The sequence below is a fragment of the Flavobacterium panacis genome (assembly GCF_024649945.1).
Taxonomy (GTDB): domain Bacteria; phylum Bacteroidota; class Bacteroidia; order Flavobacteriales; family Flavobacteriaceae; genus Flavobacterium; species Flavobacterium panacis.
Window position 1 is genome coordinate 57,672 of the sequence record NZ_JANKMS010000004.1, and the last position, 57,671, is coordinate 115,342.

At 33.4% G+C, this 57,671-nt stretch carries 50 protein-coding genes and 1 other RNA gene (1 of these 51 only partly in view); 37 read left to right on the forward strand and 14 right to left on the reverse strand.

The window, feature by feature from the left end:
• The 5 genes from NQQ59_RS10460 to NQQ59_RS10480 form a co-directional block, all read left to right on the forward strand.
• Positions 1 to 2,427 carry the 3' portion of a translocation/assembly module TamB domain-containing protein gene (locus NQQ59_RS10460; protein ID WP_144219087.1) on the forward strand. Its footprint begins 2,109 nt before the window's first position, so 2,427 of the gene's 4,536 nt are visible here — the last part of the coding sequence; its start codon lies beyond the left edge, outside the window; its stop codon occupies positions 2,425 to 2,427.
• Positions 2,428 to 2,736: 309 nt separating this feature from the next.
• Positions 2,737 to 3,723, forward strand: coding sequence for a 6-phosphofructokinase (gene pfkA / locus NQQ59_RS10465; protein WP_144219088.1), 987 nt, complete (start codon positions 2,737 to 2,739; stop codon positions 3,721 to 3,723).
• A gap of 91 nt (positions 3,724 to 3,814) precedes the next feature.
• Positions 3,815 to 4,819 (forward strand): type I glyceraldehyde-3-phosphate dehydrogenase, encoded by a 1,005-nt coding sequence (gap, locus tag NQQ59_RS10470; protein ID WP_144219089.1) that lies wholly within the window; start codon positions 3,815 to 3,817, stop codon positions 4,817 to 4,819.
• Between the two features lie 129 nt (positions 4,820 to 4,948).
• Positions 4,949 to 5,800, forward strand: a complete 852-nt coding sequence (locus tag NQQ59_RS10475; RefSeq protein ID WP_144219090.1) for an N-acetylglucosamine kinase — start codon at positions 4,949 to 4,951, stop codon at positions 5,798 to 5,800.
• Positions 5,801 to 5,810: 10 nt separating this feature from the next.
• A complete protein-coding gene (locus tag NQQ59_RS10480) occupies positions 5,811 to 6,185 on the forward strand; it encodes a methylglyoxal synthase (protein WP_044048067.1) in 375 nt (124 codons plus the stop codon).
• Here NQQ59_RS10480 and NQQ59_RS10485 read toward each other — a convergent pair.
• Positions 6,166 to 6,546: a RidA family protein gene (locus tag NQQ59_RS10485; RefSeq protein WP_144219091.1), complete on the reverse strand. Its 381-nt coding sequence runs from the start codon at positions 6,544 to 6,546 to the stop codon at positions 6,166 to 6,168. The genes NQQ59_RS10480 and NQQ59_RS10485 overlap by 20 nt on opposite strands.
• Before the next feature lie 28 nt (positions 6,547 to 6,574).
• Positions 6,575 to 9,271 (reverse strand): putative LPS assembly protein LptD, encoded by a 2,697-nt coding sequence (locus tag NQQ59_RS10490; RefSeq protein WP_222104888.1) that lies wholly within the window; start codon positions 9,269 to 9,271, stop codon positions 6,575 to 6,577.
• Between the two features lie 82 nt (positions 9,272 to 9,353).
• Here NQQ59_RS10490 and NQQ59_RS10495 point away from each other — a divergent pair, with 82 nt between their 5' ends.
• From NQQ59_RS10495 to NQQ59_RS10530, 8 genes are all read left to right on the forward strand, one after another.
• Positions 9,354 to 10,475, forward strand: coding sequence for an N-acetylmuramoyl-L-alanine amidase family protein (locus NQQ59_RS10495; RefSeq protein ID WP_144219093.1), 1,122 nt, complete (start codon positions 9,354 to 9,356; stop codon positions 10,473 to 10,475).
• Between the two features lie 50 nt (positions 10,476 to 10,525).
• On the forward strand, positions 10,526 to 11,491 hold the full coding sequence (locus NQQ59_RS10500) for an MlaD family protein (RefSeq protein WP_144219094.1): 966 nt from the start codon (positions 10,526 to 10,528) through the stop codon (positions 11,489 to 11,491).
• Between the two features lie 6 nt (positions 11,492 to 11,497).
• Positions 11,498 to 12,835: a (Fe-S)-binding protein gene (locus NQQ59_RS10505; protein WP_144219095.1), complete on the forward strand. Its 1,338-nt coding sequence runs from the start codon at positions 11,498 to 11,500 to the stop codon at positions 12,833 to 12,835.
• A 113-nt stretch (positions 12,836 to 12,948) separates the two neighbouring features.
• Entirely contained in the window at positions 12,949 to 13,740 is a 792-nt protein-coding gene (locus tag NQQ59_RS10510; RefSeq protein ID WP_144219096.1) for a (Fe-S)-binding protein, read from the forward strand.
• A gap of 110 nt (positions 13,741 to 13,850) precedes the next feature.
• The gene (locus NQQ59_RS10515; protein ID WP_144219097.1) at positions 13,851 to 14,333 is read left to right on the forward strand and encodes an ABC transporter ATPase; all 483 of its coding nucleotides are present in this window, start codon (positions 13,851 to 13,853) and stop codon (positions 14,331 to 14,333) included.
• Between the two features lie 126 nt (positions 14,334 to 14,459).
• Positions 14,460 to 15,107: a hypothetical protein gene (locus tag NQQ59_RS10520; RefSeq protein WP_144219098.1), complete on the forward strand. Its 648-nt coding sequence runs from the start codon at positions 14,460 to 14,462 to the stop codon at positions 15,105 to 15,107.
• Between the two features lie 241 nt (positions 15,108 to 15,348).
• Positions 15,349 to 16,494 carry an N-acetyl-alpha-D-glucosaminyl L-malate synthase BshA gene (bshA, locus tag NQQ59_RS10525; protein ID WP_144219099.1) on the forward strand — a complete coding sequence of 382 codons (1,146 nt, stop codon included), beginning with the start codon at positions 15,349 to 15,351 and terminating at the stop codon, positions 16,492 to 16,494.
• Positions 16,495 to 16,509: 15 nt separating this feature from the next.
• Positions 16,510 to 16,932, forward strand: a complete 423-nt coding sequence (locus tag NQQ59_RS10530) for a protease complex subunit PrcB family protein (protein ID WP_144219100.1) — start codon at positions 16,510 to 16,512, stop codon at positions 16,930 to 16,932.
• A 67-nt stretch (positions 16,933 to 16,999) separates the two neighbouring features.
• On the opposite strand, the gene NQQ59_RS10535 is transcribed toward NQQ59_RS10530, so the two are convergent.
• Together NQQ59_RS10535 and NQQ59_RS10540 are read right to left on the reverse strand one after the other, a co-directional pair.
• On the reverse strand, positions 17,000 to 17,497 hold the full coding sequence (locus NQQ59_RS10535) for a hypothetical protein (RefSeq protein WP_144219101.1): 498 nt from the start codon (positions 17,495 to 17,497) through the stop codon (positions 17,000 to 17,002).
• A gap of 141 nt (positions 17,498 to 17,638) precedes the next feature.
• The gene (locus tag NQQ59_RS10540) at positions 17,639 to 18,460 is read right to left on the reverse strand and encodes a UDP-2,3-diacylglucosamine diphosphatase (RefSeq protein WP_144219102.1); all 822 of its coding nucleotides are present in this window, start codon (positions 18,458 to 18,460) and stop codon (positions 17,639 to 17,641) included.
• Between the two features lie 188 nt (positions 18,461 to 18,648).
• Here NQQ59_RS10540 and aroC point away from each other — a divergent pair, with 188 nt between their 5' ends.
• From aroC to NQQ59_RS10555, 3 genes are all read left to right on the forward strand, one after another.
• On the forward strand, positions 18,649 to 19,707 hold the full coding sequence (aroC, locus tag NQQ59_RS10545; RefSeq protein WP_144219103.1) for a chorismate synthase: 1,059 nt from the start codon (positions 18,649 to 18,651) through the stop codon (positions 19,705 to 19,707).
• Between the two features lie 52 nt (positions 19,708 to 19,759).
• Positions 19,760 to 21,022 (forward strand): dicarboxylate/amino acid:cation symporter, encoded by a 1,263-nt coding sequence (locus NQQ59_RS10550; RefSeq protein ID WP_144219104.1) that lies wholly within the window; start codon positions 19,760 to 19,762, stop codon positions 21,020 to 21,022.
• Between the two features lie 127 nt (positions 21,023 to 21,149).
• Positions 21,150 to 23,333, forward strand: coding sequence for a response regulator (locus NQQ59_RS10555; protein ID WP_144219105.1), 2,184 nt, complete (start codon positions 21,150 to 21,152; stop codon positions 23,331 to 23,333).
• Here NQQ59_RS10555 and NQQ59_RS10560 read toward each other — a convergent pair.
• Together NQQ59_RS10560 and NQQ59_RS10565 are read right to left on the reverse strand one after the other, a co-directional pair.
• Positions 23,330 to 24,577, reverse strand: coding sequence for a DEAD/DEAH box helicase (locus NQQ59_RS10560; protein WP_144219106.1), 1,248 nt, complete (start codon positions 24,575 to 24,577; stop codon positions 23,330 to 23,332). The genes NQQ59_RS10555 and NQQ59_RS10560 overlap by 4 nt on opposite strands.
• A gap of 136 nt (positions 24,578 to 24,713) precedes the next feature.
• Positions 24,714 to 25,751, reverse strand: coding sequence for a formimidoylglutamase (locus NQQ59_RS10565; protein ID WP_144219107.1), 1,038 nt, complete (start codon positions 25,749 to 25,751; stop codon positions 24,714 to 24,716).
• 98 nt (positions 25,752 to 25,849) lie between these two features.
• Here NQQ59_RS10565 and NQQ59_RS10570 point away from each other — a divergent pair, with 98 nt between their 5' ends.
• On the forward strand, positions 25,850 to 26,728 hold the full coding sequence (locus NQQ59_RS10570) for a hypothetical protein (RefSeq protein ID WP_144219108.1): 879 nt from the start codon (positions 25,850 to 25,852) through the stop codon (positions 26,726 to 26,728).
• 113 nt (positions 26,729 to 26,841) lie between these two features.
• Here NQQ59_RS10570 and hutI read toward each other — a convergent pair whose 3' ends face one another.
• Positions 26,842 to 28,080 (reverse strand): imidazolonepropionase, encoded by a 1,239-nt coding sequence (hutI, locus tag NQQ59_RS10575; protein WP_144219109.1) that lies wholly within the window; start codon positions 28,078 to 28,080, stop codon positions 26,842 to 26,844.
• Between the two features lie 94 nt (positions 28,081 to 28,174).
• A complete protein-coding gene (locus NQQ59_RS10580) occupies positions 28,175 to 29,227 on the reverse strand; it encodes a glutaminyl-peptide cyclotransferase (RefSeq protein WP_144219110.1) in 1,053 nt (350 codons plus the stop codon).
• Between the two features lie 88 nt (positions 29,228 to 29,315).
• On the opposite strand from NQQ59_RS10580, the gene ffs reads away from it, so the two are divergent.
• The 5 genes from ffs to NQQ59_RS10605 all read left to right on the forward strand — a co-directional run bounded on the left by ffs (position 29,316) and on the right by NQQ59_RS10605 (position 32,151).
• Positions 29,316 to 29,413, forward strand: an RNA gene (ffs, locus tag NQQ59_RS10585) — signal recognition particle sRNA small type.
• A gap of 177 nt (positions 29,414 to 29,590) precedes the next feature.
• On the forward strand, positions 29,591 to 30,394 hold the full coding sequence (locus NQQ59_RS10590; RefSeq protein WP_144219111.1) for an SDR family oxidoreductase: 804 nt from the start codon (positions 29,591 to 29,593) through the stop codon (positions 30,392 to 30,394).
• A 4-nt stretch (positions 30,395 to 30,398) separates the two neighbouring features.
• Positions 30,399 to 30,605, forward strand: a complete 207-nt coding sequence (locus NQQ59_RS10595) for a hypothetical protein (protein WP_144219112.1) — start codon at positions 30,399 to 30,401, stop codon at positions 30,603 to 30,605.
• A gap of 307 nt (positions 30,606 to 30,912) precedes the next feature.
• The gene (gene fsa, locus NQQ59_RS10600; protein ID WP_091493007.1) at positions 30,913 to 31,569 is read left to right on the forward strand and encodes a fructose-6-phosphate aldolase; all 657 of its coding nucleotides are present in this window, start codon (positions 30,913 to 30,915) and stop codon (positions 31,567 to 31,569) included.
• Positions 31,570 to 31,659: 90 nt separating this feature from the next.
• On the forward strand, positions 31,660 to 32,151 hold the full coding sequence (locus NQQ59_RS10605) for a hypothetical protein (RefSeq protein ID WP_144219113.1): 492 nt from the start codon (positions 31,660 to 31,662) through the stop codon (positions 32,149 to 32,151).
• A 113-nt stretch (positions 32,152 to 32,264) separates the two neighbouring features.
• Here NQQ59_RS10605 and NQQ59_RS10610 read toward each other — a convergent pair whose 3' ends face one another.
• The 3 genes from NQQ59_RS10610 to NQQ59_RS10620 all read right to left on the reverse strand — a co-directional run bounded on the left by NQQ59_RS10610 (position 32,265) and on the right by NQQ59_RS10620 (position 35,652).
• Positions 32,265 to 33,734 carry an MFS transporter gene (locus tag NQQ59_RS10610; protein ID WP_144219114.1) on the reverse strand — a complete coding sequence of 490 codons (1,470 nt, stop codon included), beginning with the start codon at positions 33,732 to 33,734 and terminating at the stop codon, positions 32,265 to 32,267.
• Positions 33,735 to 33,908: 174 nt separating this feature from the next.
• A complete protein-coding gene (locus tag NQQ59_RS10615; RefSeq protein WP_144219115.1) occupies positions 33,909 to 34,610 on the reverse strand; it encodes a LytR/AlgR family response regulator transcription factor in 702 nt (233 codons plus the stop codon).
• Entirely contained in the window at positions 34,600 to 35,652 is a 1,053-nt protein-coding gene (locus NQQ59_RS10620) for a sensor histidine kinase (protein WP_144219116.1), read from the reverse strand. The genes NQQ59_RS10615 and NQQ59_RS10620 overlap by 11 nt, the downstream gene beginning before the upstream one ends.
• Before the next feature lie 274 nt (positions 35,653 to 35,926).
• Here NQQ59_RS10620 and NQQ59_RS10625 point away from each other — a divergent pair, with 274 nt between their 5' ends.
• From NQQ59_RS10625 to NQQ59_RS10660, 8 genes are all read left to right on the forward strand, one after another.
• Positions 35,927 to 39,112, forward strand: a complete 3,186-nt coding sequence (locus NQQ59_RS10625; protein ID WP_144219117.1) for a SusC/RagA family TonB-linked outer membrane protein — start codon at positions 35,927 to 35,929, stop codon at positions 39,110 to 39,112.
• Between the two features lie 12 nt (positions 39,113 to 39,124).
• Positions 39,125 to 40,642 (forward strand): SusD/RagB family nutrient-binding outer membrane lipoprotein, encoded by a 1,518-nt coding sequence (locus NQQ59_RS10630; protein WP_144219118.1) that lies wholly within the window; start codon positions 39,125 to 39,127, stop codon positions 40,640 to 40,642.
• A gap of 59 nt (positions 40,643 to 40,701) precedes the next feature.
• Positions 40,702 to 41,724, forward strand: a complete 1,023-nt coding sequence (locus NQQ59_RS10635; RefSeq protein WP_144219119.1) for a glycosyl hydrolase family 18 protein — start codon at positions 40,702 to 40,704, stop codon at positions 41,722 to 41,724.
• A 138-nt stretch (positions 41,725 to 41,862) separates the two neighbouring features.
• Positions 41,863 to 43,800, forward strand: coding sequence for a glucosamine-6-phosphate deaminase (gene nagB / locus NQQ59_RS10640; RefSeq protein WP_144219120.1), 1,938 nt, complete (start codon positions 41,863 to 41,865; stop codon positions 43,798 to 43,800).
• Positions 43,801 to 43,952: 152 nt separating this feature from the next.
• Positions 43,953 to 46,013 (forward strand): beta-N-acetylhexosaminidase, encoded by a 2,061-nt coding sequence (locus NQQ59_RS10645; protein ID WP_144219121.1) that lies wholly within the window; start codon positions 43,953 to 43,955, stop codon positions 46,011 to 46,013.
• Positions 46,014 to 46,425: 412 nt separating this feature from the next.
• Positions 46,426 to 47,124: a DUF3592 domain-containing protein gene (locus NQQ59_RS10650; protein ID WP_144219122.1), complete on the forward strand. Its 699-nt coding sequence runs from the start codon at positions 46,426 to 46,428 to the stop codon at positions 47,122 to 47,124.
• Positions 47,125 to 47,178: 54 nt separating this feature from the next.
• Positions 47,179 to 47,985, forward strand: coding sequence for a TlpA family protein disulfide reductase (locus NQQ59_RS10655; protein WP_257698205.1), 807 nt, complete (start codon positions 47,179 to 47,181; stop codon positions 47,983 to 47,985).
• Positions 47,986 to 48,313: 328 nt separating this feature from the next.
• A complete protein-coding gene (locus tag NQQ59_RS10660) occupies positions 48,314 to 49,933 on the forward strand; it encodes an ABC-F family ATP-binding cassette domain-containing protein (RefSeq protein WP_144219123.1) in 1,620 nt (539 codons plus the stop codon).
• A gap of 126 nt (positions 49,934 to 50,059) precedes the next feature.
• On the opposite strand, the gene NQQ59_RS10665 is transcribed toward NQQ59_RS10660, so the two are convergent.
• The 3 genes from NQQ59_RS10665 to NQQ59_RS10675 form a co-directional block, all read right to left on the reverse strand.
• Entirely contained in the window at positions 50,060 to 50,233 is a 174-nt protein-coding gene (locus NQQ59_RS10665; protein ID WP_186296638.1) for a hypothetical protein, read from the reverse strand.
• A 117-nt stretch (positions 50,234 to 50,350) separates the two neighbouring features.
• Entirely contained in the window at positions 50,351 to 50,944 is a 594-nt protein-coding gene (locus NQQ59_RS10670) for a dihydrofolate reductase family protein (RefSeq protein WP_144219124.1), read from the reverse strand.
• A 511-nt stretch (positions 50,945 to 51,455) separates the two neighbouring features.
• Entirely contained in the window at positions 51,456 to 52,178 is a 723-nt protein-coding gene (locus NQQ59_RS10675; RefSeq protein WP_186296639.1) for a hypothetical protein, read from the reverse strand.
• A gap of 158 nt (positions 52,179 to 52,336) precedes the next feature.
• Between NQQ59_RS10675 and pyrR the strand changes: the two genes are divergently transcribed.
• The 7 genes from pyrR to NQQ59_RS10710 all read left to right on the forward strand — a co-directional run bounded on the left by pyrR (position 52,337) and on the right by NQQ59_RS10710 (position 57,594).
• Positions 52,337 to 52,876 (forward strand): bifunctional pyr operon transcriptional regulator/uracil phosphoribosyltransferase PyrR, encoded by a 540-nt coding sequence (gene pyrR / locus NQQ59_RS10680; protein ID WP_144219125.1) that lies wholly within the window; start codon positions 52,337 to 52,339, stop codon positions 52,874 to 52,876.
• 81 nt (positions 52,877 to 52,957) lie between these two features.
• Positions 52,958 to 53,599: a DUF6891 domain-containing protein gene (locus tag NQQ59_RS10685; RefSeq protein WP_144219126.1), complete on the forward strand. Its 642-nt coding sequence runs from the start codon at positions 52,958 to 52,960 to the stop codon at positions 53,597 to 53,599.
• 81 nt (positions 53,600 to 53,680) lie between these two features.
• Complete coding sequence (locus NQQ59_RS10690; protein ID WP_029273654.1) at positions 53,681 to 54,607, forward strand: aspartate carbamoyltransferase catalytic subunit; 927 nt, start codon at positions 53,681 to 53,683, stop codon at positions 54,605 to 54,607.
• Positions 54,608 to 54,863: 256 nt separating this feature from the next.
• Positions 54,864 to 55,193 (forward strand): ribonuclease Z, encoded by a 330-nt coding sequence (locus tag NQQ59_RS10695; RefSeq protein ID WP_144219127.1) that lies wholly within the window; start codon positions 54,864 to 54,866, stop codon positions 55,191 to 55,193.
• Positions 55,194 to 55,289: 96 nt separating this feature from the next.
• Positions 55,290 to 56,195 carry a ribonuclease Z gene (locus NQQ59_RS10700; protein WP_144219128.1) on the forward strand — a complete coding sequence of 302 codons (906 nt, stop codon included), beginning with the start codon at positions 55,290 to 55,292 and terminating at the stop codon, positions 56,193 to 56,195.
• A gap of 75 nt (positions 56,196 to 56,270) precedes the next feature.
• The gene (pdxH, locus tag NQQ59_RS10705) at positions 56,271 to 56,915 is read left to right on the forward strand and encodes a pyridoxamine 5'-phosphate oxidase (protein ID WP_144219129.1); all 645 of its coding nucleotides are present in this window, start codon (positions 56,271 to 56,273) and stop codon (positions 56,913 to 56,915) included.
• 175 nt (positions 56,916 to 57,090) lie between these two features.
• A complete protein-coding gene (locus tag NQQ59_RS10710; RefSeq protein ID WP_186296640.1) occupies positions 57,091 to 57,594 on the forward strand; it encodes a CAP domain-containing protein in 504 nt (167 codons plus the stop codon).
• The last annotated feature ends 77 nt before the right edge of the window (positions 57,595 to 57,671 follow it).

Consider the following 57,671-nt stretch of genomic DNA (forward strand, 5'->3'; position numbering starts at 1 on the left):
ATTCGTGATTTTAATTTGATCAATGTTACAGCCAAAGATACTTTGTTTGTTCGTTCTGAATTTAAAGGAGGAAATGAAGGAGAAGATTATTTCAATATAGATTTGTTTCACACGATTGATAAAAACAAAAATAATATTGTCGGAATCAAGAAGTCAGAGATGAAGTTTAAAGACTATATATGGTATCTAAACGAAAAATCTGAAAACGATAATCAAATTGTCTTTGATCAGTATTTTAAAAACTTCACATTCGATAATATTGTTTTATCGCATGAAAATCAAAAGATTGATTTGAATGGCGTTATTAAAGGAAGTGATTATAAAGATCTCGAGCTGAATTTTGAAGATGTTGATATTAACAAAATTACACCGGTCAATTCTAAATTTGTTTTTGATGGTAATTTGAATGGAACTGTGAATTATAAGCAGAATAAAAATGTTTATCAACCCACAGCATCCATAAAGATTGATCATCTTGTCATGAACAAGACTGAATTAGGTACATTGAACTTTGATATTTCAGGAGATGAAACTTTTAGAAAATTCACAGTCAATTCATCCATACAAAATGGCTTTACAGAATCATTTAGAGCAGGTGGAACTTTTGCTATAGAAAATAAGGAAACCATTATGGACATGAGTCTGAAGTTGGAAGGATTTAATCTGGCTACTTTAGGAACTATTGGAGGTGATGTTTTGTCTAATATAAGAGGAACGGTTTCTGGAAATGCAGCTGTTATCGGGAATTTAAAAAAACCGGATATAAACGGGCGTTTATATGTGGAAAAAGCTGGAATGACAATTCCGTACCTAAATACAGATTATGAGCTTAGTGATCGTACAGTAATTGATTTGACTAATGAAAAATTCCTGTTTCGAAATAATCAGCTGACAGATACTAAATACGGTACAAAAGGTTTGTTGAACGGAAGTATTGAGCATAAGAATTTCAGTGATTGGAAATTAGACTTAAACATTACTTCTAAACGATTGCTGGCACTAGATACCAAAGACAGTGATGATGCTGCGTACTTTGGTACGGCTTTTATAAACGGATCGGCAAGTATAAGAGGTCCTGTAGAAAGTTTGTTTATTAAAGTGGATGCCAAATCTGAAAAAGGAACAGAGGTTAAGATTCCTATTAATAACGCACAAAGTGTTGGAGAAAGCAGCTGGATTCATTTTATAACACCAAAAGAAAAATACAATCTGGCCAATGGAATTGTAGAAAAAACAAAAAACTACAATGGACTTGAGCTAGAGTTTGATTTTGATATCACACCAGATGCGGAAGTAGAGGTTATTCTAGACCGAAATTCCGGACATGGTATGAAAGGAAAAGGATATGGATCCCTTTTGTTTAAAATCAATACTTTAGGGAAATTCAATATGTGGGGAGATTTCCAAGCATATGAGGGGACCTATAACTTTAAATACGGTGGACTTATCGATAAAAAGTTTGCGGTTAAAAAAGGAGGATCTATTATTTGGGAAGGAAACCCGATGCGTGCTCAGTTAAATTTAGAAGCAGTTTATAAAACTCAGGCTAATCCTGCGGTGCTTTTGGATAATACTTCTTCATTCAATAAAAAAGTACCTGTGGAGGTGGTTATTGGATTAAGAGGGGATTTAGCAAGTCCAGAACCTAATTTCGATATTCAGTTTCCATCTGTGAGTAATGTTTTAAAGGCGGAGATTCAATATAAGTTGGATGATAAGGATATTCGTCAGACGCAAGCCTTGTACTTACTGTCTACAGGTTCGTTTATGAGTACTGATGGGTTTAGTCAAGGAGATTTCTCAGGTACGCTAACCGAAACCGCCTCGAGTTTGTTTGGGGGACTTGTAAAATCGGATAATGATAAAGTAAATATTGATCTAAATTATATTGCTGCCGATAGAAGGACAGGTCAAGAGGTCGATGGTCGTTTTGAGGCCAATATATCTTCTCAAATAAATGAACGAATTACAATTAATGGTAAGCTTGGAGTTCCCGTTGGTGGTGTAAATGAATCCGCTATTGTTGGAGATATTGAAATTATGTATCGTGTAAATGAAGATGGGACAATGAACCTGCGATTGTTTAATAAAGAGAATGATATCAATTATATAGGTCAAGGGATTGGTTATACACAAGGTGTCGGTATTTCGTATGAAGTAGATTTTGATACTTTTAGTGAATTGGTAAATAAACTGTTTAAGGCTAATAAAATAGAAAGAGCATCAAAAACATCAGATGACCTTCAGGATTCTTATTTGAATCCGGATTATATGAATTTCACGAGCAAAAAAGAATCGGAGAAAAATAAAAAGAAAGCCAAGGAAGAGGAAGCGAAAAAGAAAAAGGAGGAAGAAAAGAAGAAAAAAGAACAGCAACAGCAAACGCCAACTAATAATCAAGGGTTAATTCCGGACAATGATTATTAACACTTTGTTAAAAATAAACATTTGTAAAACCATTATTCTCATAATGGTTTTTTTTGTGCTAAATTTAGCGACTCTAATAGAATTTTTCGTGTGAGAGAGAAATTCTGATTTTTATAACACTTCATTTGGGTATTGTTAATTTTGACGATTTAATTAAAAAAATAGCGTTTTATTATTTTAAATGAAATTTTTTCCTTGAAAAAACTTATTAACGAAAACGTTTGAATTTAACAGAATTTATTAATTTATGATAATCACAACCCGAAAAGTGATGAATGTTTGCTAATTTTACACTTTAATACTTAAATAATGCCAAAAACAATAAAAAAAGTAGGTGTTCTTACCTCAGGAGGAGATTCACCTGGAATGAATGCTGCAATTAGATCAGTTGTTCGAACTTGCGCATATCACAATATAGAATGCATCGGAATTTATAGAGGGTACCAAGGAATGATTGAAGGCGACTTCAAAGAGATGGGGCCTCGTAGTGTAAATAATATTGTAAACAAAGGTGGAACGATCTTAAAATCGGCTCGTTCAGTTGAGTTTAGAACCCCTGAAGGTAGAAAAAAGGCACACGAAAACCTTGTTAAAGCAGGCGTTGATGCTTTGGTTGTTATTGGAGGAGATGGAAGTTTTACAGGAGGATTAATATTTAATTCAGAATTTGATTTCCCAGTTATGGGAATTCCTGGTACAATTGATAATGATATTTACGGTACAAGTTTTACTTTAGGGTATGATACTGCTTTAAATACTGTTGTGGACTGTATCGATAAAATTAGAGATACAGCAAGTTCTCACAACCGTCTGTTTTTTGTAGAGGTTATGGGTAGAGATGCTGGTCATATTGCTCTTAATGCAGGTATTGGAGCAGGAGCAGAAGAGATTCTTATTCCTGAAGAAGATTTAGGTTTAGATCGTCTGTTGGATTCACTTCAAAAAAGTAAAGCTTCAGGGAAATCATCAAGTATTGTGGTAATTGCTGAAGGAGATAAAATTGGTAAAAACGTATTCGAATTAAAAGATTATGTAGAAGCTAATTTACCTGAATACGATGTACGTGTTTCAGTATTAGGACATATGCAGCGTGGTGGTTCTCCATCTTGTTTTGACCGTGTTTTAGCAAGCCGTTTAGGAGTAAAAGCAGTAGAATCTTTAATTGAAGGAAAATCAAATTATATGGTTGGTCTTCGTGAAGATAAAGTAATTTTAACGCCACTTGAGCAAGCAATTAAAGGGAAATCAGAGATTGATAGAGAATTATTAAGAGTGTCTGACATCATGTCGACATAATCAATATAAAGTTTAAAAAGAAGAGAAGTTTATTGTGAGGAAATTAGACTTTGAAGTAGTGTAATAAAAACAAAAGCAAAAATTTAGTAAAATGTCAAAAGTAAAATTAGGAATAAACGGATTTGGACGTATCGGAAGAATCGTTTTTAGAGAGTCTTTCAACAGAGATAACGTAGAAGTTGTTGCAATCAATGACTTATTAGATGTAGATCACTTAGCTTATTTATTAAAATATGATTCAGTTCACGGTCGTTTCGATGGAACTGTAGAGGTTAAAGAAGGAAAACTTTATGTAAACGGAAGAAACATCCGTATCACTGCAGAAAGAAATCCAGCTGACTTAAAATGGAACGAAGTTGATGTAGATGTTGTTGCTGAATGTACTGGTATCTTCACAACTATCGAAACTGCAAGCGAGCACTTAAAAGGTGGTGCTAAGAAAGTTATCATTTCTGCTCCTTCTGCTGATGCTCCAATGTTTGTAATGGGAGTAAACCACGAATCTGCAAAAGCTTCTGATTTAGTTGTTTCTAACGCTTCTTGTACTACAAACTGTTTAGCTCCTTTAGCTAAAGTAATCAACGATAACTTCGGAATTGTTGAAGGTTTAATGACAACTGTTCATGCTACAACTTCAACTCAAATGACAGCTGACGGACCTTCTAGAAAAGACTGGAGAGGTGGACGTGCTGCTGCAATCAACATCATTCCTTCTTCAACAGGTGCTGCTAAAGCGGTTGGAAAAGTTATTCCAGAATTAAATGGAAAATTAACAGGTATGGCTTTCCGTGTTCCTACTGCTGACGTTTCTACAGTAGATTTAACGGTAAAAGTTGCTAAAGAAACTTCATACGAAGAAATTATGGCAGTTTTGAAAAAAGCTTCTGAAAATGAATTAAAAGGTATTTTAGGATATACTGAAGATGCAGTTGTATCTCAAGATTTTATCTCAGATAAAAGAACTTCTATCATCGATGCTGGTGCAGGAATTGGATTAAATTCAACTTTCTTCAAATTAGTTTCTTGGTATGATAATGAGTACGGATACTCAAGCAAATTGATCGATTTATCTGTACATATTGCAGGTTTAAAATAATAATATATATTTTTGCAAAATCCCGTTATGTAAGTAACGGGATTTTCTTATTTTGTTACCTCTATAATTAATGTAAAAAGTACACTTTTAAATTGAAAATAGAGAAACCTAATCCCAAAAACTAAACAAATGAAATTAATAGTTGACAGTGGATCTACTAAAGCCGATTGGATTGCAATAGATGATAATGGAAAAGTATTATTCACAACACAAACTTTAGGATTAAATCCTGAGATTCTAGACGAACCAGAAATCATTGATAGATTGAATGATCGTTTCGATATCTTACAAAACAAAAAAAATGCTACACATTTATTCTTTTATGGTGCCGGTTGTGGTACTGACAGAATGAAAGAGTGGTTGAAAAGAATTTTTCAAGAGTATTTCTCTAACGCAATTGTAGATGTTCAGGAAGATACTTATGCAGCAGTTTATGCTACAACTCCAAAAGGACAAGAAGCTATTGTTTCTATCTTAGGTACAGGTTCAAACTGCAGTTACTTTGATGGAAAGGTTTTACATCAAAAAGTACAATCATTAGGTTATATTGTAATGGATGATTGTAGTGGAAATGTTTTCGGAAAAGAATTAATCAGAAAATACTATTTTAATAAAATGCCTAAAGAATTGGCTGTTGAACTTGAAAAAGAGTACGACGTTGATCCAGATTTTATTAAAAATAAATTATATAAAGAAGCAAATCCAAATGCTTATTTAGCAACTTATGCTAAATTCTTAATTAAGCATAAAGACACTGAGTTCTGCAGAAAAATTATCTTTAAGGGGATGAAGTCTTTCGTTAAGAATTATATCAAGCAATTCGATAACTGTAAAGAAGTTCCTGTACATTTTGTGGGTTCTATTGCTTTCTATTTGAAAGATGAATTACAAGAAACTTTTGATAAATATGAACTTCAATTAGGAAATGTTTTAAGAAGACCTATTGATGGATTAATTGCTTACCATGTCGCTAATCAATAGTTCTGGTTTTATGGAAATTGCCATTATTGCTCATGATGGAAAAAAAGCGGACTTGATTGATTTCTTAATCAAAAATGAAGCGGTTTTACATAACGAAAAAATAAGGCTGATTGGTACTGGAACTACTGGAGGAAAGGCAGAAGCTGCTGGATTTAAAACCCAAAGAATGCTTTCTGGACCTCTTGGAGGTGATGCGCAAATTGCAGGTAGAGTTGCGGAAGGAATTACACAGATGGTTTTCTTTTTTAAAGATCCTCTGTCAAGTCACCCACACGAAGCAGATATTAATATGTTGATTCGCGTTTGCGATGTACATAATGTGCCGCTGGCAACCAATGAGGCAACGGCACAATTATTATTAGATGCTATTGCACAGCAATTATAGAAATCTCAACATTTACATTTTTTGGCAAACAAGCCACTTGAACCGTTTCACGAGCTGGAGCGGTTTTTTCGTTAAAATAAGATCCGTAAACAGTGTTTATGGCGCCAAAGTTATTCATATCCATAATGAATATAGTTGACTTCACAACGTTTTCAAAAGTCATTCCTGCTGCTTCAAGAATCGCAGCGATGTTTTTCATAACCTGGTTGGTTTCGTCATTGATGTTGTCTGTAATCAATTCTCCTGATTCAGGATTGATTGCAATTTGTCCAGAAGCATAAAGTGTGTTTCCAGATAAAACGGCTTGATTATAAGGTCCGATTGGAGCCGGAGCTTTCTCGGTAAAAATGATTTTTTTCATAATGAAAGTATTTTGATTCGAAAGTAGTTTATCGATTAGAAACGCTTCGTTTGTTCCATTTAATGTCACTAAGCATACCGGATTTAATTCCAATGAAAAAGTTCCAGTTGGAATTTGTTCCCATTGGTTGCCAGTTAAAGGCCATTCTCCAGCTTAATAAATCTCTTTCAAAACGGAACTGAGTAAAGGTAACTCCTTTTTGTACAAAGTCATAACCAGTAGAAACACCACCTTTCCATTTTGGAGTGATGTCCGTGTTAATCGAGATCATAAGTGAGTTTCCTGAAATTTGGTTTTGCCTTGTCGTATTAGAATAGGTTAGGGAATAAGCTAATGTCATATCCCATGGAATTTTCGAATTAAAGAACTCGGTAATTACATCTTCTTTTTCAGGTTCGTTCGCAAACTGACTGTTCCTGCTATCATTTAAATCAGTATTCGTTCCAAACAAGTCATCGTTTCGTCCTCCATTCCTCTGACTCTGGTTGTTCTTTTCCTTGCCAGTTCCCTTATTGGAAAAAGAGTAGTTAACAGTTACGTTTGCACTGGTTAATCTGAATAAGCTTCCTCCGTTGTCAATATTGAAAGTGCTAATTCTGTTGTTACCACTGTCAAGAGCATAAGGATCTAATGTGGCACCAAAGTTCATATTCATTTTATTGTCAAAAAACTGAGTTCCTCCACTTACTAATACAGGTTGCCATGCAAGAGTTGTTCTTCCGTCAGCATTAAAATTATAACTCGTACTAAAGTTTAAATTGTTTAGTAACATTATTTTTTTAGGCTCTGTTTTGGTGCTGTCTCTGTCTCTTACTTTGGCTTCAAAAGTATTACTTAAAGCAAAACCAACAATGTTTGAGTTTTCTTTTCCTGGTGCTCCAAAAAGACCGTTTTCGAATCGGGTATATTGAGAAGTGATTGTTCCTGTTGCATCAACTGAATAACTATCGTAATAGCGCTCAAAACTTGGTGTGTAAGCATAAGTTATACTTGGACGCATTACGTGTCTTATCGATTGAATTCTTTTATCATCACCAAAATTAAAAGTACCGTAAATTGTGGTTCCTAAATTGGTGCTGAAATTATAAGTTCTGAAAGAATCAAATCCATTTACACTTTGGTCTTCTGCTTTTCCAGTAGTAGAATCGTAGCTTTTGCTGATGGTCTTATTTACCCAAGTTTCCTGGTAGGTTGTTGAAGCTCCTGCACTAAAATATTTGAAAATTTTAAAGTTGGTACTAAGTGGAATTGTATGTTGCATTCCTAATTGAGCATCCTTAAACATCTGTGGTTTAAAAAACAGGGAATCACTTGTTTTAAAGTAGTTTTTACCACTCACATTGTACTGTAAGTTGATGTTTTTAATGAATCCCTTTTTTACACCGTTTTTTCCAACAAAAGGATATACACGATCAATACTTCCTTGAAAGGATGGAAGTGTCATAATGATCTCTTCTGTCTGCGTATTCTGGCTATGAGTTGCCGTTAACGCGATACGTGATCCTGGAATTGTATTAAAAGTTTTATTGTAGTTGATGGATGAACTTAAAGTGTTGTTCAAATTCGATCCAATATTGGCTTGATTGATCGATTGTTTGAAGTATTTACTACTACCCATGTTAACGGATGCAGAAAAACTTGAATTCGGGTTTGATTTTGTGTCTTTAGAATGTGACCACTGAATGTTGTAAATACCCTGTTTAGTGTAATCTGGATAACCTCGTTCGCTACTGATTAGGTTTTCAAAACGTATGTTTACGTTTCCTCGATACTTGTACCTGGTAGCATAAGCCGATTCAAATCGCATGGCGTAACTTCCGTTAGTGTAGTAATCCCCAAGCACCGTCAAGTCATAATTGTCGCTTAGAGCAAAATAATATCCACCATTTTGTAGGGAGAAACCTCGTGTATTGGAGTCGTTGTAACTAGGTACAATAATTCCTGATACACTTTTTTCTTTGCTTAACGGGAAAAAAGCGTAAGGCAATGCAAGTGGGGTTGGGACATCTGCAATAACCATTTGTGTTAAACCAGCAACAATTTTTTTGCCAGGTACAAATTTTATTTTGTTAGTTCGGAAGTAATATTCTGGGTGATCAATGTCTTCAGATGTAGTTATACGTGCTCCTCTTAAATAATAAACAGAATCGTTTTCTTTTTTGGTAACCCCTGCTTTAACGTTTAATTCGCCTTGTTTTGTTCTGGAGTTGTAGATTAAAGCTTTTTTTGTTTTGAAGTTAAAACGAATCGAATCAGGTTGTACTTCGTTTGATCCTTGTTTGAAATTAGGATATTGCACGAGAACACCAGTAGAATCTTTAATTCTTCCTGCGTAAACTTCATCTTTTTCATAATTAAGTACAATTATACCAGATTTTAATTCAACATCCTTATAGTATAATTCGGCTTCATTATATAAAGTAATCAGTTTTCTTTTCTGATCAATTTTGGCATAATCTTTAGCTACATACTTAACTTTTCCATCTAGAAAAGTCTTTTTGGTTTTAACAGTATCCAGCTTTATCGTATCGGTAAGTGCAGGAGTTTCTTTATCTGTTTGTTTTACAGCAGGTAAAGGCTTTTTTTTGTTTTTTATTTCTTGCGAATATAAATTTCCACAACCTATAGTTAGGAAAAATGATATTAAAACGATATTAAATAAGTTTGTATGCAAAGGTTTAAATGCTATTTTTGTAAAATTATGGCGTGTTTTTTGACATGTCAAACTTACATATAATTTTTTGGCAAAAATAATCAATTCTAAAAATTATAACAGCTGCATTTTATTAAAATTAACTTTTAGATTTATGAATAGAATTAACAAATTTAAGGTAATATTTACTTTATTTCTAATATTCCTGTCTTTTTATGCTCAGAGTCAGTCGAATGTATTCAAGGTAACTCTTGATGCTGGACATGGAGATCATGACTTTGGAGCTGTTTATAGCGGAAGGATTGAAAAAAATATTGCTTTAGCTATTGTTTTGAAAGTAGGGAAGATTTTAGAACTTAATCCAAATGTTAATGTAATTTATACTCGTAAAACGGATGTTTTTATAGATTTGGTCGAAAGAGCCAATATTGCAAACAGAGCAAATTCAAACATTTTTGTATCTATTCACTGTAATGCCAATAAAAATACAGCTGCCGACGGAACTGAAACTTATGTAATGGGTTTGAGTAAAGTGGCATCTAACCTTGAAGCGGCGAAAAAAGAGAACTCTGTTATTACATTAGAGAAAGACTATAAACGTAAATACGAAGGTTACGATCCGAATTCTCCTGAATCAATGATTGGAATGACATTAATGCAGGAAGAATATTTGGATAATAGTATTACACTGGCAACTAAGATTGAAGAGAATTTTGAAAAATTAGGAAAAAAACTTCGTCAGGGAGGTGTAAAACAAGCGCCATTTATGGTTCTTCATAAAGCGTATATGCCAAGGGTTTTGGTTGAAACAGGTTTTGTTTCAAATCCAACAGAAGGAAACATTTTAAATTCAGAAGAAGGTCAGGATGATATCGCAAAAGCAATTGCAGAAGCGATCTTAAGTTATAAAAGAGAATATTTTGGGACAGGAGCGGAAGCTACTGAGAGTCGGCCCGTAAGAGATACTACTCCCACAAAACCAAAAGCAACTACTCCTGTTGCAGTGGCGAAAAGTGCACCAAAAGGAACATTTTTTAAAGTACAGCTTATTGCAAGTATTAAGAAAACACCTTTAGAGCCTAAAAACTTTAAAGGTTTAAAAAATGTCAGTATGTTATTTGAAAACAATATATATAAGTATTTCTACGAAGAGACTTCAAGTTACGAAACAGCCCAGAAATATTTGCAAGAAGCTAAAAGTAAAGGGTATGGCGCAGCTTTTTTAGTAGCAACAAGAGACGGAGAAAAAATCAGTATTCAGGACGCAATTAAATAATAAGCCTAAGTTCGAATATTTATATTAATTTTGTACAAACACTTAGAATTTTGAAACTAACAAGAGAAATTAAAACGGCTATATTAGTCATCGTATCGATTTTATTATTTATTTGGGGTTATAGTTTTTTAAAAGGTCGTGACCTTTTTACAAATTATAAAACTTTATATGTTCAGTATGATAATGTTGAAGATTTATCAGCATCAGCGCCTGTTACACTTAACGGGCTTGCCATTGGTAAAGTAAGTAAAATCACTATAGACGAAGTAACTGGTAAATTATTGGTTGAACTTCAATTAAAAACAGATTTTCCAATTTCTAAAACAAGTACAGCAGCTTTGTATTCTCCAAGTTTAATTGGTGGAAAACAAATTAAGATTGTACCGAATATGGCAGATAAGGATTTGGCAGAAGACGGTCAGACTTTAGCATCTTCTGTTGAACTTGGATTAACAGAATCATTAGGAGGTAAAATTGAGCCAATCCAGCAAAAGTTGGACAAAATGCTTTTAAATATTGATGTTCTGGTTACAGGATTAAATAATACTTTAGACAAGCCAACTCAGGAAAATTTAAAGAAAACAATTGCAGAGTTGAGTCAGACAATGGCACAATTTCACAGAGCTTCGGGTAGTTTAAATTCTATTTTGGATACTAATAAAGGTCAGATTAATGGTGTGGTTACTAACTTTAATAAAATGTCAAGTAACTTCAATAAAATTTCTGATTCTTTAAACAAAGCTGATTTAGGAAAAACAGTTCGTAATTTAAATCAAGCTTTATCTAAAGTTGATGGTTTGATGGCTAACTTGAATTCTGGAAAAGGTACTGCTGGTAAATTATTAAACGATGATGCGCTTTATAATAATTTAGCAAAAACTTCAAAAGAGTTAGAATTATTATTGCAAGATGTACGTCTTTATCCAACTCGTTACGTAAACGTTTCTCTTTTTGGAAAGAAAAATAAACCTTATGTAGCACCAACAGAAGAAACAAGCTCAACAGATAAAAAATAATTATAGATGGGTTATTTAGATAATATTTTATTCGCCATACTTCTTATAGTAGGTTTCGGTTTTTTTGCAGCGAGCGTAAAAAAAATCATCCGAAATATCAATTTGGGAGTTGATGTAGATCGAAAAGATAATCCTAAAGCTCGTTGGAAAAACATGGCATTGATTGCTCTTGGACAATCAAAAATGGTGAGACGCCCTGTTGCTGGAATACTGCATATTTTTGTATATGTAGGTTTTATAATTATTAATATTGAATTATTAGAAATCATTATTGATGGACTTTTTGGAACACATCGAATTTTTGCTCCTTATTTGGGCGTTGTGTACGATGTTCTAATTGCTTCATTCGAAATATTAGCTATACTTGTCATTATTGCTGTAGTTACTTTTTGGATTAGAAGAAATGTAATTCGTTTAAAACGTTTTATCAATTCTGATTTAAATGGTTTCCCGAAAAGTGATGCGAATTACATTTTGTATTTTGAAACCGTTTTAATGGTTCTCTTTTTATTAATGAATGCATCTGATTTGCATTTACAGAATGTTCCAGGAGGATATTCTCATTTTCATAAAGCAGGAAGTTATCCGATAAGTCAATTTATCGCTCCAATTTTTAATGGAACTTCTAATGAAATGGTTGCCCTATTATTTGAAGTTTTTTGGTGGTTGCATATTGCAGGTATTTTAGTTTTTATGAACTATTTATATTTCTCTAAGCATTTGCATATTCTTTTGGCTTTCCCGAATACTTATTTTGCAAATTTAAAACCAGAAGGACAGTTTGATAATTTAGCTTCAGTTACAAAAGAGGTGAAATTAATGATGGATCCAAATGCAGATCCTTTTGCGGCGGCTCCTGTAGATGAGAATGCTGCCCCAGCTAAATTTGGAGCCAGTGATGTTCAGGATTTAAATTGGGTTCAGTTACTAAATGCATACACTTGTACAGAGTGTGGTCGTTGTACTTCTTCTTGTCCTGCAAATCAAACGGGGAAAAAATTGTCTCCTCGTAAGATTATGATGGATACAAGAGATCGTTTGACTGAAGTTGGAAAGAATATTGATGCTAATAAAGGTGTTTTTGTTCCAGATAATAAATCTCTTTTAAACGATTATATTACTCCAGAAGAATTATGGGCTTGTACGTCTTGTAATGCTTGTGTAGAAGAATGTCCGGTAAATATTAGTCCGTTGTCTATTATTATGGACATGCGTCGTTATTTGGTAATGGAACAAAGTGCTGCTCCAATGCCATTAAATGCGATGATGACCAATATTGAGAATAACGGTGCGCCTTGGCAGTACAGTCAACAAGACCGTTTAAATTGGAAAAACGAGAATTAAGATTTATTGTTTAATCGGTTAGTTGTTTAACCGTTTAATCGATTTTAAAATAATTTCGGCTTTGTTTATTTGTTCATTCAAAAAACGATTGTCCGATTTAACAAAGAAGTGAGATGTCAGAAAGTTTAGTAGTGCCAACAATGGCAGAAATGCTTGCCGAAGGGAAACAACCAGAAGTTTTGTTTTGGGTAGGTTGCGCAGGAAGTTTTGATGATAGAGCAAAAAAAATTACTAAGGCATTTGTGCGAATATTAAATCGTACGAATGTTTCTTTTGCGGTTTTAGGTGCAGAAGAAAGCTGTACTGGAGATCCTGCAAAAAGAGCTGGAAATGAATTTTTGTTTCAAATGCAGGCCATGATGAATATTGAGGTCCTGAATGCTTACGAAGCAAAAAAAATTGTTACGGCTTGTCCGCATTGTTTTAATACTTTAAAAAATGAATATCCGGAATTAGGAGGAAATTACGAGGTAATTCATCATACAGAATTTTTAAAATCATTAATAGATGATGGAAGATTAACTGTTGAAGGCGGACAATTTAAAGGGAAAAAAATTACTTTTCACGATCCTTGTTATTTAGGAAGAGCCAATAAAGTTTACGAAGCGCCAAGAGATTTAATTCAAAAATTAGACGTTGAATTAGTAGAGATGAAACGCTCTAAAGCAAATGGATTATGCTGTGGTGCGGGTGGAGCGCAAATGTTTAAAGATGCTGAACCTGGTAATAAAGAAGTAAATGTGCTTCGTACAGAAGATGCACTTGAAGTAAAACCAGATATTATTGCTGCGGGTTGTCCGTTCTGTAATACGATGTTAACAGATGGAATTAAACATGCACATAAAGAAGGAGAAGTAAAAGTACTTGATATCGCAGAATTAATTGCGAATGCGCAAGATTTATAAGTAAAGGTTCTAAGTTTCTAAGATACTAAGGCGCTAAGTTTTTTTACTTGAAGCCTGAAACTTTTGGAATCTAAATCTAAAAAACAACAATCTAAAATCTAAATTTAAAAATGTATATACCTTTTGAAGATTTACCAGGCGAATCCAGAGTTTGGATTTACCAATCGAACAGAAAGTTTTCTGAGGAAGAGTTTTCTGAAATTGAAACGGACTTAAAAGCTTTTGTGGAACAATGGGCCGCACACGGAACAAGTCTTGAAGCTTCTTGTTTATTAAAATACAATCGATTTATAATATTAGCTGTAAATCAAGATGTGCAGGCAGCGACAGGATGTTCAATTGATAGTTCGGTTGAGTTTATCCAAAGTTTGGAAAAAAAGTACGATGTTGATTTGTTGGATAAAATGAATGTTACTTTTAAGCTTGGAGAACATATCGCACACAAACCATTGATTGATTTTAAGAAAATGGTTAAAGATAAAGCCGTAACCGGAAATACGATTGTATTTAATAATCTAGTTACTAATATTGAAGAATTTAATGATGCTTGGGAAGTTCCTGCTGCAGACAGCTGGCATAGCAGATTTTTCTAAGGTTTTTCTAAAATTATAAGTAAAGGCATGAAATTTATATTTCATGCCTTTTTTATTTTTTGGTAGGATTTGAAATGTTAAATCCGTATCATTGTTTTAGTATTCTAATAGTTTAATTTAAAATTTATGAAGGAAGAAATTAAGAGTGTTGCAAGTATTTCGGCAAAATCAAGTTTAAAATGGCTTGTTGTGATGATAAGTGGAAATTTATTTACAATGATTATTTTTTTAATTATTCTTTTTCAAAATGGAAGTCTTGCAGGTGGAGGTCACGGAAATGCTTATGCTTTTATTATGGGCTTACTTTTAAATAATATCTGCGGTTTTATTTTATTTGTAGGTGCTCCAATTTTTGCCTTTTTGTATTTTTTGATTGCTAATAAAGCAGCTATTCAACAAATAATTTATTTGACATGGAAGAATAAAACCTTTGCTGGTTATGTCAATTCTTATGTCGTGCTTTTAGTAGATAAAATTACGACTTCAAACAACATGACAAGTAAGATTTCTAATGGAGCGATGCTTAAATTACAGCTTTTGGAAGCCAATAAAAATGATAAGGAAAGTTCGAAAATTAAGAAGAGAGTTATTAATTATATATTTAAAAAAGTAAGACTTGATGATGTGGATTTTTCTAATAAAGATCTAAAGTTGTCTGAAGTGGTTTCGATGAAAATCAATCAGTTTATTTCTGAAGCTGTAGAACCTTCTTTGTTGTTTTTTTGGTTGTTGTTATTGCTTCAGGTAGTATTGTTTATAGGAGCTCAGTTTTAAAACGTGATCTGAAAAACAAAACGTCTTTTTTAGCCCCGATGGGAGCGGTATCCTTTTTCTGGCTTCTTTAGCTGGAAAAAGATATAGCGGACAGCGGGACTAGTCGTTCTTTTTATTCGAAATGGTACTGCTTCCAAAATATTTATTAACTGGATTTAATCTAATTTTGTCAAAAATCTAACAATTTAAAAGCTTATTTAAATGTGATTTTTGAGTATTTTCGTAGAATTAAATTTAATCCATGAGAATAGCAATTGTTTGTTATCCTACTTTTGGAGGTAGTGGTGTAGTAGCCACCGAGTTAGGTCTCGAACTAGCCAGAAGAGGACACGAAATACATTTTATTACATACAGTCAGCCGGTTAGACTGGCTCTTTTAAATCCGAATGTTCATTATCACGAAGTAAATGTTCCGGAATATCCATTGTTTCACTATCAGCCTTACGAATTAGCTTTGTCGAGTAAATTAGTCGATATGGTTAAATTGTACAAAATTGAGCTTTTGCACGTGCATTATGCTATACCACATGCGTATGCAGGTTACATGGCAAAACAAATGCTGAAAAATGAAGGTATTAATTTGCCGATGATTACAACACTTCACGGTACAGATATTACTTTGGTGGGGAATCATCCTTTTTATAAACCTGCTGTAACTTTTAGTATCAATAAATCAGATTATGTTACTTCGGTTTCGCAAAGTTTGAAAGATGATACTTTGAAATTGTTTAAAATCAAGAATAAAATTAAGGTGATTCCTAATTTTATTGAACTTGATAAAGTGAAAAAAGATCCTTCTGCACCTTGTCACAGATATGTAATGGCAAATGAAAATGAGCGAATCATTACGCATATCAGTAATTTTAGAAAAGTAAAACGTATTCCAGATATTATTAAGATTTTCTATAATGTTCAGAAAGAAATTCCAGCCAAATTAATGATGGTTGGAGATGGTCCTGAAAAAGAGAAAGCAGAAATTTTATGCCAGGAATTAGGGATTTTAGATAAAGTAATTTTCTTTGGAAACAGCCACGAAATAGATAAAATCTTATGTATGACCGATTTGTTTTTACTTCCTTCAGAAACAGAAAGTTTTGGTTTGGCGGCTTTGGAAGCGATGGCTCTTGGTGTTCCTGTAATTTCTAGTAACTCTGGTGGTCTTCCTGAAGTTAATTTTGATGGTTTTTCTGGGTATTTAAGCGATGTTGGAAATGTTGAAGAAATGGCTCAAAATGCTTTGAAAATATTAAAAGATGATACGATATTAAATCAGTTTAAGGCGAATGCTTTGGAAGTAGCCAGAAAATTTGATATTAAAAACATCCTGCCTAAATATGAAGCACTGTATCAAAAAGCAGTTGATGATTATAAGTATGAAAAACATTAATTAAAAAGGAGATATATGAAAAAAGTAATTTCTGTTTTAGCAATCTTTGTTTTGATTTCGTGTGGAGTAAAAAAAGTTGAAAGTTCAAACGCCTTGTATGAAGTTTTAACGAAACAATCTGATGGTGGTGGAAATATTAAATTTTTCGAAATTCTGACAGAGCCGAACGAAATTAAAATGCTTGAAAATGATCCGCTTTTGGCAGACAAGATGAAGAATCCGAATGTTCATGATTACAATTATGTGATTTTGAATATGGGCGAGAAAAACACAAGCGGTTATTCTATAGATGTCGAAAATGTTGAAGAAACGGATAAAAACATTATTATAACAGTAAAAGAAAATAGTCCTGCAAAAGATGCGATGACTATGCAAGTGATTTCGTATCCGTATACTGTGGTTAAAATTCATTCTAAAAAAGAAATTATTATTAAATAAAATTCATAAAAAAAACCTGTCGCTTTTAAACGACAGGTTTCTTCTTACAATTATTTTTTATTTTTATTTAGAATCTGAATTTAACGCCTAAACCAACGTCAAAACCAAAATTATCATCATCGTAATATCCTGAACCAATTTCAGGTCTTGCATCTAAAGATAATGTAATAGGCACTTCTTTAAATCTGTATTCAATACCAATATCTCCGGCTGCAAATACATAAGTTCCACTGTCACTGTATCTGTAACCAGCGTTGCGGTAATCGTAATCCCAGGCAGCTAAACCTCCACCGACACCAGCGTACCAGTTAAAACCTCCATCGATGTTCCAAACCCATTGGTAAAGTGCTACTCCTTTTACAGCATCAACATCTCTACTGTTTCTCCAGCCTAAATCGAATTCAAGTCTGTTTTTTTGATTTAATCCTAATTGGTAAGATACTTCTCCTCCAAATCCGTTATTGTCTCCTAAACGTAATCCTAATGCGTGCTTTGAAATCTCTTGTGATTGAGCCGTAAATGCTAAACCAAAAAGCATAATGGCAGATAATATTATCTTTTTCATAAAAATGGTTAAATTATTTTTTTCAAATTTATTATTACAGTTAAATAGAGAACGTATAATATTTTTGAAAATTGTTATATAATTCACATTTTATTTCGTGAAAAATCCAATATGCTCGCTCTGAAGCCTGTAAAGTAAAGATTATTTCAAAATTATAGAAGATATTAATTGTGACGTCAAGATGTCCTCCATTTCAAAAAGATTGTCTTCTTCTACAAAATTACTTGCTTTATAAGAGAATAATTTCCAACGCTTTTTGTGGTATTCAAGCGCAGTTAAATTTTCAACCCAATCACCGGAATTTAGGTATAATGTAGATCCGTATTTGTTTTCTTTGGTTATAATTTTCGGTTCGTGAATGTGTCCGCAGATTACATAATCGTAATTTTTTTCAATTGCCAAATCGGTTGCAGTAGTTTCGAAATCAGAAATAAACTTAACGGCTTTTTTAACGCTTGCTTTGATTTTTTTAGAAAAGGAATAAGGTTCGCGTCCTAATTTTGCCAGACACCAGTTTGCAAATCGGTTAATTAGAATCAAATAATCATATCCTAATCCGCCTAATTTTGCAATCCATTTAGAGTGTTGTACAGAGGCATCAAAAACGTCTCCGTGGAAAATCCAAGCTTTTTTATCGTCTAATTCTAAAACTAATTTGTCGACTAAAGCAAAATTTCCCATATTCATATCGCTGAATTTTCGAAGTATTTCGTCGTGATTTCCAGTGATGTAATATACTTTTGTTCCTTTAGAAGCCATTCCGATAATGCGCTGAATAACTCGTAAATGCGCTTTCGGAAAGTATGATTTTCTAAACTGCCAAGCATCAATAATATCGCCGTTTAAGACTAAAGTTTTGGGTTTAATACTTGAAAGATAGTTGTTTAATTCTTTTGCGTGACTCCCGTAAGTTCCCAAATGGACATCAGAAAGAATGACCAATTCGACGTTTCTCTTTTTCAATTTTTCTTGATTTGAAGTTTTACAAATTAAGGAAACTTCTATCAGACTGATTTTATCAAAAGGTTATGAAAAAGCGGATAATTTTACCAAATTGTGATTTTTAATCGATTTAATGTTTCGTTAATAATACCAGTTTTAAATTTTTTAATTTAATTCATAAAACTTACATTTGCTCAAAACAAAATACAATGGCAGGAAACAGCTTCGGCACACTATATAAAGTAACAACATTTGGAGAATCTCACGGTGAGGCTTTAGGAGGAATTATCGATGGATGCCCTCCGGGAATACAATTAGATTTTGAAGCAATTGAATTGGATATGGCTAGAAGAAAGCCAGGTCAGTCTGCAATTGTTACGCAAAGAAAAGAGCCGGATGCGGTTCAGTTTTTGTCCGGAATCTTTGAAGGAAGAACTACTGGAACTCCAATTGGTTTTATTATTCCAAATACCAATCAAAAATCAGATGATTATTCACATATAAAAGATAATTACAGACCAAGCCATGCTGATTATGTTTACGATCAGAAGTATGGTTTTCGTGATTATCGCGGTGGCGGAAGAAGTTCTGCAAGAGAAACGGCAAGTAGGGTAGTGGCAGGAGCTATTGCAAAACAAATGCTTCCTGAAATTAAAATTAATGCTTACGTTTCTTCTGTTGGTCCAATTCATTTAGAAACTCCTTATCAGGAACTGGATTTTTCTAAAATTGAAAGTAATCCTGTTCGTTGTCCAGATGAAAAATCAGCAGCGATTATGGAAGAATATATTCGTGATATTCGTAAGCAAGGTGATACTGTTGGAGGTGTTGTAACTTGTGTAATTCAGAATGTTCCAGTTGGTTTAGGAGAACCTGTTTTTGATAAGCTTCACGCTGAATTAGGAAAAGCAATGCTTTCTATTAATGCGGTAAAAGGTTTTGAATACGGAAGTGGATTCTCTGGTTCTGAAATGAAAGGAAGCGAGCACAACGACTTATACAATCCTGACGGAACTACCAAAACAAATCTTTCTGGTGGAATCCAAGGCGGAATTAGCAACGGAATGGATATTTATTTTAGAGTAGCTTTTAAACCTGTTGCAACGATTATGCAGACTCAGGATTCATTAGATAACAAAGGAAACATTACACCAATGACAGGAAAAGGACGTCATGATCCGTGTGTAGTGCCTCGCGCAGTGCCAATTGTAGAAGCAATGGCAGCAATTGTTTTGGCTGATTTTTATTTGATCAACAAAACATATTAGTAAAAGGTAAGACAGTGAGGGTCTTATATTTTAATAATCAAAAAATAAATTAATGCAAGAAGTTACAGAAACTAAAAAAAAATCATTTCTTTCAGGATTAACAGCGCAGATTATAATTGCGATGGTTCTTGGAGCTGTCTTAGGAATTATATTGCACAACAGTATTTCACCCGAAGCGGCACAAGCATTTAGCAGTAAAATAAAAATGCTGGCAACAATCTTTATTCGTTTGGTGCAAATGATTATTTCTCCATTAGTTTTTACCACTTTAGTAGTGGGAATTGCAAAGTTAGGAGACATTAAAACCGTGGGAAGAATTGGAGGAAAAGCTATTGGATGGTTTTTTACTGCATCATTTATTTCTCTTTTAATCGGATTGTTTTATGTAAATATTTTGCAGCCTGGTGTTGGCTTAAAACTAGAACATGTTGATTTGGCAACGGCTTCTGAAGTTACAGGCAAAACACAAAATCTTTCTTTTGATAATTTTGTTGAACATATCGTGCCCAAAAGTATCATCGAAGCAATGGCAACCAATGAGATTCTGCAAATTGTAGTTTTTTCAATTTTCTTCGGATTAGCCGCAGCTTCTTTAGGATCTACTGTAAAACCAATTATTGGTGCTTTTGATAAACTTTCGCACATTGTTTTAAAAATGGTGAATTATGTAATGAACTTTGCTCCAATCGGAGTTTTTGGTGCCATTGCAGGGGTATTTGCAGTTAGAGATGCAAAAGAATTAGTGATTACTTATTTTAAATTCTTTGGATCATTTTTAATCGGTATTAGTACGCTTTGGATTATTTTGATTCTGGTTGGATATATTTTCTTGAGAGGAAGAATGACCGATCTTTTAAAGCGTATTATAGGCCCATTGGCAATTGCTTTTGGAACAACGAGTAGTGAAGCTGTATTTCCTAAATTAACAGAAGAATTAGAAGGTTTTGGAGTAAAAGACAAAATTGTTTCTTTTATGCTGCCTCTCGGTTATTCTTTTAACCTTGACGGAAGTATGATGTATATGACTTTTGCCAGTATCTTTATTGCTCAGTTTTATAATGTGCATTTAGATTTAGGAACTCAAATGGCAATGCTTTTGGTTTTAATGCTTACCAGTAAAGGGATTGCAGGTGTTCCGAGAGCAAGTTTAGTTGTCGTTGCAGCCACTTGTGGAATGTTTGATATTCCGATTGAGGGAATTGCTTTAATTTTACCAATTGACCACTTTTGTGATATGTTTAGAAGTGCAACAAATGTGCTTGGAAATGCTTTAGCAACCTCTGTTGTAGGACAATGGGAAGAGAATAAAGAATAAAATTTTAATACTAAGAATAGTATATTTATTACTTAGTAATCTTAATAATAATCGAAAAGCTGTATTTTTTTTGGAAATACAGCTTTTTTTTATTTTAAAGTGTATATTTGAGCAAATTAGCCGATTGATGCCCCACATACGGATTCTTTTACTTTTACTGTTTGCACTGAATTGCTGTGCCAATTCGGCAATTTCTCAATCTAATTGCAATAGCGATCCCGAGTTGGATAAACTTGTAAAAAAAGCACTTTTTAATTTTAGAGAATCCAATTTTGAGCAATCACTCAAAATTTCCAGAACCGCACTAAATGCTGCTACTTTAAATAAAGATTATTGTTTGATGTCTCGTTCTTACAATATCATTGCAGCCAATTATAACGAATTAACAGATTTTGATAAAGCAATTTTCTTCTACAAAAAAAGTCTGTATTACGCCGATAAAACTGAAAACGATTCCTTAAAAAGTAATGTCTATAATAATTTAGGCAACATGTATTGTTTTGAAAAAAAACAATTTGAAGAAGGAATTCGGTACTTCAAGAAATCAGTTGCGTACGCTCTTAAAATTAACGATTTAAAAGAGGTTTATTTTACTAATGTTAATATTGCATGGGCTTATTTTGATATCGGAAATTATGAGCAAGGTTATCTTTTTCTAAAGTATATCAATAGTGCGAAAAATAAATACAGCGACGGCTCGACAGAAGTAATTGTCGAAATGCTGAATGGTATTTATTTAAGCCATGAAAATGATAATAAAGGGGCAAATGCCTATTTTTTGAAAGCTATTGAAGCAGGAAAAAAAGCTCAGGAAAAAACAGATTTATCTAGTGCTTATTTAGAATATTCAAAGTTTTTGAATAAGATTAATAAGCATAAAGAAGCGTATCAGGCTTTGATTAATTACAATGCTATTTCAGAGGATATTTATAGTGTAAAGAAGATAAAAAAAGCCTCAATTGCTGGACTTGGGCTTGAACTCGATGAGTACAAAAGGCAGATCAATAAAATAGAAAATGAGAAAGTAGAGCAATCTCAAAGTCTTAAGAAATCGAAAATTATCGTAATTCTTTTTATACTTATCTCTTTGATACTTTTGTTTTTAATTATCACTTTGATAAAAAATATTCGTTTCAAGAAAAGACATAATCTAGAGCTTTTAAAAGCAAAAGAAATTGCGGAGGAGGCTTCTCTACTTAAAAGTCAATTTATTTCTACTATAAGCCATGAATTACGCACTCCTTTGTATGGAGTGGTAGGAATTACCAATATGTTACTCGAAGAACATAAAGAGCTTTCCAGAAGCCAGCATTTAAGCTCTCTAAAATTCTCGGCAAGATATCTTTTGTCTTTGGTGAATGATATTCTTCAGATTAATAAAATTGAAGAGAATAAAATTGTTCTGGAGAATCTGACTTTTAATATTTCGGATGAAATAACCGTAATAAAAAATTCGCTTTCTTTTCTTTCTCAGAAAAACAATAATAGAATATCGATCGATATTGATTCTACTATTCCTGAATATTTAATTGGAGACAAACTTCGTTTAGCTCAAATTTTAATGAATTTAGTGAGTAATGCCTTGAAATTTACTAAAGACGGTCAGGTTGAAATAATCGTAAAACTGAGCAAGGTTGAAGGAAAAATGAATTATTTAGATTTCTTAATTAGGGATAATGGTGTTGGAATTGCCATTATGGATCAAAGTAAGATTTTTGAGAAATTTGTTCAGGTGGGAAGAAAAGATGAAGATTATCAGGGAACCGGACTTGGACTTAGTATTGTAAAGAGATTGTTAGGTCTTTTTGGAAGTGAAATTACGCTGGAAAGTGATTTAGGAAAAGGTACTTCGTTTTCGTTTGAGATTGCATTTGAACACGATCTTGTTAAAACTAAAAGTATTATTGACGAGATAGAAGTAGACTTAACGTCGTTTGAAGCATATAAAATTTTAGTGGTTGAAGATAATTTAATCAATCAACTTGTCACTAAAAAGATTATTGAAAAGAATAATTATGGCTGTAAAGTGGTTGATGATGGTTATGCTGCTCTTAAAATTTTGGAAGATGAATCGTTTGATCTGATTTTAATGGATATCAATATGCCCATGATGAATGGTTTTGAAACCACAAAAAGAATTCGTCTTGCAGGAATAGAAACGCCAATTGTAGCTTTAACAGCATTTGATAAAGATGAAATTACAGACGAAGCACTTTCATCAGGTATGAATGATATTATTATAAAGCCTTTTGAGCCTGTTAAATTGTTTAAAATTATCAATTACCTCATAAAAGAAAAAAGCGCTGTTTAATACCAGCGCTTTTTATTTTTCTTAGATGAATTGGATTTTCTCGATTTATGAGCGCCACCGCTTCTATTAGAGTTTTTTGGTTTTTCTCCCGCTTCAGGGCTTCCTGAGTGCCATTGATACGAATGATCGCTGATCGTTTTTACGTCAACTTTTATTAATTTCTGAATGTCTTTCCAATAAGGCAATTCGTCTTTTCCACAAAAAGAAATCGCAATTCCGCCATTTCCAGCACGCCCTGTACGACCGATACGGTGTACATAAGTTTCAGGAATATTCGGTAAATCAAAATTGATTACATAAGGCAGTTGTTCAATGTCAATTCCTCTTGCTGCAATATCTGTTGCGACCAGAACACCAACTTCTTTGTTTTTAAAAGCATCTAAAACACGTTGTCTTGCGTTTTGAGATTTGTCTCCGTGAATTGCTTCTGCAGGAATATCTTTTTTGCGAAGTGCTTTTACAACATTGTCCGCACCGTGTTTTGTTCTCGAAAAAACAAGCACATTTGATAGGTTTTCTTCTTTAATTAAATGATACAGTAAATTTCTTTTTTCTGTTTTGTCAACAAAATAAATGCGTTGTTCTACATTTTCTGCAGTTGAAGAAACTGGTGAAACTTCTACTTTTTCAGGATCTTTAAGAAACATTTCAGCTAATTCGCGAATAGCAATCGGCATTGTTGCAGAAAAAAGTAATGTCTGTCTGTTTTTTGGAGTCAGTTTTACAATCTTTTTTACATCGTTTATAAAACCCATATCCAGCATTTGATCGGCTTCGTCTAAAACTAAAGTATGGAGATGGTCAAAGTCTAGAAATCCTTGTTTGTGTAAATCAAGTAATCTTCCTGGAGTGGCTACTAAAATATCAACTCCTTTTTTTAAGGTTTCTACCTGTGGATTCTGAGAAACTCCACCAAAAATGGTTAACTGAGTTAAGTTGGTATATTTACCATAAGTATCAAAACTTTCTCCAATTTGCACTGCTAATTCACGCGTAGGCGTAACTACAAGCGCACGAATTTGTTTTGCTTTTTTTGATGAGCCAACAATTCGATGTAATTGATGTATGATTGGAATAGCAAATGCAGCCGTTTTTCCTGTTCCTGTCTGCGCACAGCCAATTAAATCACGACCTTCTAAAATAATAGGAATTGATTTTTCCTGAATTGGAGTCGGATTTAAATAGCCTTCTTCAAATACGGCTTTTTGTATACTTTTTGAAAGTGATAAATCTTCGAATAACATATATTATTTGTTAAGTATTTTAGTTTAATGTACTAAAACGCTGTGCAAAGATAGGTTTATTCGGCTAAAGGTTTATTTGAATTTGCTTTTATTTAGCAAAGGCTCTTAGTTTTAGGATTGAAATTGTTGCCAAAAATCAATCCTGTTCTAAGTTTGCTTTGATGAAATCAGTTACCAAATAACCAATTAATTTTCCAATTAAATTATGGTTTTGGGCGTTGTCTAGATCTGGTGCTCCTTCACATATATGAATATAGGCGGCATTTTTATGTTCTGCAAAAAACGAAACAAACTGTCTTAATTCTTCAACAGAAAATCCGCTAATGGTCATCGCGCTGCTGGCAATATTAGGAATAGCATCTAAGTCAATTTCAATTCCGAAAGCATCATTTTTTATAAAATCCAAAGCTGTAATCATTTCACGATTAAAATCTTTTTCTTTTCGAATGTTAACGCTGTCGTAAGTGTTGTAACGAACCCTGTCTTCTAGTTTTTTGATAATATCCAAAACACTTTTCGAAGTATAATTTTCGTGAAGACCAAAAATGAAATATTTTTTTAGGAAACCTTCTTCATAAGCATAAGAAAATCCGTTTCCGCTATGACGTCCTTCCAAGATTCTAAAATCAGAATGCGCATCAAAATTAATTGCGTTTACAGGTTTTCCTTTTGCTAAAGCGGCACCTTTGATATTTCCGTAGGCATTATTATGACCTCCTCCAATAATAATAGGCGTTTTTCCGGCTTTAATAATCGTAAATATAATATGAGATACTTCTTTGTCTATTTTTTCTACTAACTGACTCAGTTTAGAGCGATCGTCAATGTCGTTAAAGTCTAAGTTTTCGACTTCGCGCATTTCATCGGCAACATTAATATGTCCAAGAATGATAATGTTACTTCCTTTAGAAAATCTATTATGCTGAATGTTTGCAATGCTTTTTATAGCGCATTGCCATGCAGAAGCAGCTCCAGGTCTTCCATAATTAGCTCTTATGCCAATATCTTCAGGAATTCCAAGAAGGACATATTTAGCTTCACTTTCTTTAAGAAAATTAAGTTTGTCAGCTCCAGGTGGAATGACAATCATTTTCTCTCCAAACTTTATTTCACCGCTTCGATGATTTGTGATTTTCGCTAAATCATTTATAGTGAAAGGGATTAATTTCTCCATTAAAAAAATTTATTTTCCAAAAATAATATAATTGTAGAAACTTACGTTATTACCTTATATTAATTCTTAAATTTGTTATTAAAGAAAATTTTTTAAATATGGAAAACCCAAAGAACAACAATTCAAGTCTAAAGGCGGTAATCGCAGTTTTAGCAGTCCTACTGATTGGTAGCTTAGTGTATATTTTTAAATTATCTTCTGACTCAGAAGTAGTTAAGACAGAACTTACGACAAGTTTAACAGAGAAAGAGTCTGTTATGAAAGATTTACAGGAATTGAAAGCAACTTACGATGCTGCAATTGCTGAAAACACTTCTATGTCTGACGAATTAATCCAGGAGAGAGATAAAGTAGTTGCTTTAATGGATGATTTGAACAAGTCTAAAGGAGATGTTTCTAAATACAGATCTCAGGTTCAGGCAATGCAGAGTAAAATGAAAACTTTAGTTGCTGAAAACGATGAGTTGAAAAAACAAAATGGTGTTTTAACGACTCAAAGAGATAGTACAATTGTAGTTTTAGGAGAATCTAAAAAATACAACGAAGTATTAGTTGGTCAAAACGAAGAACTAGCTAAAACTGTAGAAAAAGGTTCTAAATTATCTGTATTAAATACAAAAACTTCTGCTTATAAATTGAAAAGCTCAGGAAAACAAATTGAAACAGATAAAGCGAGTCGTGCTGATATTTTAAAAGTAAGTTTTACAATTGCTGAAAACCAAATTGCAAAATCTGGTGATAAAACATATTATGTTCAGGTAATTGATGCTAAAAACAATGTTTTAGGTGAAAAGAAAACTGAAAGTTTTGGAGATAACTCTTTAACTTATAGTTTTAAAACTACTGTAAAATATGAAAACAAAAGCGTAAATGTAAGTGAAGATCTTCCTGGTAAAGATTTTGCAAAAGGAACTTACTTCATCAACGTTTTTGATAATGATGAATTGGTTTCTAAAACTAGTTTCAGCTTAAGATAATTAGCCTAAAGGGATAAAATACCACTTTGATATTAAAGGTCTGTGCATTTTTCACAGACCTTTTTTTATGGAATAATGTTAGAGTTTTTTTAGCAGGTCAAATTAGAATTTAATTATTCTAAAATTTGTCCATTCACAAAAACAGATTCTATTAGATTGCTTCCAAAAGCATAAGGAATTTGATAATATGATGAAATAGGTTTTGTAAGGATTAAATTGGCTTTTTTACCTTTTGTAATACTTCCGTGAGTTTCTGAAAGTCCCATGGCATAAGCTCCGTTTATTGTAGCAGCGTTAATGGCTTCTTCTGGTGTCATTTTCATTTTGATACAAGCCGTGGCCACAACAAAATTCATGTTTCCGGATGGAGTAGAACCAGGATTGAAATCGGTTGCCAATGCTAAAGGTAATCCAGCTTTTATCATCTCTCGAGCTGGAGTGTATGGAATACTTAAGAAGTAAGAGCAAGAAGGTAAAGCTACCGGCATTGTTTCTGTTTCTTTTAAAGCTTCGATATCTTCCAGATTCATAACTTCTAAGTGATCGACAGAAAGGGCGTTAAATTTAACTCCTGCCTGAATTCCGCCAATAGAATTGAATTGGTTGACATGGATTTTTGGTTTTAAGCCGAATTCAATTCCTGCCTGCATGATTTTTTCGGTTTCTTCAACAGAAAAATAGCCACTTTCGCAGAAGATATCGACATAATCTGCAAGTTTGTTTTTGGCGATTTCAGGAATCATTTTAGAAATTATTTCTTCAATATATCCAGCTTTGTTGTCTTTATAATGTGTTGGAAAAGCATGAGCGCCTAAAAAAGTAGCTTTAATTGAAATTGGATAGTTTTCTGCCAGTTTTTTTATTACACGAAGCATTTTTAATTCGCCTTCAATTGTTAGGCCGTAACCTGATTTTATTTCTACAGCTCCTGTTCCTAAATGCATGACTTCTTCTAAACGAAGCTTAGATTGTTCGTAGATTTCTTCTTCAGAGGTTTCGTTTAGTTTTTTGGCAGAATTTAAAATACCACCACCGCGATTCGCAATTTCTTCATAAGAAAGTCCGTTGATGCGGTCTACAAATTCCTGTTCGCGATTTCCCGCATAAACAATGTGAGTATGACTGTCGCACCAGGAAGGAAGAACAACTTTTCCTGTAGCGTCTATAGTTAAATCAGCATTCATTTTAGGAAGATTTTCCATCGAACCAAAATCGGCAATAAGATCGTTTTCTAAAACGATAAAAGCATTTTTAATACTTGGAAGTATCGCCATTTCAGAACCTGAAACTTTATGGATTGAAGTTTCACGAACTTGTAATAATTCTTGTATATTGGTGATTAAAGTGATCATTGATATGAATTGTTATAAAACACAAATTTCACAAATTAGCACTAAATAATTAGTGAAATCTGTGAAATTCGTATTTTTTGATTTTTTATTCTAATTATTCTGAAACAGCTATTTCAAACATTTTGCTCCAGTTTTTACCTGTTACAAAAATGGTTTTAGTTTTAGGATTGTAAGCAATTCCGTTTAAAACATCGTCTTTAGTAATATCGGTCATCGTTTTACGTAAATCAGACAGGTTTAGAATTCCTTCAACAGCTCCGTTAGCAGGATTTACAACAGCGATAGCGTCTTTAAACCAAACATTTGTATAGATTTTTCCGTTAATCCATTCTAGTTCGTTAACAGCTTTGATTTTGGTGTCTCCTGAGTAAACGTTAATGTAGTCTATCATTTTTTGCGTTGCAGGATCAACTTTCCAAATTTTTTCAGTTCCATCGGTTTGGTAAATGTATTTGCCGTCATTTGTCATTCCCCAACCTTCGATATCTTTTTCGTAATCAAAAGTTTTTTCCAGTTTTAATGTTTTGGCATCGTAGATAAAACCTTTTTTGTTTTTATACGTTAATTGGAATAATTTACCATTTATAAAAGTAATTCCTTCTCCGAAATATTGTTGGTCAAGATCAATTTGTTTAAAGACTTTACCCGTTTTGTAGTCATATTTTTTAATGAAAGAAGCGCCTTCTTGTCCTGTGCTTTCGTATAAAGTATCGTTGTAGAATTCAAATCCTTCTGTGAAATCTTTTTTATCGTGAGGAAAAGTGTTAACGACTTTATACTTTAATAATTTTGGTTGTATGTCTGAAACGACTTCAATTCTTTTGGTTGCATCAGAAGAGTCTCCTCCAAAATAAACTTTTGCTTTTAAGTATTGATATCCTAATTTTTGATCAATTAATTCAAATCTAAATTCTGCGGCACCTTTAGTACTTCCAACTCTCTGATCGTTTATAAAGTAGGCAACGCTGTCAATTTCTTTCGATTTTGGATTTAAAATACCAATTGTAAGCGATTCTTTTGGCGTAAAATGAGCGGGAAAAGCAGAATCATCGATATTAAATAAAGAATTTTCACTTTTATTTTTATCTCCACATCCGATTAATGTGATTCCTAATAAAATGATGCCTAGGAAGTTATGTTTTTTCATGATTTAAAATTTGAATAATGCAATATACGATGTTATTTTTATAGCAACAAAGGTCTTGCAAAAATATAAAAAGGTTGTATATTTGCACCGGCAAGTCCTACACGACCAGCTCCTGCAGACTCCCCCAGGATGGGAACATAGCAAGGGTACGCGGTTGAGCGGTGCGATGTAGGTCGCTTGCCATTTTTTTTAGAATAAATTTAATTTGTAATCTTCCTTTTCAGGAGGATTTTTTTATTTTTGACCCTATCTGAAGTTAGATGTTACTGGTTATAAGTTGAAAGTTGATTATTCTTTAGAATTCAAAATAGACTTAATTCCAAAAACGAATAACTCAAAACCCAAAAACTTATAACTAAATAAATGAGCAAAGTCGTTTTAATTACTGGAGGATCATCAGGGATTGGAAAATCTATTGGTGAATTTTTACACCAGAAAGGTTTCGTTGTTTACGGAACGAGCAGAAATCCTGAGAAAGTTTTAAATTCTGTTTTTCCTTTAGTTGCTTTAGATGTTCGTAATTCCGAATCTATTCAAAATGCTGTTTCAAGAATTATAGAAACTTCTGGCAGATTAGATATCGTTATAAATAATGCGGGAGTTGGAATTACGGGGCCTTTGGAAGAAATTCCGACAGAAGAAATTAGAAATAATTTTGAAACCAATTTCTTTGGTCCAATTGAAGTTATGAAAGCGGCATTACCACAAATGCGCAAACAGAATTCGGGACTTATTATTAATATTACATCTATTGCTGGGTATATGGGACTTCCATATAGAAGTGTGTATTCTGCATCAAAAGGTGCTTTGGAATTGATTACTGAAGCTTTAAGAATGGAAGTTAAAGCTTTTGGTGTTGAAATTACAAATGTTGCGCCGGGAGATTTTGCAACCAATATTGCAGCAGGACGTTATCATGCGCCAGTTATAAAGGATTCGGCTTATGAAAAGGTTTATGGAGATGTTTTGGCAACGATGAACGATCATGTTGATGCAGGGAGTAATCCGAATGAAATGGCTGAAGCGGTTTATAAAATTATTCAGACTAAGAAACCCAATGTGCACTATAAAGTTGGCGCTTTTATGCAGAAGTTTTCAATTGTTTTGAAACGTGCACTTCCGGACAAGGTTTATGAAAAAATGTTAATGAATCATTATAAATTATAATTCTATGGAAAAGTTAGCAGAATTTATACCTTCGATTTTTGGGATTTTAGTTATCGTTGTTATTTGGTTTGTACTTCGCAGAATACTTGGTGCTATTAGCGATAAGATTAATAATTCTGAAATTCATAGAGAAGAAACCTTAAAAGTTTTGGAAGAAATTAGAAATGAATTGAAAGAATTAAATAAAAAGAATTCTTCGGGACAGTTTTAAGTCAAATGTCTCAGTAGATTTTGAGAAAAGAATACAGGCTTTTTTGAAAACAAGGTAAAATTTACTGTTTGTACTTATTTTGTGAATTTTAATATAATTTACAAATTGATCTTGTTTTTAAAATTGTTATTGGTATTGATTTCGTAATTTTGCACCTGAATTTGCGTGAGGGATAGAAGCTAACTACCGAAGTAGTGCGGATAGCCCGACCAAATTTGGAAAAGGCGCTCATAAACGTTCTGATGAGTGCGCCTTTTGTAAATTTGGGCACGCCCGCTTAATCAACACAATTTAAATAATATAAATTATGAAATTTTTTATTGACACGGCTAATTTAGCTCAAATTAAAGAAGCACAGGCTTTAGGTGTTTTGGATGGTGTAACAACTAACCCATCATTGATGGCAAAAGAAGGAATTACTGGAAAAAACAATATCTTAAAGCATTATGTTGACATTTGCAATCTTGTTGAAGGTGACGTAAGTGCTGAAGTTAATGCCCTTGATTTTGAAGGAATGGTTAAAGAAGGCGAGGAGTTGGCTGAATTACATGACCAAATCGTTGTAAAACTTCCTATGACTAAGGAAGGTGTTATGGCTGCAAAATATTTTTCTGATAAAGGAATTAAAACTAACGTAACTCTTGTTTTCTCTGTAGGACAAGCTATCTTGGCTGCAAAAGCGGGAGCTACTTATGTTTCTCCGTTTGTTGGTCGTTTAGATGATATTTCTACTGATGGATTGAATTTGATTCAGGAAATTAGAGAGGTTTACGATAACTACGGTTACGAAACTCAAATTTTAGCGGCTTCTGTACGTCATACAATGCATATTGTTAACTGTGCTAAAATTGGTGCAGATGTTATGACAGGACCTCTTTCTGCAATTTACGGATTGTTGAAACATCCTTTAACTGATATCGGTTTAGCTCAGTTTGTTGCTGACTTCGAGAAAGGAAACAAGTAATCCTTAGATACTTACAAAATTTTAATCGCCTTTTTTCTAACGAGAAAAGGCGATTTTTTTTACTTTTATATGAAACTTAAATAGCTGATTATGAAAGTACTATTGATTGTGTTGTGTTTTTTTGTTAGTTTTTTAATAAATGCTCAGGCTAAAATTATTACTTCTGTAAATGATGTCGGAGATGTAGCAACTTATGAGCTGGATTGTTCGGTTCGGTTTCAAAGTTTGGCAAAAGGACTTCGGTATAATATTACCAGGCATGAATTTAAAGGGCCAGAAATGAAAAATAGTTATAGGTTGCTTTTGGTAATGGATGGTTTTTATTCAAAAACGTTGAATAAAGAAATGACTATTTCGGCAGTTTTAAGTGACGGAACTGTTTTGGAATCTAGAAAAATTATTGAAGATGACGGTTTTTTTGATGGCGCTTGCACTTTGAAGATTAAAGATCCTAAAGCTCTTTTAAAAGCCGATATTGACAAAGTAATAGTCCATGCGGATAAAGATGTCGTTTATTCGATTTCGGAGCCAAACAAGACGCTTTTTAAAAAGAATCTGGAGAATATTATAAAGGCTAAATAAAGGTTCTGAGGTTCTAAGATGCTAAGGTTTTCTTTTAATCTTTTGTATATAAAAAAATCCAAATTCCTATTGGAGATTGGAATTTGGATTTTTTTATATTGATATTTTAAATTTTAGTGTCCACCGCCACCGCCTTCAACGTGGCTGATACCTTGTTTCTTTAAGATTTTTGGACAGTAGAAACCGTAGAATCCTAAATAAGCAAAACCAAGTAATGGTACAATGTAAGAGAAGTGTGTGTAAGTAATTCCTAAAATTCCGTTTGGATTTGTAGCATCTAAATCACAGATACTTCCTTGTAAAAGTGGAATTACACCACCACCAAGAATCATCATAATTAAGAAAGAAGATGCTTTTCCTGTGTTTTTTCCTAAACCTGCAATCGCTAAATCGAAGATTGAAGGCCACATGATAGACAAGAATAATCCGCCAGAAATAAAGAAGAATTTAGCAATTTCTGGGTTTGGCCAAACTAATCCTAAGATCATCATGGTTAATCCTGAAATTCCGAAAAGCATTAATGTTTTTCCAGCGTTTTTACCACCAACGAAACTTACGCCAATGAATAACAAAATCCAGAATGGGTAAATGTAGAATGAAGAAACGTCGTGTGCTGCAAAGATGTTAGCGCCGATAATCACTCCGAATGCTACAGCAGGAACGATAAATTTAAGTGCTGTGTTTACTAAGTTTGAAGTGTTGAAAACGTTAACTCCACCATTCCAACGACCAATCATTAAACTTCCCCAGTAAAGCGCGATAAATGGTGCAATTGCGTCTTCTAAGATGTTTCCGAATTCGTTAGTGTGTAGTAGTGCAGGTAAGTTACTGATGATCGTAACCTCAGTTCCAACATAAATAAAGATTCCTAACATACCCAAGTATAATTGTGGATAGTCAAGAATGTTGAATTTACTGTGTCCATCTTTAATTACCGCTTCTTCCTCTTTTACTGGATTTTCGATTTTGGAGAAATTCATGAAAATAGCAACGGCAATAAAGGCAAGACCTAAAATGATGAAAGGTAATTTAATATCTTCTAATGAAAGAGCTGTTTTTTTGTTGTCTCCCATTCCGAATAAAGCAATTCCTAATAAGATTGCTCCAATTGTTGTTCCGAAAGAGTTGATTCCTCCGGCAAGAGTTAAACGGTGTGCTCCAGTTTCAGGACTTCCCATTTTAATAGCCAAAGGGTTTGCAACAATTTGCTGGATGGAGAATCCTAAACCTACTGTAAATAAAGCTGTTAAAAAGAAAGGAAAGCTTTGAATTGTAGCTGCAGGAACGAATAAAAATGAACCAACAGCTGACAAGATTAATCCTGCTGATAACGTTCTTTTGTATCCGTATTTTTGTAAAACATCTACTTTTAAGGAAACTATAAAGAATATAATTGATCCAACAAAGTACGCTGCATAAAATGCCCAGGCTACTAATTGTGATTGTACTTGCGATAAAGTAAATACTTTTTTGAATACTGGAATCAGGATGTCATTGGCAGACCCAACAAAACCCCAAAAGAAGAAGACGATTATCAACGAGATAAACTGCCCCCATTTGGTTTGCACATTTTCTGAACTCATAATAATAAGGTTAATTTTTTATTTTATTGTTTTTTGAAGACCGTAAATATATTTGTTAGGAGTATCAAAAAAAAATAAAAAGGCATAAATAATGTTAAATTTAAACCAACGACCGTGTTTTTTCAACAAAGTGTTAATTTTAACCTACTTAGAAAATGTAATTCGCAATTATATTTATTCCAATATCTTATTTTTGACCTCTTTACTGTAGTTTCGGCCTATTGGAATGTTATAAGATTGGATCTGAACGCGGTTTCCTTCTATCGATTTTACCTTGTTTAGCGCAATGACATAAGATTTATGAATTCTCAGGAAGCGTTCTGCTGGTAATTCTTCAGATAAAGATGTAAGAGATTTATGAGTAATATAGGTTTTATCTGGGGTGACAACTTTTATATATTCTTTCATTCCTTCCACAAACAGAATTTCTTCAATATTAATTTTCATCATTTTTTTATCGACTTTAATGAAAATATGTGAATCACCTTTTGCGGTTTCAACTTTAATATTGTTTTTAAGATTGTATTCGGTTGTGATTTTATTGATGCATTTTATAAATCTCGGAAGCGGAATAGGTTTTACTAAATAATCTAGCACATCGAGATCATAACTTTCGGCTGCAAATTCTCTAAAAGCAGTTGTAATAATAACTTTGGTTTTACTTTCAATAAGACTTATTAGTTCAAAACCAGTCATCATTGGCATATTGATGTCTAAAAATACGGCATCTACCGGTGTACTGTTAATGAAATCCAATGCCTCCAGAGAATTATTGAACGTAGCAATTACTTCAAAATCTGTAAAATTGGTGAAATAATTTTGCAGGACTTTGATTGCTAAAGGTTCATCATCAATTAATACACATTTAATCTTCATTCTGAGTAGGTATTTGTAATCGGATTATGTAGAAATTTAGTTTGGTTTTCTGTTTAAGGCTGAAATTGTTTCTATAAATGAGCTTTAGTCTCTTTTTAGTATTGACTAAGCCAATTCCTCTTTTTGGATTATGATTTTGTGAAATTACAAAATTATTTAAGATTTCAAAATCAAGGATTTTATTGTCGACAACTTTACAATTGATCTTTATTTTTAAGTTTTTATTGTTTACTCCTCCATGTTTAAAAGCATTTTCTACCAACGAAATAAAAATAAGTGGAGGAACGACAACATCTTCAATATTTGATTCTAAATTGATGGTTACTTCAACATTTTCAAAACGTAATTTTTCAATTTCAATATAATTTTGGATATAATCAATTTCCTTTATTAACGGAACAAACTTGGTTCCTTTTACATCATAAAGAACATATTCCATTAAATTAGAAAGTTTGATAATAACATCTGGAACTTTCTTAGAAGATTCTAATGAAAGGGCATATAAGTTATTTAAAGTATTGAAGAAAAAATGTGGCTGAATCTGATTTTCAAGATATTTTAGTTTAATCTTAAACTGATTTTCTCTTAGAGATCTGTTTCTTTCTCTTTCTCTGAGCCAAGTTAAAGTCAGATAAACTGATGATGCCATTGCAAGAACGTATAATTCACCAATACAAACGGCTACAATGTGATTGATCTCAAACGGATGATATTCTCGATTGGCTTCGGGCCAAATATTTTCGGATATAATGTAATAGGTAAGCGCTGTTTTAGCTAAATAAATGGCAAATAAACTTAAAAGCAATAATAAGGTATACATAATGTATTTCTGCTTTAGGACATATTTAGGGACTAAAACAAATAAGTTCAAATACACTAAAGGAATTACTAGTGAAAATTCGATTAAATTCGATTTGAATGCATAAGGATAATCATTAAAGTAAGCTCCCCATCTTAAAAAGTTTAAAGTAAAATAGACTCCCCAGAACCAAATGTGATTCTGAAGTTTGATATCAAATTTAACTTTTCTTATTTCTTTCAATTGGTTTTAAGATGTTTGTAGATTTTGGTTTTTCTTAACACTGTGTAATATTGTGCAACTTTAAACAATTAAAGGCAAAGACACAATTTTTTTGAATAAAATTTCGCAAATAAACTAGATTGGTGTGTTATTTTTTAAATGTAACGTTTTCGTAAAACGCATTATTGAATAATTTATGTCGTTGGTTTAAATTTTATTGTCGTTGGTTTAATTTATTTTTTTTAACAATGTCTTAAGAATAATTTTACTTCATAACTAACAAAATAAAATAAACATGAAAAAAATTTTCTCAATCTTTATGATTGTTTTTACGGCGCAATTTATGTTTGCCCAAGTAAAGACAGTCAAAGGTTTGGTAACAGACCAGAAAGGTTTGCCATTACCAGGTGTGACGGTTCTTGTTAAAGGATCAAACAAGGCAAGTCAGAGTGATTACGATGGATTGTATACAATTCAGGCGTCTAAAAATGATGTTTTGGTTTTTTCTTACATTGGATTTAAATCACAATCAGTTACTGTAACAGATGCTTCACAGTTAAATGTTTCACTTGCTGAGGATGCTCAAAATCTTAATGAAGTTGTTGTAACCGCATTAGGTATTAAGAGACAGAAAAAAGAATTAGGTTATGCTGTTCAGGATGTCAAAGGAGATCAATTAAACAAAGTAATTACTACGAACGTGGCAACAGCACTTTCCGGTAAAGTTGCGGGTGTTGATGTATCTATTCCTGCGACAGGTGTTGGTGGAAGTACCCGTGTTATTATTAGAGGTATTTCTAGTATTGGTGAGAGCAATCAGCCGCTTTACATTGTGGATGGTGTGCCAATTGATAACTCAGGATTGTCTAATGATCAGGCAGCAACAAGTAAATGGTTTGATGGTAGAGATAGCGGAGACGGAATCTCAAGTATAAACCCAAACAATATCGAAAGTTTAACGGTTCTTAAAGGAGCTGCAGCAGCTGCTTTATATGGTTCTAGAGCGTTAAATGGTGTCATTTTGATCACTACTAAAAAAGGAAGCAAAGGAGCACTAAAAGTAGAACTTAACAGTGGTGTAAGTTTTGACCGTGTAAATGCTAAATATAGTGACTATCAAAAAGAATACGGTTCTGGATCTAATGGACTTTTACCAGATCCGGCAAGACCTACTGAAGTTTACAGTTATACTACAAACGCATGGGGACCTAAATTTTCTGATACAGTAGGGCAACAAGTTGTAATATTTGATGGCTCTATGAAACCTTATGCAAGAGTTGATAATAATATTCAAGACTTTTTCAGAACTGGGGTTACAATGACAAATGGTATTTCTGTATCTTCTGGAAGTGAAAATGCATTTGTACGTTTCGGTTACAATAATTTAAAAAATGATGACGTAATTCCTAATACAGGTTTAGAAAGAAATGATGCCAGCTTAAATGCAACATTAAAATCTGAAAAATTCACTTTAGATGCTAATGTGAACTATATGGTGGAAAATACTAATAACCGACCAGGGTTAGGAGATTCTCCAAACAACGTTGGATATGCTTTAAGTGGTTTGGCACCAAATATTGATCAAGCATGGTTGAAAAATTCTCAAAATCCAGAAACTGGTGACATGTATCAATGGAATAACAATGTGTACTCATTGAACCCTTATTGGATTGTAGATCAAAATCATAATGCAACTAAGAAAAACCGTTTTATGGGTAATGTTACAGGAACATACCAATTGAAAAAATGGGTTGGATTAACTTTTAGAACTGGTTTAGATACTTATACTTTTGATTCTAAAGATTTCATGGAAGGTGGTAACACATGGCCAGGAAGAGATAATGGTTACTTAGGTATAGAAGGAATTAAAGTTTCTGAAATGAATACAGATATCATTGCTACTTTCAGTGATATTAAATTAGCAAATGATTTCACTTTTTCTGGAATTTTAGGTACTGGTAGAAGAGATTTTAGAAGAGAGCAAAACTCTAGATTCGCAACTAACATTATCGAGCCAGGAACAGAATATATTAGTAATTTCTCTAATCAAACAGAAAATGCTCCTTTAGAAACAAAAACAAGAACGAACTCAGTTTATGGTTCTGCAAAATTTGATTATAAAGGATATTTATATGCTGAATTTACAGGAAGAAATGACTGGTTTAGTGTAATTAATAAAGATGCTTTTTATCCAGCAGCTTCTATGGGATTCATCTTCTCTGATGCACTTGGTCTTCAAAGCGATACTTTCTCTTATGGTAAATTAAGAGGTTCATGGGCGCAAGTTTCAAATGCTCCTGGAGCTTATAAAAATGCATTAAACTATACAACTTATTCTTCTTATAACGGAGGAAGTGTGGTTAACATTAAAAATACTTCTGCACCAAATCCAAATTTAACCTACCAATCTAAAACTGGAATTGAGTTTGGTGTTGAAACAGCTTTCTTCAAAAATAGATTAAGAGCAGATATTACAGTGTATCGTGAAGATACTTCAGATCAAACTATAGATTTGCCTTCATCTGCAACTTCTGGATATGAATTTATCTCTGTAAATGCTGGTAAGTTACGTAACGAAGGTATCGAGGTATTCTTATCTGGTACACCAATCAAAACAAAAGATTTTGAGTGGGGAATTGATTTGAACTTCTCTAGAAATAAAAACTCAATAGTGTCTTTACATCCAGATATTGATACTTATACAATTTCAGAAGCTCGTTGGGCTGGAGCTGCAATTGTTGCTCAGGTTGGAGGACAATACGGAACCATTATGGGGAAAGATTTCTTGAAAACACCATCTGGAGAAAAAATTGTTGGAGCTAATGGTATGCCTTTGTTTACAGATAATAAAGTGGCTTTAGGAAAAGGTCTTCCTGATTGGGCAGCAGGTTTAACAAACCGTTTCTCTTACAAAGGAATTACACTTCAGTTCTTAATTGATATGAAATTTGGAATGGATGTATATTCTATGACAAATGCACTTGCCGCTCAAAAAGGTCTTTTGGATATTACAACTGAAGGTAGAGATGCTTACAATGCTGCAAGAGCTCAGGCTGTTGCAAATGATCCAAACTTTAGTCAGTCAACTTGGGTTCCTACTGCAGGTTATGTAGTTAAAGGTGTGGTAAACACTGGTACAGCAGAAAATCCAAATTATGTACAAAATACAACTCCTGTAAATCCTCAGGATTACTGGAGCAGTGTTTTCAATAATACACCGGCACCGTTTGTTTATGATGCTTCTTACGTAAAACTTAGAGAGGTAAGTTTAGGATATACAATTCCTGGAAGTGTTTTCGCTGGTTCAAAAATTAGTTCAATTTATGTTTCAGCATTTGCTAGAAATCTATTGACTTTTAATAAAGATTTACCAAACGTTGATCCTGAATCTATGTATACTTCAGGTAATGGGCAAGGTTTTGAATATGGTTCTTTACCATTTAGAAGATCGTATGGTTTTAATCTTAAAGTTACATTCTAAAAAATAGAAATTATGAAATTTAAAAATATAATATTAGCTGCACTTGTAACTTTTGCTACGGTAAGCTGTACAGACAACTTTGACGAATTGGAAAAAGATCCAGTTGCGTTATCTGCAAATCCTGCAGGACAGCTTTCATTTACTCAATTGTGTATGTCTGGTGACGGATATTACCAATGGAGAGCCAATCTTATCTATTCTGGAGGATTTGTACAGCACTATGCGGGAGCATGGAATGTAACAGAATTTGGAAGCAAGTTTAAGAAAAACGACGACTACGCAACTGCATTGTGGAGAAACGGATATGCTAATGAACTGAAAAGTATCGTAGACGTTCTTGAAAAAACAAGTGGAAAAGCGGATATGGTAAATATGAATGCTGTAGCAAAAATCATGAAAGTAATGATTGCTCAGCGTATCACAGATTTATATGGTGATGTTCCTTATTCAGAAGCAGGTTTAGGTTTCTCTAAAGGAATTGTAACACCAAAATACGATAAGCAACAAGATATCTACAATATGTTCTTCAAAGAATTAGAAGAAGCTTTTGTACAATTAAATGATAATGGTGGTGCTATTAAAGGTGACTTGTTTTATAATGGAGATGTTTCAAAATGGAAAAAACTGGCGAACACAATTCGTTTGCGTTTGGCAATGAGAATCTCAGAAGTTAGTGCAGCAGAAGCAGAAAAACAAGCAAAAGCGGCATTCCAAAATGGTGTTTTCGAGAGTAATCTTGATAACTGTATCATGAAACATTTGGATTATCCTTTTAATGATACTCCTGGAGCACTTGATTTTAGAGGAAATGGTCTTTCTTATGCGCTTATCGGAAACGAAAATGGAGATCACTTTAGTTCTCTAATGATTAATTTCTTAAAAAACAATGGAGACCCTAGATTAACAATGCTTGCTACTCCAAAAACTGGCGGTGCAGCAGGTGGTGCTCCTCTTCCTGGAGAAGATTTGTACATAGGAAATACACCTGGACTTTTTCAATGGGAAATGCCTGGTGGTTCTAACGCAATCTCTGGAATTCAGCCTTATTTAAAACTAAGAACAACGCCGTTTTTACATGTAAGTTATTCAGAATCACAATTGTTATTGGCTGAAGCGGCATTTAGAGGATGGGTTACAGGTTCAGCAGCCGATTACTATAAAAAAGGTGTTGAAGCAGGTATTAGACAATTGGAAATTTACGGAGCGGCTGCGCCAACTGCCGCAGCTATCAACACGTATTTAGCGGCAAAACCATTAGTTGCAGGATCTGAAAAAGAACAAATTGCAACACAGCTTTGGGTTACTTATTTATTCAACAGTATTGAAGCTTATTCAAACTGGAGAAGAACAGGATTCCCTCAATTGCTTCCAATTACAAATCCAGATTCTGAAACAAATGGTGTTACGCCAAAACGTTTATACTATCCAAATGATGAAATGCAGAAGAATGGAGCTAACTATACAGAAGCTTTATCAAGAATGGGAGGAACAAATGACTGGCTGAACAAAGTTTGGTGGGATGTAAACTAATAAAAAACTAAAGATGTGCCTAATAAGGTATTATTTAAATCTAATTAAGATTAAAAATTATGAGTAAAAATAAAGCCTTGTTAGGTATCCTCTTTTTCATAAGTTCACTTATATCTGTTTACAGCTGTACTTCTCAAAGAGATTCAGAAAATGATGATGTTAAACAAAAAAATGCCAGAGTAGTAGGATATCTGTCTACGGATAATTTTGATAAAATGACCTCCATTCAGTTTTGTAAATTGACGCATTTGAATGTAGCATTTGCAAATCCTGATAAAAACGGAAATCTTGTTTTTTCAGGAGATATTGATGGACTTATCAAATATGCAAAATCTGTTAATCCGAATATTGTAATTAGTATTTCTTTAGCCGGAGGTGTAATTTCAGAAGAACAGGCATCGAATTGGTCTTGGTTAATCGATAAGCCAGAAAACAGACCTGTTTTAATTCAGAACATTGTAAATTTTGTAGACCTTCATAAGTTGGATGGCGTTGATGTAGATTTAGAATGGGATGCCGTAACAGTCGGATATAGTGGTTTTGTTTTAGAATTAAAAAAGAGTCTTCTAGAACGTAAAAAACTGATGACTGCTGCATTACCAAATAATTCTCGTTTTGCAAATATAAGCGCTGCCGCTTTACAAGCTTTTGATTTTATAAATGTTATGGCTTATGACAGCACTGGTCCTTGGGCGCCGAACAAACCAGGTCAGCATAGTTCTTTTGCTTTCGCGAAAGAGGGAATTGAATTTTGGAAACTTCAAAATGTTCCAAGTGAAAAATTAACTCTTGGAGTGCCGTTTTATGGCTACAATTTTACTAATCCAGAAGTTACAAGTTCAAAATACGGAGAAATTGTGGCAACAGGAAAACAATTTGCAGAGCTTGATGAATTGGGTAAAATATATTACAATGGTAGACCGACAATTGCTCAAAAGGTAGAATACGCCGCTCAAAATACAGGCGGAATTATGATTTGGGAATTGTCGCAAGATTCTTTTGACGAATATTCTTTATTGGAAGTAATTCATAAAAAATATACTTCCTTAAAAGTAAAAACGACAAATCTGTGTGGCAACTAAATCATTGTTTTAACAAACATCAAAAAAATAAAAATCATAAGGTTTTAAGTTTGGTTAGTAGTAAATGGTATAGGCAGTAAAAGCTGTCTATACTATTTCTTAAAACCAAAATGGTAATTACTACAAAAAAGAAAAGAAATGAAAAGTGCTTTAGAAATAAAACCTGATATCAGTTATAAAAGCGCCGGAAAATTTGAAGAAACGCGATTTGAAAAAATTCATAACGAAATCTTCAAAAGTTCTGTCGAAGCTTCTGTAATTGTAGCACAGGAAATTGCGCAGCTAATTCGATCTAAACAAGAGAAAAACAAATCTTGTGTTTTGGGTTTAGCTACAGGTTCTTCTCCTATAAAAGTTTACGAAGAACTGGTGAGAATGCACAGAGAAGAAGGACTAAGCTTTAGCAATGTGATCACTTTTAATCTGGATGAATATTATCCGATGACGAAAGAGAACAATCAGAGCTATCATTATTTCATGCATGAACATCTCTTTAATCATATTGATATCAAACCTGAAAACATTAATATTCCTGATGGTACAGTAGCCATTGACGAAATCAATCAATATTGTATTGATTACGAAATGAATATTAAAAATGCTGGAGGTCTTGATTTTCAGTTATTAGGAATTGGACGAACAGGTCATGTTGGTTTTAACGAACCAGGTTCGCACATCAATTCAGGAACTCGAATTATTACATTAGATCATATTACGAGAGTCGATGCTTCATCTGCTTTTAATGGGATTGATAATGTACCGAAACGTGCCATTACAATGGGGGTTTCAACCATTATGCGATCAAAACGTATTGTTTTGATGGCATGGGGACAAAACAAAGCAGAAATTATCAAAAGAACCATTCAAGGCGATATCAGTTCTGAAGTTCCAGCTACATTTTTGCAAAATCATCCTAATGCGACTTTTGTTTTAGACCAATCGGCAGCAACAGAATTAACCCGTTTTAAAACTCCTTGGTTAGTTGGTGAATGTCTTTGGACTCCTGAAATGAAAAGCAAAGCCATTGTTTGGTTGTGTCAAAAAACAAAACAGTCTATTTTGAAATTGACCGACCGTGATTATAACAATAACGGAATGTCTGATCTTTTGGCACAAGAAGGTTCTGCGTATGATATGAACATTAACATGTTTAATATTTTACAACATACCATTACTGGATGGCCAGGTGGAAAACCAAACACAGATGATTCTTATCGTCCAGAAAGAGCAAATCCGGCAAAAAAGAGAGTCATTCTTTTTAGTCCGCATCCAGATGATGATGTAATTTCTATGGGAGGAACTTTTTCTAAACTAATCAAACAAGGTCATGATGTGCATGTCGTATATCAAACTTCAGGAAATATTGCGGTTTCAGATGATGAAGCGTTAAAATTTGCAGAAGTTGCGAGTGATTTTGTTGGAGAAGACAAAGCAGATATCAATTTCAAAGCTGTAATTAATTTTCTAAACAACAAATCAGAAAACCAAATTGATTCTCTTGAAGTTCGAAAATTAAAAGGATTAATTAGAAGAAGAGAATCTTACGGAGCAACAAGATACATTGGTTTAAAAGATGAAAATACACATTTCTTAGATCTCCCTTTTTATGAGACAGGACAAGTAAAAAAGAATCCGTTAGGACCAGAGGATATTACTATTGTAAAAGATATCATCGCTAAAATAAAACCGCATCAGGTATTTGCTGCTGGTGATCTAGCAGATCCACATGGAACGCATGAAGTTTGTTTGAATGCCATTTTTGCTGCATTAAAAGAACTTAAATCAGAACCTTATATGGATGATTGTTGGCTTTGGCTTTACAGAGGAGCTTGGCACGAATGGGATATTCATGAAATAGACATGGCAGTTCCATTGAGTCCGTCTGAGGTATTATTAAAGCGTAATGCTATTTTACATCATCAGTCTCAAAAAGACAGAGTGATGTTTCAAGGAAATGATTCACGAGAATTTTGGGTGAGGGCAGAAGATCGTAATAAAAATACGGCCATTTTATATGATGAATTAGGTTTGGCCGAATATGAAGCAATAGAAGCTTTTAAACGTTTTGATTACTAATTAATTTTTACAGATTCATTTAATAATGAATCGAATAACAAGATTCGGATTGATCCCATTGCAAAAGTGAGGTAAAGCAGAAGACTCTCTGAATTTTGTTTTTTTAATAAATTCAGGATACTTAAAAACTATCCAAACCAAAAAAAAGAAAAATGAAATATCTATTTGTACTATTGTTTGCAGGCATATCTGCAGGCGCTCAGATTCAGAAAGAGCAGCTCAATCTTATGCCATGGCCTCAGAATGTTGTTGTTAATGAAGGTAATTTTACTTTGAATAAAAATTTTAAAGTAAATATTACAGGTAATCCCAATCCAAGAATTTTTGGAGGAGTAACGCGTTTCTTGCGCCGACTAGATGGTAGAACAGGTATGTTTTTCCAACAAGGATTTATTACAAAATTAAACGAGGTTCCAAACGCAGAATTGCAAATCAATTGTACTAAAAGTGGAAAAATTGGTTTGTATGAAGACGAAAGTTATCACTTGGATATTGCTTCGAATAAAATTATCATAAATGCGTCAAGTGATTTAGGTGCTTTACATGGCTTGGAAACCTTATTACAAATGCTGCAGAATAATGCATCGTCATTTTACTTTCCGGTTTCAAAAATATCTGATTTTCCAAGATTTACTTGGAGAGGTTTAATGATTGATGCTTCAAGACATTTTCAGCCAGTTGATGTAATCAAAAGAAATATAGATGCTTTGGCAGCAATGAAAATGAATGTTTTTCACTGGCATTTGGTTGACGATCAAGGCTGGAGAATCGAAATGAAAAAACACACCAAGTTTATCGAATTAGCATCAGATGGACTTTATTATACACAAGAGGAAATTAAAAATATCGTAAAATATGCAGATGAGCGCGGTATTTTAATTGTTCCAGAAATAGATGTTCCAGGTCACGGATCAGCAATTTTGACGGCTTATCCAGAAATTGGAAGTAAAGTAATTACGCTGACAGGAGGAACATCCGAAAAAAATATTCAAGGTACAGCAATTGCAACCTATGGAATTGAAAGAAATGCGGGAATTTTTTCTCCAACATTAGATCCTTCAAATCCTAAAACATATCAAATTTTAAGTGAAGTTTTTGATGAGGTTTGTCCTTTATTTCCAGGTGCTTATTTTCATATTGGAGGAGATGAGAACGAAGGAAAAGATTGGGATGCAAATCCGAAAATTCAAGAATTTAAAAAGAAACACAACTTAAAAACCAATCACGAATTACAGACTTACTTCACTATGCAATTGGCTCCGATGTTGAAAAAACATGGAAAACAGTTAATGGGCTGGGAGGAAATCTTAACTAAGGATTTATCTAAAGAAGCAATTGTTCACTCGTGGAGAGGTCCAAATGAAGGAATGACAGCTGGACAATCTTTGGTAGATGCTGTGAAAAAAGGATACAAAACAGTTTTGTCAAACGGATATTATATTGATTTAATGTATCCAATTGCTAGTCATTATCTAAATGATCCAATGCCAAAAGGAGTTACTCTTTCAGCAGAAGAAAAAGCAAGAATTTTGGGAGGTGAAGCAACCATGTGGACAGAATTAGCGACATCTGAAACAATCGATTCAAGACTTTGGCCAAGAACAGCGGCAATTGCAGAAAGACTTTGGTCTGCAGAAGATATTACTGATGTCGAAAATATGCGTAAACGTTTAGAAACTGTTTCTTTCAGATTGGAAGAATTAGGCGTTACACACATTCGCAACAAAGATGTGATTCTTAGAAATATTGCAAATAATCAAGATATTAAACCGCTTGAAGAATTTTCGTATGTGAGCGAACCATTAAAAGGATACACTCGTAACAAAGGTGGAACAGAATATCAAATGTACTCTCCGTTTACTTTATTCGCAGACGCTTGCGGTCCAGATTCGAAAGATTCTTTAGCATTTGATACTGCAGTAAGTCAGTATTTAGCCAATAAATCGGCAGAAAATAAAGCCAAAGTCGCGGCATTTTTCAATAAATGGATTGCGGTACACAAAGATTTGACAGCACTTAGTGCCAATGCACCATTGGTACAGCCGATACTTCCTTTATCTAAAAAGTTAAGCGATGCTTCGCAGGAATTATTATTGGTTTTGGATAATAAATCAGCTTCTAGTAATTTGAAAAATCTAGTAGAAGATTGTAATACAAAAGATCATGCAGATGTAGAACTAGGTGTTTATACAAGCTTGAAGAAATTATTGTAAAATTAGTTTGAATTAGTGTTTAGTAATTTATTGCCATTATTGATTTAAAATGATTTATCTCTGCCAGAAAACAATTTGGCAGAGATATTTACAAAGATGTTTTGCTGGTCAATTCCATTTGATTGGTTTAAGATATATTTTCAAGAGTTAATAACAAAGTTCATGAAAATTAATTGAGGTAAAATTTTTGGTGGGTTAAAATTGAGTTTGGTTATTTATTTTTTAATCTAAATTTTATTTCAAAACAATGTACCGAGTTTAGGTAATTTGTTATTTGGTTTTTACCTATACGAGGACATTTATAAAACCTGGCAATTCGTTGTCAGGTTTTTTTATTAAAAAAAAGTTTCAATTTATTAGGAAGAAACTCTTTTAACGTTATTTTTACCACAACTAATCAAACCCATAACTAATGAAAATTTTTTCAATTTTTAATTTTGTATTCTCTATTGTTGGTGCTGGCTTACTGGCTGGAGCAATTTATCTTTATGTAGACAAACAAGCTTTTTTAGCGAAAGCAGAAACCGTGCAGGGAACCGTTACAGAACTGATTCCGAAACGTTCTAAAGAATCAACAACTTATAGTCCTGTGTTTTCTTTTACAACAAAAACGGGTCAAACCATTATGCATCATTCATCAGTAAGCAGTAGTCCGCCGAGTTATGATGTTGGGGAGAAAGTGGAAGTTTTTTATGATCCAGAAAACCCTAATAAAGCTGAAATAAAAGGTTTTGTGTCGCTATGGCTTGGCGTATTGATTTTAGGAGTTGTAGGGACAGTTTTCTTTTTAATAGGTTCTTTAGGAATTGTATTCCGTTGGCTTAAAAAAAGAAAAACGCAAAATTTACGCGAAACAGGAAAACCTATTGCAGCAAAATTTACACAAGTGCAATTAAATACCAATCAAACATTAAACGGTCGAAATCCTTTTCAAATTTTAAGTCAATGGCAGGATCCAAAGACCGATGAATTGTATGTTTTTAAAAGTGATAACATTTGGTTTGATCCTACAGATTTTGTAAAAACAGACACTGTTAGAGTTTTCATTGATCCAGAAAATCCTTCAAAATATACTATGGATACTTCTTTCTTACCAAAACTTAAAAATTAGAAATAAAGCAAGCTTAACCGTTTAGTAAGCTTTACGGTTAAGTAAAACTAAATTTTGATTACTTTTGAAATCAAATACAATGTTTCAGAATCCATGCGTCAATTCTTCAGTCTAGTTACTTTTCTTTTTGTTTTTTCTTTAAATTCCCAAAATAAATTCGGAAATCCAGAAGTTGATCCCTTACAAATTCAGAAAACCTACGAGCAATGGTCGGTTTATAATAAAGGGATTATGCTTTCCAGAGATTTCAAAGCATTGGATGCTGAATCAAAAGAAATAACTAAAGAAACTTTTTTAGATCAATTGGCAAATGGAAACTTCATTCCGATAAAAATAAAATCTGAAAAAGATAGTTGCGTTTACAAGCTATTCAAAATTCAGCCCAAAACCGACTCAAGCATAAAAGCAACAATCAATCAAATTGGTTTTGATGCTTACAAAAACTTCAAAATGGAAGGAACCGCTTTTCCTGAATTTTCATTTAAAGATTTGAACGGAAATCTGCTTACGAACGAATCCATGAAAGGGAAAATTATCGTAATAAAATGCTGGTATATTCACTGCGCGCCCTGCATTAGGGAATTTTCTCAAGTGAACAAATTAGTGGAAGATTATAAAGACAGAAAAGATATTGTTTTTATAAGTTTAGCCGAAGATTCTCCAGAACAATTAAAAACGTTTTTAGCGAGAAAACCATTGTCTTATTCTGTAATTCCAGATATGAAAGAATACATGAATAATGCTTTACAGTTGAATTCTTTTCCAACACATTTTATCATCAACAAAGAAGGCTTAATTTCAAAAGTGCTTCCAAATTTCGAGAGTTTAGAGGTCGCTTTAGCGAAAGAAAGTAAGTTGTAGTTGAATCTCGAAAAGTCGCAAATGCAAAAAGTTTTTAAGCAAAGTAACCCCATTTTTGTCATTTCGACGAAGGAGAAATCTCCGTAAGTAGCTCCGCACTGATAAGCCAATCTTTGTAGAGTTTCTTGCGAAGATTTGCTTCGCCTGTTCGCTATCGCTCGGGTCTCCTTCGTCGAAATGACAAGATTGTGTGTAAATAATCTGGCAAAACAAAACTTTATTGCGAGAGAATTTTCGTTCGGATATAAAAAAACCTTAGCACCTTAGCATCTTTGCAACTTAGAACCTTTTTCACTACTTTTGCACCAAATTAATTAAAAAGACATTCATGTTAACAGTCAATAATTTATCAGTTCAATTTGGTAAAAGGATTTTATTTGATGAAGTAAATACAACTTTCACTCACGGAAACATCTACGGAGTTATTGGAGCCAATGGTGCTGGAAAATCTACTTTTCTAAAAATCATTTCAGGTGATATGGACCCAACTTCTGGGCATATTCACTTAGAGCCAGGAAAACGTATGTCGGTTTTAAACCAGAACCACAACATGTTCGACGAACATACTGTTTTGGAAACCGTTTTAATGGGGAATAAAGTTTTGTATGCTGTTAAAAAAGAAATGGATGAACTTTATTTAGATTATAACGATGCCAATGCGGACCGAATTGGAGAGCTTCAAGTTCAGTTTGAAGAAATGAACGGTTGGAATGCCGATTCTGACGCAGCCTCAATGTTATCTAACTTAGGAATCACAGAAGCAGATCATTATACTTTAATGGCTGATATGGAAGGAAAAATGAAAGTACGTGTGCTTTTGGCGCAGGCACTTTTCGGAAATCCTGATGTATTGATTATGGATGAGCCTACCAACGACTTGGATTTCGAGACAATCGCTTGGTTAGAAAACTTCTTGGCAAACTACGAAAACACTGTAATCGTTGTATCTCACGACCGTCACTTTTTAGATGCGGTTTGTACACATATTTCTGATATTGATTTCGGAAAAATCAATCACTACTCAGGAAACTATACGTTCTGGTACGAGTCTAGCCAATTAGCGGCAAAACAACGTGCACAGCAAAACAAAAAAGCAGAAGAGAAGAAACAAGAATTGGAAGAATTTATTCGTCGTTTTAGTGCAAACGTGGCGAAATCGAAACAAGCAACTTCTCGTAAAAAAATGATTTCGAAATTGAATATTTCTGAAATTAAACCTTCAAGCCGTCGTTACCCTGCGATTATTTTCGATCAGGATCGTGAAGCTGGAGATCAAATCTTAAACGTAGAAAACTTATCGGCATCTGTAGATGGCGAAGTTTTATTTAAAGATATTAACTTGAATATGGCGAAAGGCGATAAAATCGTTCTTTTCTCTAAAGATTCACGTGCGACAACTGCTTTCTACGAAATTTTAAATAACGAACAAAAAGCAGATTCTGGAACTTTCGATTGGGGAATTACAACCAACCAAGCGTATTTACCAGCTGAAAACCACAAATACTTCGAAAATGATTTAAGTTTAGTAGATTGGTTACGTCAGTACGCTAAAACAGAAGAAGAGCGTGATGAGGTTTTCATTAGAGGTTTCTTAGGGAAAATGATTTTCTCTGGAGAAGAAGCTTTAAAAACGTCTAGAGTTTTATCAGGAGGAGAAAAAGTGCGTTGTATGTTGTCTAGAATGATGATGGAGCGTGCTAACGTTTTGATGCTTGATGAGCCAACAAACCACTTAGATTTGGAGTCTATTACGGCTTTCAACAACTCATTGAAAAACTTTAAAGGTTCTGTAATTTTCACAACTCATGACCACGAGTTTGCACAAACTGTTGGTAACCGAATTGTAGAATTGACGCCAAACGGAGTTATCGATCGTTACATGACATTTGATGAATATCTTGATGATGAAAAGATTCAGGAACAAAGAAAGAAGATGTACAATCTTTAGTTTTTGAAATTCCAATAGGAAAATTCCAAATTCCAAACTTTGACAAAGTTTTACAACCATAAAAAAATCCCAAACTCCAAGTTTAATTGGAATTTGGGATTTTTTAATTTGTAAATTTTATTTTATTTATTTCTTTCCGAACATTTTAGCGAAGATCCAGATAATAATCGCAATGATAAAGATTACGATAAAGATTCCGAATCCCATTCCGGCTTTAAAAATGTCTCCTACTAGTTCACAGCTTGTAAATGAAAATAGTATTACAAATACCATTAACAATCTAAGTATTTTATTTTGCATGATTTTGAGTTTTTAAGTTCAATACTAAAATTACTTCAAGAATCAGGAAAATGTGTTATAGAATTTTTGAGAAATGTTTTAGGATTTTGATTTCGACTCTTTGGTTAAATAGGTTCTTTATTCTCCTATAGTTCCCGTTTTGACTTTTCCTGCTTTTTTGTAGCTTACAGCAATTACTCCGCTGGGCGTAACGGTACTTTCTGCTAAGGTAAATCCTGACGGAGTTGCACTATCTTTGAATAGTTTTTTTCCTTTACCAAGAACGATAGGATAAATTAGAAGAGCAAATTCATCAACTAAATCATGTTCAAGCAAAAGCTGAACAAGTGTCGCGCTTCCCCAAACTTTAATAGATCCGCCTTCAGAATTTTTAAGTTTTTTGATGTCGTCTAGAGACGATAGAAATTCTGAGTTTTCCCAATCTGAGTTTTTTCTCGTAGAAGATAAAACGTATTTGGTAACTTCATTAATTCCCGGCCAGCCTTCAGCATTTTTGGGCCAATAATCTTCAAAAATATCAAATGTTTTTCTGCCTAAAAGAATATCGGCAGGTTTCATTTGTTCCTGCATGACATTGCCGTATTCTTCATCTCCAAAAGGCGCTACCCAACCTCCATATTCAAAACCATCCGAAGTATCTTCTTCCGGACCACCAGGCGCCTGCATGACACCATCGATGGTAATCATGGTTATGACGATTATTTTTCTCATGATTTCTAAGTTTTTGAATTTGACTTAAAATTAATTAAAAATCAGAGAAATGTTTTATAGAATTTTTAAGGAAATGTTTAACGATTTAGCTTCGCATTGTTTTTATTTCCAAAAGTACGAGTGCGGTAATAACGATGATTTCAGTTAAAAAATAAATGATGGCAAATACAGAAATACTTTCGTAATAGTAAATCATAATCAAAAGTGTCAAAACACAATAAAGAATATTAGCAGTACAGATTACTTTTAAAAACGATTTCCAATTTCGCTTGACGAAAAAATAACAACTGATCGAATAAATGAAAAAACTAAATGCAATAATTGAAAGGTATTCAAAAACATTTTTTGATAAACCGAAAAATTCGTTAAAATTTCTAAGAATAAAATAGAGCAGAAGAGTAGTTAGCAAAGCCCCAAAGCTGTCCAATAAAAATATGTTATTTGGTTTTAGAAGAATTTTTTGAAGAGCCCCTTTCATTCCGATGCTGTCAATTAGGATTTAACTATAATATCACTGATTTAAAAAATCTAATGCTTTTTGTGTCAGATTGCATTTTTTTTCATGAAAGAATGCTAAACATTTTTTTAGTTCTAGGTTATTGTTTGTATTCCCAACAAAAGTAAATGTAGAATTTATTTTAGTGATTTCAATATTTGTGGTCTTGTAAGCTAAATAGATGTCAATTTTTTCGATATTTTCATAATATTCAGTTTTACCCCAAAAACCGCCTCTGTGTTCAAAGGATTCTTCTTTTAAAATTAATTTCGGGTTGTAATTGTTGATTGCCCAGACAAAAGGGAGAGGGATCTTTTTTATGCCAGTAAATCCAGCGATTAATTTTACATCAATATCTTTTCTGTTAATATGTATAATGATTGGATTTTGACCATCTAAGTCTCTTTTTGAACGACCAAATATGCCAATTTCACTTTCATTGCTAGTTGGTGTCTTTATTTCTGAAGGATGAACGTAGGTATACATTCCGTAATAATGTCCCGATATAGACCATCCTTCGGCCTTTTTAAGTGTGGTAACTCCAAAATCACCGGCAGGAGATCCTATATGAACAGGACCATATTCAGCCATAATCTTTATAGCTTCTTTCCTTATGTCTTCAATCGCATCTGTATTGTTAAAAACAATGTAACTGCCATTTTGAAATAAAACCCAATCTTGAAATTTAGGATTAATAGCAAGTCTTACATTTTCAATTAAAGTTTGATTATTTGTCATTTTGTATTGAAACTTATGAAATAAAAAAATTTAGAATACGAAAATATATTATAAAAGGGTAAGTAAAATATAAAATGCAAAAAATATTTCCTTTCTCAACACCCCAACAAATAAAATCAGATTCCGTATATTTGCCCGACCAATCATTACAATTAATTATGAGCCAGAAAGTATTACTTAATTCAAAAGAAGTTACTATCATACTTCACCGTTTGGCTTGTCAGTTAATCGAAAAACATCTTGATTTTTCAAATACTATTTTAGTGGGAATTCAGCCAAGAGGCGTTTTTTTAGCTGAACGTTTAAAACAAATATTAGAAAACGAGTACCAAGTTCCTGAAATTTCTTTGGGTTATTTGGATATCACTTTTTTTAGAGATGATTTTCGTCGTACAGAAAAGCCACTCGAAGCCAACAAAACTCAAATCAATTTTATAGTCGAAGACAAAAAAGTCATTTTTATTGATGACGTTTTGTTTACGGGCCGAAGCATTCGCTCTGCATTAACTGCCATTCAATCTTTTGGAAGACCTTCAGAAATCGAATTGTTAGTTTTAATTGACAGACGTTTCAGCCGTCATTTACCAATTCAACCCGATTATCGCGGTCGTCAGGTAGATGCTATTAATGGTGAAAAAGTGATTGTAAGCTGGAAAGAAAACGACGGCGAAGATGTAGTTCATTTGGTTACAAATTAGTTTAATCGGTTCACCGGTTATTAGTTTAATCGGCAAAACGACATTTTAACGATTAAGCAATAAATGATTAAACAATATAGCATGACAGAGAACGAAGAGTTTATTTATGAGTCAATTTTTAATCAGGTAAGAATGGGATTTCTTTCTATTGATGATATCAAGGATAACATTATGGAAGAAATTGAAGATAACGAATTTGAAGAGGAAATCTCAGAAGCTTGGGCTTTTGAAAAAATCGACGAAGAATACCAAAAGTTATTAGAAGAAAGTAAAAATTGGGAAAGCCCAACAGATACTGAAAAGCTTATAAATGCGTTTGATGATTTATGTGATCAGAATATCATTGCACTTCACAATGCTGGATATACGACAAGCGACGGAGAATACGAAGTTGTCGAAGTCGAAAGAGATCTCAGAAATAGCGGCGTAGAATCTGACGGTTATTGCTTTTATCACGAACAGGATTTGGCGAGAGCTGTAATGCAAGATGATCCGAGTTTGTTTATCGCTTTTCAGAAAGTAGATAATTCTGATGAAGCGACGACAATTGAAGTTGGAAATAAAGTTGTAGAAGTTCTAAGAAATAATGGTCTTGAAGTAAAATGGGATGGTTCTGCTAAAAGAAAGTTAGAAATCCCAGGTTTCAGATGGAAGCAAATTTATGATGAAGACGGAAGAGATTTGCAGGATTACAGTGAAGTTGTCGAAAGGATGACGGAATAGAGTAGCTGCTCTTTAAACAAGCATGGAATGTCGAATATTTCGGCATTCAGTAATTTGACCAATAATATTAAAGAAAGAAAAATGAAAGAATTAAGCGTAAATCATTTATTAGGTATAAAATATATCAATGAAAATGATATTAACCTGATTTTTGAAACGGCAGATCATTTTAAAGAAGTCATTAACCGACCAATTAAAAAAGTTCCTTCATTACGAGATATTACCATTGCCAATATTTTCTTCGAAAACAGTACCAGAACCAAACTCTCTTTCGAATTAGCGCAGAAACGTTTATCTGCTGATGTAATCAGTTTTTCTGCAGCTCAATCGTCGGTTAAAAAAGGAGAGACCTTGATTGATACTGTAAATAATATCCTTTCGATGAAAGTTGATATGGTTGTAATGCGCCACTCCAATCCCGGAGCGGCTTATTTTTTATCTAAAAATGTCAAAGCAAGTATCGTAAACGCAGGTGACGGCGCACACGAACACCCGACTCAAGCTTTATTGGACAGTTATTCTATCAGAGAAAAACTAGGTGATGTAGCGGGTAAAAAAGTGGTTATCGTGGGTGATATTCTGCATTCGAGAGTAGCTTTATCCAACATATATGCTTTGCAAATGCAAGGTGCAGAAGTAAAAGTTTGCGGACCAAAAACGTTAATTCCAAGATATATTGAATCTCTTGGTGTTACGGTTGAACCGAATTTACGCAAAGCTTTAGAATGGTGTGATGTTGCCAATATGCTTCGTGTACAAAACGAACGTATGGACGTAAACTTCTTCCCATCAACGCGTGAATACGCACAACAGTACGGAGTAGACAAACCGCTTTTGGATTCGCTAGGAAAAGAAATCGTAATTATGCACCCAGGACCAATTAATAGAGGAGTAGAGATTACTTCCGAAGTTGCTGATTCTGATCATTCTGTGATCTTGAATCAGGTAGAGAATGGTGTAGCGATTAGAATGGCGGTTATTTATCTTTTAGCTTCTAAAATACAGTAGATTTAGTATTCAGTCGCAGTCGCAGTTTTCAGTTAACGGAAACTTAAAAACTGGGACTAAAAACTATTTTAAACGGAAAGTTTGAAGTTATAGTTAGAAACTGAATACTGAAAACTGCGACTGAAAACTCTTTTAAAGAGATAGTTTACAGTCATAGTAAGAAACTGAAAACTGTGACTGCGACTGAAAACTATAAAAAACTTCGTACCTTAGCTCTCAGAAAATCAATTTTTATACAAGCCCCATATATTAAAAAATGAAAGTAGATCAAAAAGGACATACCGTTACTATTAAAGACACACAAGGAGATGTAAATGCTTTCCTTGAAAATGTGACGCAGCAATTTAAAACCTTTGAAAAACAAAATATTATAATCGATTTATCAGCTGATGCGATTACAGAAAAAGATTTAAAAGCTTTTTTACCGCTTTCTAAAGCACATAAAAAAGCAAAAAAATCTTTTGTAATTGTGGCTTCTGATCTTGATTTTAATGCTATTTCAGATAAATTAGCAGTGGTTCCTTCACTTTTGGAAGCACACGATATTATCGAAATGGAAGAAATCGAAAGAGACCTCGGATTCTAATTTTGGATTTCTGATTTTAGATTTTAGATTTTTTTTAATACTAAATCTAAAAATTAGTTAATCTAAAATCTTCAATCTAAAATCTAAAATTAGTAAATGAAACTAACAATACTTGGCTGTTATGCCGCAACTCCACGAACACTTACAAACCCGACTTCGCAGGTTTTAGAAATCAGAAACAGACTTTTTTTAATTGACTGCGGTGAAGGAACTCAGGTTCAGCTTCGAAAGAACAAGATTAAATTCTCTAAAATTAATTACATTTTTATTTCCCATCTTCATGGAGATCATCTTTATGGATTGATTGGAACAATTTCGACTTTTTCACTTTTAGGAAGAACAACCGATTTACATATTTATGGACCAAAAGGAATTAAAGAACTGATTCTGCTTCAATTAAAATTGACAGAATCGTGGACTACGTACAGTTTGTTTTTTCATGAATTAGAATCAAAAGAAAGTGAAGTTGTTTTTGAAGATAACAAAGTAATTGTCAAAACAATTCCGTTGAAACACCGCGTTTATACAAACGGATTTTTATTTCAGGAAAAACCAGCTGAACGAAAATTGAATGTAGAAGCTGTTCAGCAGTATGATATTCATGTGGCTTATTATCAAAAAATAAAAAATGGCGGTAATGTTACTTTGGATGATGGAACTGTAATTGAAAATGAGAAACTTACTTTTGATCCTGAACCAACAAAAAGTTATGCCTTTTGTTCGGACACGGTTTATAATGAAGAAATAATTCCAATTATTGCGAATACTGATATTTTATACCATGAATCGACGTTTTTAGATTCTGAAGCGAGACTTGCTGAAAAAACACTTCATTCAACTTCCAAAGAAGCGGCGACTATTGCATTAAAAGCTAATGTAAAACAATTAATTCTAGGTCATTATTCTACACGTTATGACGGAATTGAGCGTTTTAAAGAAGAAGCAGAAACGATTTTCGCGAATGTACTTTTGGGAGATGATGGAGTTTCATTTGAGTTTTAAAAGGTGCTAAGATTCTAAGATGCTGAGGTTCTGAGTTTTTGAACTTGAAACCTGAAACAAATAAAACTAAAAACTATGAGTGATTTAAGTAATTATAGAAAATCTTACGAGAAAAGTGAATTGCTTGAAAGTAATATTCCAGAAGATCCGATTAATCTTTTTAACCGTTGGTTTCATGAAGTGGAGGATTTTGGTGGAAGCGGAGAAGTAAATGCCATGACGGTTTCGACAATTGGTTTGGATGGATTTCCGAAATCTCGTGTAGTGTTATTGAAAAAATTCTCGGAAGAAGGATTTGTATTTTATACCAATTATAATTCTGAAAAAGGAAAAGCAATAGAAGCCAATCCGAATGTTTGTTTGTCATTTTTCTGGCAGGAAATGGAACGTCAGGTTATTATAAAAGGAATTGTACAAAAGACTTCAGAAATTATCTCTGATAATTATTTTGATTCTCGTCCTGAAGGAAGTAAGCTCGGCGCTGTAGTTTCGCATCAAAGTGAAGTTATTCCTTCTAGAACTTTCTTAGAAGATAACTTGAAAAAGTTGGAAACAGAGTTTGAAGGAAAACCGATTTCGAGACCTGAAAATTGGGGAGGATATATTGTCACACCGTTACAGGTAGAATTTTGGCAGGGGAGAGCAAATCGTCTGCATGACAGAATACGTTATACCAGTCAATCTGACTTTTCATGGAAAATTGAGCGACTTTCTTCCTGATATGTAAGAAAAATATATTAGTATTAAAAAATCGAATGCATTTCATCGATTAAATTTGTAGTTTAACGGTAAATTGAATATGTTTGGTATAGAAAATTAGACGACAAATTATTCAAAAATAAATTTAAAGGATTTGCCCCAACATCTACTTTAAACTGCTAAAATGCTGTTGATTATGGAAAAGATTAAGCGCACCATGTTGTTCATTGCGATTCTAGTCGCAATGAACGCATGTTCTGCAGATACTGCCGTTGGAAGCGTGGATAATAGTTCGGTCAAAGCGCTTGTTACCAATTATACCTACAACGACACTGAGTTGCAAACTATGAAACTCATAAACGAACACCGCTTAAGTGTAGGATTAAATGCTTTGGAAAGAATCAATCATATTTCTTTTAAATGTGAAGAACATAATCTCTATATGATTGAAAACAATGTTGTTAATCATAATGATTTTGTGGAAAGATCTAAAAATATTACAAATGTTTTAGGAGCTAAAAAAGTTGGTGAGAACGTTGCCTACAACTATAAAACTCCTGAAGCGGCTTTGAGAGCCTGGCTGGAGAGTCCAGGCCACAAAGAGAATATCGAAGGTGATTATACGCACTTCGGATTATCTGTAACAACAGACGCTGCTACAGGTAAAAAATATTACACTAACATTTTTGTTAAGATTTAAACGTATATTGAACAGGTTGGTTTTTTAGAGGTCGTTGTAATTCATAGAGTTGCAACGACTTTTTATTTAGAAAAAAA

Excerpts from the sequence above, each read along its gene's own strand:
- NQQ59_RS10635 (WP_144219119.1), top strand. The coding sequence starts at position 40,702 with ATGAGTAAAAATAAAGCCTTGTTAGGTATCCTCTTTTTCATAAGTTCA.
- NQQ59_RS10625 (WP_144219117.1), top strand. The coding sequence starts at position 35,927 with ATGAAAAAAATTTTCTCAATCTTTATGATTGTTTTTACGGCGCAATTT.
- NQQ59_RS10660 (WP_144219123.1), top strand. The coding sequence starts at position 48,314 with ATGTTAACAGTCAATAATTTATCAGTTCAATTTGGTAAAAGGATTTTA.
- bshA (WP_144219099.1), top strand. The coding sequence starts at position 15,349 with ATGAGAATAGCAATTGTTTGTTATCCTACTTTTGGAGGTAGTGGTGTA.
- NQQ59_RS10630 (WP_144219118.1), top strand. The coding sequence starts at position 39,125 with ATGAAATTTAAAAATATAATATTAGCTGCACTTGTAACTTTTGCTACG.
- pyrR (WP_144219125.1), top strand. The coding sequence starts at position 52,337 with ATGAGCCAGAAAGTATTACTTAATTCAAAAGAAGTTACTATCATACTT.
- NQQ59_RS10560 (WP_144219106.1), bottom strand. The coding sequence starts at position 24,577 with ATGTTATTCGAAGATTTATCACTTTCAAAAAGTATACAAAAAGCCGTA.
- NQQ59_RS10650 (WP_144219122.1), top strand. The coding sequence starts at position 46,426 with ATGAAAATTTTTTCAATTTTTAATTTTGTATTCTCTATTGTTGGTGCT.
- NQQ59_RS10675 (WP_186296639.1), bottom strand. The coding sequence starts at position 52,178 with ATGACAAATAATCAAACTTTAATTGAAAATGTAAGACTTGCTATTAAT.
- aroC (WP_144219103.1), top strand. The coding sequence starts at position 18,649 with ATGGCAGGAAACAGCTTCGGCACACTATATAAAGTAACAACATTTGGA.
- NQQ59_RS10480 (WP_044048067.1), top strand. The coding sequence starts at position 5,811 with ATGGAAATTGCCATTATTGCTCATGATGGAAAAAAAGCGGACTTGATT.
- nagB (WP_144219120.1), top strand. The coding sequence starts at position 41,863 with ATGAAAAGTGCTTTAGAAATAAAACCTGATATCAGTTATAAAAGCGCC.
- NQQ59_RS10570 (WP_144219108.1), top strand. The coding sequence starts at position 25,850 with ATGGAAAACCCAAAGAACAACAATTCAAGTCTAAAGGCGGTAATCGCA.
- NQQ59_RS10665 (WP_186296638.1), bottom strand. The coding sequence starts at position 50,233 with ATGCAAAATAAAATACTTAGATTGTTAATGGTATTTGTAATACTATTT.
- NQQ59_RS10505 (WP_144219095.1), top strand. The coding sequence starts at position 11,498 with ATGGGTTATTTAGATAATATTTTATTCGCCATACTTCTTATAGTAGGT.
- NQQ59_RS10565 (WP_144219107.1), bottom strand. The coding sequence starts at position 25,751 with ATGGAGAAATTAATCCCTTTCACTATAAATGATTTAGCGAAAATCACA.
- NQQ59_RS10510 (WP_144219096.1), top strand. The coding sequence starts at position 12,949 with ATGTCAGAAAGTTTAGTAGTGCCAACAATGGCAGAAATGCTTGCCGAA.
- hutI (WP_144219109.1), bottom strand. The coding sequence starts at position 28,080 with ATGATCACTTTAATCACCAATATACAAGAATTATTACAAGTTCGTGAA.
- NQQ59_RS10685 (WP_144219126.1), top strand. The coding sequence starts at position 52,958 with ATGACAGAGAACGAAGAGTTTATTTATGAGTCAATTTTTAATCAGGTA.
- NQQ59_RS10595 (WP_144219112.1), top strand. The coding sequence starts at position 30,399 with ATGGAAAAGTTAGCAGAATTTATACCTTCGATTTTTGGGATTTTAGTT.
- NQQ59_RS10690 (WP_029273654.1), top strand. The coding sequence starts at position 53,681 with ATGAAAGAATTAAGCGTAAATCATTTATTAGGTATAAAATATATCAAT.
- pfkA (WP_144219088.1), top strand. The coding sequence starts at position 2,737 with ATGCCAAAAACAATAAAAAAAGTAGGTGTTCTTACCTCAGGAGGAGAT.
- NQQ59_RS10485 (WP_144219091.1), bottom strand. The coding sequence starts at position 6,546 with ATGAAAAAAATCATTTTTACCGAGAAAGCTCCGGCTCCAATCGGACCT.
- NQQ59_RS10605 (WP_144219113.1), top strand. The coding sequence starts at position 31,660 with ATGAAAGTACTATTGATTGTGTTGTGTTTTTTTGTTAGTTTTTTAATA.
- NQQ59_RS10495 (WP_144219093.1), top strand. The coding sequence starts at position 9,354 with ATGAATAGAATTAACAAATTTAAGGTAATATTTACTTTATTTCTAATA.
- NQQ59_RS10535 (WP_144219101.1), bottom strand. The coding sequence starts at position 17,497 with ATGAAAAAGATAATATTATCTGCCATTATGCTTTTTGGTTTAGCATTT.
- gap (WP_144219089.1), top strand. The coding sequence starts at position 3,815 with ATGTCAAAAGTAAAATTAGGAATAAACGGATTTGGACGTATCGGAAGA.
- NQQ59_RS10670 (WP_144219124.1), bottom strand. The coding sequence starts at position 50,944 with ATGAGAAAAATAATCGTCATAACCATGATTACCATCGATGGTGTCATG.
- NQQ59_RS10530 (WP_144219100.1), top strand. The coding sequence starts at position 16,510 with ATGAAAAAAGTAATTTCTGTTTTAGCAATCTTTGTTTTGATTTCGTGT.
- NQQ59_RS10590 (WP_144219111.1), top strand. The coding sequence starts at position 29,591 with ATGAGCAAAGTCGTTTTAATTACTGGAGGATCATCAGGGATTGGAAAA.
- pdxH (WP_144219129.1), top strand. The coding sequence starts at position 56,271 with ATGAGTGATTTAAGTAATTATAGAAAATCTTACGAGAAAAGTGAATTG.
- fsa (WP_091493007.1), top strand. The coding sequence starts at position 30,913 with ATGAAATTTTTTATTGACACGGCTAATTTAGCTCAAATTAAAGAAGCA.
- NQQ59_RS10700 (WP_144219128.1), top strand. The coding sequence starts at position 55,290 with ATGAAACTAACAATACTTGGCTGTTATGCCGCAACTCCACGAACACTT.
- NQQ59_RS10610 (WP_144219114.1), bottom strand. The coding sequence starts at position 33,734 with ATGAGTTCAGAAAATGTGCAAACCAAATGGGGGCAGTTTATCTCGTTG.
- NQQ59_RS10710 (WP_186296640.1), top strand. The coding sequence starts at position 57,091 with ATGGAAAAGATTAAGCGCACCATGTTGTTCATTGCGATTCTAGTCGCA.
- NQQ59_RS10580 (WP_144219110.1), bottom strand. The coding sequence starts at position 29,227 with ATGAAAAAACATAACTTCCTAGGCATCATTTTATTAGGAATCACATTA.
- NQQ59_RS10695 (WP_144219127.1), top strand. The coding sequence starts at position 54,864 with ATGAAAGTAGATCAAAAAGGACATACCGTTACTATTAAAGACACACAA.
- NQQ59_RS10515 (WP_144219097.1), top strand. The coding sequence starts at position 13,851 with ATGTATATACCTTTTGAAGATTTACCAGGCGAATCCAGAGTTTGGATT.
- NQQ59_RS10475 (WP_144219090.1), top strand. The coding sequence starts at position 4,949 with ATGAAATTAATAGTTGACAGTGGATCTACTAAAGCCGATTGGATTGCA.
- NQQ59_RS10615 (WP_144219115.1), bottom strand. The coding sequence starts at position 34,610 with ATGAAGATTAAATGTGTATTAATTGATGATGAACCTTTAGCAATCAAA.
- NQQ59_RS10645 (WP_144219121.1), top strand. The coding sequence starts at position 43,953 with ATGAAATATCTATTTGTACTATTGTTTGCAGGCATATCTGCAGGCGCT.
- NQQ59_RS10550 (WP_144219104.1), top strand. The coding sequence starts at position 19,760 with ATGCAAGAAGTTACAGAAACTAAAAAAAAATCATTTCTTTCAGGATTA.
- NQQ59_RS10555 (WP_144219105.1), top strand. The coding sequence starts at position 21,150 with ATGCCCCACATACGGATTCTTTTACTTTTACTGTTTGCACTGAATTGC.
- NQQ59_RS10520 (WP_144219098.1), top strand. The coding sequence starts at position 14,460 with ATGAAGGAAGAAATTAAGAGTGTTGCAAGTATTTCGGCAAAATCAAGT.